Genomic DNA, 40,407 nt, shown 5'->3' on the forward strand with positions numbered 1-40,407 from the left:
TAACTGGTTCGACTTCAATAACTTCTCCGTGAAGACCTACTACGCGCAGAAGCTGGGTGGCGAAAAAGCGACCTCGGCGCCCGATTCGAATGGTCGCTTCTGGGTCCAGATGGTCAAGTATTTTTGATCGCAGGCCCGGTTACCGCAGCGCACCCCACGTTAGCAATGCCTGAATCAAGTAGGTAAACACCATGAATACCCGTTACCAATCAATCTGGAGTGCCAAGACCGGCACCTTCGTGGCCGTTTCGGAAAATGCGAAAACCGGCGGCAAGAAAGCGGCAGGCCGAAGCGAGGGATCCGTGATGATTCCTGTCCATTGCACGCTGAAGCTGCTGACCACTGCCATTCTGCTTTCGGCCGGATTTAACGTCTATGCATTACCGGTAGGCGGAGCGGTGTCGGCGGGCAGTGCCACGATCGGTTCGGGTGCCAGTACCACGACCATTACCCAAACGAGCCAGAATGCCGCCATCAACTGGCAGAGTTTCAACATCGGAACGGGCGAGTCGGTCAATTTCGTGCAGCCCAACAGCAGCGCTACGGCGCTCAATCGTGTGCTGGGTTCGGACCCTTCGAGTATTTTGGGGGGCCTGAACGCCAACGGCAAAGTGTTCCTGGTCAACCCGAACGGTGTCGTATTCGGTCAAGGCGCGTCGGTCAATGTCGGCGGATTGGTGGGATCTACACGGAACATCACCGACAGCGATTTCATGGCGGGTAAATACAACTTTGAAGGCACCGGGGACGGCAGCGTAGTCAACTACGGTTCGATCAATGCCAATGGAGGCTCTGTTGCTCTGCTCGGTGCCAATGTCAGCAACCAGGGCGTTATCCAGGCGCAACTGGGCACTGTCGCACTGGCGGCGGGCAACTCGTTCACCCTGGATGTGGCGGGTGATGGGCTGCTCAATGTGGCCGTCAACAAGGGTGCTGTAGATGCGCTGGTGCAGAACGGCGGGCTGATCCAGGCGGATGGCGGTCGGGTGCTGATGACCGCTCAGTCGGCGAGCAATCTGTTGACGTCCAGCGTGAACAATACCGGTGTCATTCGGGCCCAGACCATCGAAAATCGCAACGGCACCATCATGTTGATGGGGGATATGCAGAGCGGCACCGTGAACGTTGCCGGCACGCTGGATGCCAGTGCGCCCAATGGCGGTTCCGGAGGCTTTATCGAGACCTCTGCGGCCCGTGTCAATGTCGCAAATGGCTCAACGGTCACTACGCTGGCGCCCGCTGGAACGACGGGAACCTGGCTGATAGACCCTCTTGATTTCGTTGTCTCGAGTTCGGGCAATATTTCAGGCACCACCCTCTCCAATAACTTGCAGACCAGCAACGTCTCCAATAACTTGCAGACCAGCAACGTCTCCTACACAAACGCTCCAGGCACAGGCAACGGCGATATTCTTGTCCAGGAGGCCGTGACATGGACGGCCCCGACAACGCTGACCCTGAGTGCCAATCGTGATGTGGTCGTGCAGGAAGCCATCACCACGACCGGAGGCAATCTGAAGTTGATTGCCGGCCGTGATGTCAACCAGAACGCCGCAGTGACCGCGACGGGGGGCGGTACCGGCGGCGATATCACGATGGTGGCTGGCCGTAATGTCAACATCAACGCGATGTTCACTGCGACCAACGGTAATGTATTGCTCGTGGGCGCAAATGATGGCACCGGTGTCGGTATGGTAAACCTCGCTGCCGGCGTCACGCCTGCTGTTACAGGGCCGCTGTCCACCGTCAGGATTTATTACGCGCCCGTCTCTTACGCGACGCCAACGGATTTTACCGGCAATTTCACGTTGTCCGGAGGCGCCACGCTGACGCCGTTCATGTGGGTATTTGTCCAGGCTGACAATAAGGTTTACGACGGCAACACTGCAGCGACGTTGTCATTGCAAGGCAACCCGACGTTGGCAGGTGATGTTGCGCTGCAGGCCGGCACGGCGACGTTTGATTCTCCAAACGTGGGCACTGGCAAAACGGTGAATTACAGTGGTTATTCGCTTGGCGGTGCCGATGCAAACCTGTTTGCCTTGTTTGCGCCGTTCGATAGCCTGACGGCAGCAGCAGGTACCCCAGGGACTGGAATCACGTTGGCGAGCATTACGCAGGCCCCACTGACGATCACTGCAAACGACGCCACCAAGGAGTTCGGTCAGACGATTGTTCTTCCGACTTCCGGTTTCACCTCGACCGGACTGGTCAATAACGAGACCGTTGGCAGTGTCACAGTGACGAGCCCCGGAACAGCCGCGACCGCCCCGATAACCGGCAATCCTTACCGGATCACGCCCAGCAATGCGACGGCTGGAACTTTTGATCCGGCTAACTATTTGATCAACTACGTTCAGGGCACTTTGTTGATCACGGCGGCGCCGGTTACAACACCGGTCGATCCGACACCGGTTGATCCGACCGATCCGACCGATCCTGGCTCGACACCACCGGACTCGACGCCACCGGGCTCGACACCTACAGATCCAACACCGACCGATCCGGCCGATCCCGGCTCTACGCCTCCAGGCTCGACGCCTGCAGATCCAACATCCAGCGATCCAACACCGACCTCTCCAGGCTCGACGTCACCGGTTACGACGGTGCCTGATTCGACAGTGCCTGGTTCAACGCCACCGGTTTCGACGGTGCCTGGTTCGACATCACCGGTTTCGACGCCGATTGGCTCAACGCCTACAGATTCGACCTCTCCCGGCGCGACTTCCCCTGGCGCGAGCCTGCCGGAGCTGCCAGTCGCTTCTAATCAACCCGGCTTGCCGGTGCAGGCCTACCGGGGGGCAACGACTCCCGATACCGGCAACTCGGGCGACCCCGATAGGCCGCTTGCCACTGCCTACCCGAATCATGGCAACTCGTACGCCCCGTTGTTGCCCGCGCTTACCGTGGTCGGGACCGGTATTAACGTGCCAGGCAATCAGTTGGCGCAGGTCACGCCAATCCTGCCGGTACCGGTCAGGGCATCGGAAAAAGCGCCGGTCCACCAGATACCTTATGTCTACAAAGCCCCCGTGTATTTGCCTAAACAGGAGCGCAACTAAACACGGCTTTCGCATAGCGGGTTGATAAACCACGCCAACCCAATCGACAGTCAGGGCCCAGGCCCTGGCTGCTGGAGCGTTGAGCGCGTCATAAGCAGTGATGGGAGTATTGCCTTGCACCTTTTGCCCAGGGCAAAAAAAAGCACCGCCCTGAGGAAAGTTCTTCTTCTGGCATCTGAACTCGTCTGTTTTAGTCTGCTGGCCGTTGCGTCTGTTTTCCAACTGCCTGCACTGGCTGCACCTGTGCCTCACCCTTCCGCTTCCGCACCGGCCGGCCAGCCGGGTTCTTCATCCACCTCCACGCGTGCGGATTTCAGGAACAACGATGTGTCCCAAGCGGCCCGAGACACCGCTAATTGGATTGTGGACTCGGGTGATAATCTGGGTATGCCCTTTATCATCATCGACAAGGCGCAGGCCCGCGTTCTGGTGTTCAATGCCAAGGGTCAGCTCGGCGGCACGGCTCCGGCGCTGTTGGGGTTGGCAATCGGCGATGACTCCGTACCCGGCATCGGGGACCGGAAGCTATCAAGCATTCGCCCGTACGAGCGCACAACCCCCGCCGGGCGTTTTGTCGCCTCACTGGCCCGCAACCTCAAAGGCGAAGAAATTCTTTGGGTGGACTATAAAAATGCCATTGCGATGCATCCTGTCGTGACCAGCAACCCGAAAGAGCGCCGTACAGAGCGTCTAGCGTCGGCCACTATCAAGGACAAGCGCATTTCCTATGGCTGCATCAACGTGCCGGCCGATTTCTACCGAAAACTGGTCAGCCCGGCGTTCAGTGACACGAATGGTGTGGTGTACGTGCTGCCCGAAACCCGCTCGAACATGAGTGTTTTTGCCTCGTATTATGAAGTCAGGTAGCGCATGGCCGGGATCTTGGGAGCCGTGTAAAACGGTTAACCGTTGATATCACCCAGCATGAATCAACCCGAGTCGCCGCTCGGAATAGCTAGCTATATAGCTAGCTAACCGCTCACTGGCATGGTGCTCGTCACCTCCCTCAACACTTTTAAGTCGCCAATTTTGTGACGGAAATTTGCCGTTCATCCGAAGGCTCAATTCTCTGTTACAAAATATTGACAGTGTCACTTTGATGGCACATTATTTAGGCGGCCCCATCGGATTGACTTGTTCGACCTCGGGCGGTTTCCCATTCAGTTTTTCATTGTGAGTGATTCTTGTCGTTCAACGATAACGATCAATACCGTCGCAAAAAACGCGGCGTCGGATACTCATGATCTTTTTTCTGGCTACCTAAAGTTCTGGTAGTTCTGCCGATAGTTAGCCGTTCAGGCTGATTGTCGCTTATTGCATTCGGATCGTTGGAGTAAAAGGTTGTGGGTCAAGTCATGTTAGCCATCCGGCATCTGCAGGATGAGCAAATGTTGCTGCGCCAGGGAGGGTTATATTGGGTTGCCCTGGATCATGCGACCGATGCGCAATTCATGGCTCGCCAGTTTTTATCGTCCTTGCCTGAAGAGGCTGTCGCTACATTGGTAGGCTGCGGCATCGATCCTCAATCGGTCGTTCAGACCATGGCTGAGGACTGCGGTCCTTCTACGCTGCGTCTGTTTGCCATGTCCGATGATGCGCGCGCCCGTCTGGCTTTCAAGGCACTGACTTCGGATTTGCACCGAATCAATATTGTACGGGGCAGCGTGCTGGTGGTGATGTTGTCTGCGGCCCATCTGGACACGTTTAACACCCAACAGTTAGAGCACTGGTGTAGAACTACGCGCCAATGGTTAATGGGAGTTAATTGCACCTTGTTAGTGCTGTGCAGCGGTCAGGCGCCCTTACTGCATGAGCGTCTGTTGAGTCTGAATGAGCAACTTTCCGGCTTGTCGCAGTTGTATCGCCAGGACGGCTCGATTCATTACCAACTGAACTTCTGGCACAGCGAGTTGGGTGTCTGTGCCGCTCAGGCCTTTGAGCTGGAAGTCTCCGACGATGGTTTTTCCCTGAGCGATTCTCAGCGGTCCAATCCTGCCCAGACCCGTACCGACGACCAGCGCATCTACCTGACCCAGCGTTCAGTGTTGGAGGGGGCGCCGCCGTTGTCTGAGCAGTGGCGCCTGTTCGAGCACCGTGACGAACTGCTTCAACAGGCTGGTCACGCCCGTGCTGCCAGCGTGATCGTGGCTCTGGAAACCAACCAGGACGTCGAACCCCTGGCTCGGCAGTTGTATGCGTTGCGCGAGCAATGTGGCCCGGCCTTGAAAATCATCGTGCGGGAAATGGAGCCTTGCCTGCGTTACCGCGACGAGCGTCTGCTGCACGCCTGCGGGGCCAATCTGATCGTGCCTTCCAACACCACGCTGGCGAACTTCTTCAGCATGGTGGAGAGCGCTCAAGGGCAGACCTGGCGTTATCGCCAGACGCCCGATATCCATTCGCTGTTTGAACGCCTGCGGCCCCCGGCCCAGCGCGGGATATTGCCGCCCAGGGAATTCATCCAGCTGCTCGACCAGATCTACGGCGGTGCTTCAGGGGAGCTGGCTCACCAGTTGTTGCGCCTGCGTCCGCGAGGCGACTTGAACATTGAGCAGTACCTGAGCCAGATCACCTTGCGCCGTTTTGGCGACGTGGCCTGCGTACTCGATGGCGTTTTCTATCTGTTTCTGTTCGCTTGCCGTGGCGACGGGCTGGAGCCTGCGCTGGGCAATATCTGCCGTCTGCCGTGGCGGGACATGTTCAGCGAGTGCAAGGTGCTTTCTGCCGCGGACGTGCTGCCGCGCCAGGACTTCATTGACGCCCCTCAGGTTTCCGAAACCGCACGCCTGGCCACCGGACAGGTGAGCGCTGATTTGACCCGCGCGATTGTCCAGACCGGTTATGTGCCGCAACGCATCACGCTGTCGCTGTCGGAGCCGTGTTCATGAGTTACACCCAACTGCTGCAGGTCATGGCGGCAAGCTGCCTGATGACCGTGGCCTTCATGCTGGTGTTGCGCAGTTTCCGTCAGCGTCTCAGTCGCTGGTTTCAGCGGTATCTGCCACCGCGTTATTTGCAGCCACGTGGGGTGCGCCGTCGCACGCCTGTGGTGCCCGCGGTGAGGAACGCTGATGAACAGTCCTGAGCGTATTGATGTGAGCCAGGCCACCGCACAAAACACCTGGACCTGGCCGGGTCTGGGGCTATGGAATCTGTATTTCATCATCAAACTGGCGCTGCTGTGGGCCGGTTATCTGAATCTGCAGATCCTGCCGAACATGGTGTTTGCGGCCGTACTGATGGTGCCGCTGGGCAATCGCTATCTGAGGCTGCTGCGCACCTTGATCGCCATTCCGGTGGGCGTGGCGCTGTTTTATCAGGACACCTGGTTGCCGCCGTTCAGTCGCTTGCTGGATCAACCGGGGGTGCTGAATTTCACCGGGGATTACCTGCTGGAACTGGCCGGGCGTTTCATCGACTGGAACCTGTGCGGCGCCTTGCTGCTGTTGGTGGTGGCGTATTTCTTTGTGCGCCAATGGCTGCGTTTGACCACCCTGACCCTGGCCGGTTTTGCCTGGCTGGGCGGGGCGGGATTGATGGCCATGCATGCGCCTGCTCCGCAAAGCACGACACAACTGAATGTTGCCGGTGGCACAGCGATTGTCAGCGGCGAGCCGGACAGCCCGACGCTGGACGCGTATCTGCAAAAGTTCTACAGCACCGAAGCCGGTCGGCAAGTGGTGTTCCAGCCGTCGCAGTCGGCTGCCCAGCCGTTCGACCTGCTGCTTATCAATATCTGTTCGATGGCCTGGGATGATCTGGACGCCGTGGGTTTGCACGACAACAGCCTGTTGCAGCAGATGGACATGGTCTTCGACAACTTCAATTCGGCCACTTCCTACAGTGGGCCCGCCGCCATTCGGTTGTTGCGCGCCAGTTGCGGCCAGCAACCCCACAGCAAGCTTTACGGCGTGGCGCCCGAGCAATGCCTGTTGATGGATGACCTGAAAAAGCTGGGCTTCAACAGCGAAGTCATGCTCAACCACACCGGTCAGTTCGAAGGGTTCATCGACGAAGTCCGCGACCAGGGTTCATTGCCGGGACCGGAAGTCAGTACCGCCAACCTGCAACGCGCCCTGGTGGGTTTCGATGGCTCGCCGATCTGGCGTGACCGTGACGTGCTCAATAAATGGTGGCAGCACCGGGAAGCGCAGGACGCTTCACGCGTGGCGCTGTTCTACAACACCACGACGCTGCATGACGGCAACCGCGCTCTGACCCTGGACGGCGGCACCAAGAGCGCAGAGTACAAGCCCCGTGCCCAGACGTTGATAGACGACCTGAGCGCCTTCCTCAAAGAGTTGGAGAAAAGCGGACGTCGCGTGGCGGTGGTGATCGTGCCCGAGCACGGCGCGGCCCTGCACGGTGACCGTATGCAGATCGCCGGGATGCGGGAAATCCCGAGCCCGTCGATTACCCATGTACCGGTGGGCATCAAGCTGGTGGGCATGGGCAAGAACCCGCGCACCGAGCCGATTCACGTCTCCGGGCCGAGCAGTTATCTGGCCTTGTCGGAAATCATCTCGCGCCTCTACGCCGCGCCACCTCAGGGCGACGGGCTGGGCCCGGACTGGCAGGCGCTGCTGGCCAATCTGCCGCAAACCCCGGTGGTCTCGGAAAATGCCGGAACCGTTGTCCTCGACTACGCGGGCAAGCCTTACGTTCGGATCAAGGAGAAGGGCGCATGGCTGCCTTACCCGCAAAGATTCAAGTAAAAAACCAGGTTCTGTCGCGTAACGAGCGGGCCGATGACATTGCCCGGCTCAAGGCCGAACTGCACCTGCCAAGCCTGGAATATGTCGATATTTCGGCGCAATTGGAGTTGAGCCGCGCGCTCAAGCGCTGGCCATTGCTGGCGGACTTCACGCCCGCTGACGCCCATGACGAGCAACCGCCGCTGCCGGTTGCCCAGCCGGTGCAACAGGACAAGTTCGGAGCGCTCAAGTGACATCACTGAGTGTGCGCGGGGTTCGCGGGGGTGTCGGCACCACTTCGTTGGTGGCGGCCATCGGTTATGCCCTGGAAAGTCTCGGCGAACGGGTGCTGATGATCGACATGTGCCCGGAAAACCTGCTGCGCCTGCATTGCAATCTGCAGGCGCAGCAGGCGTCGGGCTGGGCGCGAGGGATGCTCGATGGTCAGAGCTGGCACACACACGCCTGGGGCCTGACGCCAACCCTGCACATACTGCCTTATGGCGGCTTGACGGCCGATGAGTCGGCCAGCATCGAGCAACAACTGGTGGCTGACCCGCAGCTTTGGGCACGGCGTCAGGCGAGTCTGGCGCCGCACTATGACTGGCTGCTGTTCGACCTGCCGCAACGCTTGCCGGGGCACAGCGCGGTGGGTCCCTGCCTGCTTCCGATCCAGGTGGTCGAGGCCGACGCCGCTTGCCATGTGTTGCTGTTGCAGCAGGCGATGAATAGCCCCGTGCTGGTGAACCGCTTCGACCCGGGCAGGCAGTTGCAACGGGACCTGTTGCTCATTTGGCGCAAGCACTATTCGGCGCGTCTGCTGCCGCTGACGGTGCATGCCGATGAAGCCATGTGCGAAGCGCTGGCGTGCAAGCAGCCGGTGGGGCAATACGCACCGGACAGCCTTGCGGCGAAAGACGCGCTGAGTCTGGCGACCTGGTGCCTGACACGACGCCGGGAGCTGACATGACGGCTCACTGGTTTCCTTACCTGCAACTGCGCCGTCGCTACGACTGCTATCCGCCCACGGCGTTCATGCTGGCCTCGTTCACGGCATTGGCCTGGTTGTTTTTGCGCCTGGAGTCGCCTGTCTGGCAGTGCCTGATCGAGCAACGCCAGCGCTGGTACCCGCATCTGGCCAGCAAAACGCCGAGTGCCGGTGATCCGCTGCGCATCATGCTGCAAAGCCTCTGGCTGCTGGTGGCTCGCCCATGGCCGCAGTTCCGACGGCGCTCGAGCCCGCACTGGATAAGCCTCGCAGGTCAGATGATCAGGCAGACCTGGCATCGTGCGGGAGTTGTGCTCAACGCCCTGCCTGAGCGGGTCAATCAGAGCAAGGCCATGCACGACGGCACCCAGTGGTGGCAGCGTCTGGACCCTCGCCAACAGCAGTGGCTCAATGGTTTTTGCGCGGTGGTCGGATTGATGCTCGTGCTGGTGTGCATCACCCAGCCGTTCAGCTACCTGTCGCAGCTGATATTCGTGATCCTGCTGTGGGCGGTGGCCATGTTGATTCGCCGGGTGCCAGGGCGCTTTCCGACGCTGCTGCTGATCGTACTGTCGGTCATCGTTTCCTGCCGTTACCTGTGGTGGCGCTACACCGCGACCCTGAACTGGAACAGCCCGCTGGACCTGGCCTGCGGCATCTTGCTGCTGATTGCCGAAACCTTTTCCTGGCTGGTGCTGTTGCTGGGCTATATCCAGACCTGCTGGCCGTTGAACCGCGCCCCGGCGCAATTGCCCCGCGACACGCGCCTGTGGCCCACGGTGGATTTGTTGATCCCTACGTACAACGAGGACTTGTCCATTGTGCGGGGTACGGTCTACGCCGCTTTGGGGATCGACTGGCCCCACGACAAGTTGCGCATCTCGATTCTCGACGACGGCAAACGCGATGAATTCCGCGTGTTCGCCGAACAGGCCGGGGTGAACTACATCACCCGTACTGATAACAAACACGCCAAGGCCGGCAACCTTAACCATGCGTTGACGCAACTCGATGGCGAGCTGGTGGCGATTTTCGACTGCGACCACGTGCCGGTGCGTTCATTCCTGCAACTCACGGTGGGCTGGTTTCTGCGCGATCCCAGGCTGGCACTGGTGCAGACTCCGCATCACTTCCTGTCGCCGGATCCGTTCGAGCGAAACCTTCATACCTTTCGCCATCAGCCCAATGAAGGTGAGCTGTTCTACGGCCTGGTGCAGGACGGCAACGACATGTGGAATGCCGCGTTTTTCTGCGGTTCCTGTGCCGTGCTGCGCCGCAGCGCGCTTGACGAGATCGGGGGCTTCGCCGTGGAAACCGTCACCGAAGACGCCCATACCGCGCTGCGCCTGCATCGCCAGGGCTGGAACTCGGCGTATGTGCGCATCCCCCAGGCCGCCGGGCTGGCCACTGAAAGCCTGTCGGCGCACATCGGTCAGCGCATTCGCTGGGCCCGGGGCATGGCGCAGATTTTCCGCACCGACAACCCGTTGCTGGGCAAAGGCCTGAGTTTTTTCCAACGCGTCTGCTACGCCAACGCGATGCTGCACTTTCTGGCGGGCCTGCCGCGTCTGGTGTTCCTCACCGCGCCTTTGGCGTTCCTGCTGATGCACGCCTACATCATTTATGCGCCAGCGCTGATGATCGTTCTGTACGTGATCCCGCACATGGTTCACGCCAGCCTGACCAACTCCCGCATGCAGGGCGAATACCGCCTGACGTTCTGGGGGGAGGTCTATGAAACCGTGCTGGCCTGGTACATCGCTCGGCCCACCACCGTTGCGCTGTTCAATCCGAAAAAAGGCACTTTCAACGTGACGGCCAAAGGCGGCCTGATCACCGAGGACCAGTTCGATTGGGGGATCGCCAAGCCGTATCTGGTGTTGGCGGTGCTGAACATCGCGGGCCTGGGGTTTGCAGTGTGGCGCTTGTTTTACGGGCCAGCCAATGAGATCGGCACCACGCTGGTCAGCAGCCTGTGGGTGATTTACAACCTGTTGATCATCGGTTCTGCCGTGGCGATTGCCGCTGAAGTGCGCCAGGTGCGCCGCACCCAGCGGGTGCAGGCCAGATTGCCTGCGGCGGTGCGTCTGCAAAACGGACGCTTCTATCCAGGCATGCTGGTGGACTACTCCGATGGCGGTACCGGCGTCGAGCTGGACGTCGAGCTTGCACTGCCGTTGGGTGAACGGGTTTGCCTGATGATGCAGCGCGGCGAGCGCGAGTTTCTGTTCCCCGGCATCGTCAGCCGCAGCCACAAGCACTTCATTGGCATCGTCCTCAATGAGCTGTCTTCGCAACAGAAGATCGACTACGTGCAGTGCACGTTCGCCCGTGCCGACGCCTGGCTGAACTGGAACGACGACTTCGTCCCGGACCGCCCGCTGCACAGTTTTATCGACGTGCTGCGTCTGGGGGCCACGGGTTATTACCGCCTGTATCAATACGTGCCTGCCTGGATCCGCACCCTGGCCCGTCCCGTGGTGCGCTTGTTCGCCTGGCTGATCAGCTATGTGCCGCGTTTTGCCAAGGCCTCACCCCTTTCCTCTACTTCTCGATCGGTATGCGCACCATGAGTCGCTATTTCAGTTTCACGTTGCTGGGCCTGTTGTCGCTGGCTATCGGTTGTGCTCAGGCGCAGCCCCTCAAGGAGCAACCCCCCAAGGCGCCAGCGCTGGTCGTGGCCCCACTCGTGGATTCGCCCGAGGTGAGCCTTGCGCCGACCTGGGACGTCAAGCGCACGTTCGAACAGTTGGGGCGGGCTTCTGACAGCCTGTTGCGTGGCACCCACACCACCGATCAGTTCGAGTTCACTCTGCGCCGCGACCGCATCGCCAGCGACGCGAAGCTGCAACTGGAATACACGCCGTCACCGGCGCTGCTGCCAACGCTGTCGCATCTGCGGGTCTACCTCAACGATGTGTTGATGAGCGTGATCCCCATCGACAAGGAGCAGTTGGGTAAAAAGACCGTGCGCCAGGTCGATCTTGACCCGCGTCTGGTCAGCGACTTCAACCGGGTTCGCCTGGAGTTCGTCGGCCATTACACCGACATTTGCGAAGACCCTTCCAACAGCACGCTGTGGGTCAATATCAGCCGCACCAGCCTGGTGTCGTTGAAAGAACAGGCGCTGATCGTCAAGAACGATCTGGCGTATTTCCCCACGCCTTTCTACGATCCACGCGGCTATGACGAGCCGGTGCTGACCATGGTGTTCGCAGCGTCTCCGACTCAGGGCGAGCAGCGGGCAGCGGGGATTCTGGCCTCGTATTTCGGCAGTCAGGCGGCGTGGCGCGGTACGCAATTCCCGGTGCTGTTTGACCGGTTGCCCGTTGCCACGACGGCGACACCGGTGACCTCGTCCATCGTGTTCGCCACCAACAGCCATCGTCCTGCGTTTCTGGCCGACCTGAAGCAGTTCCCGGCGGTCGAGGCGCCGGTGGTGCAGATGATCGACAACCCCAATGACCGCTACAGCAAGGTGTTGCTGGTGCTGGGCCGTGACGAAGCCGATCTGGTGGTGGCTGCGCAAGCGTTGGCGCTGGGCGGCGATCTGTTTCGGGGGGAGCGGGTCGTCATCGACAAGGTGCAGCAGATTCAGCCGCGCCAGCCTTACGATGCGCCGAACTGGATGCGCACCGATCGGGCTGTGCGCTTCGCCGAGCTGATCAAGTACCCCGAGCAATTGCGCGCCACCGGCTTGCAACCTCTGCCCATCAGCCTGGATATCAACCTGCCGCCGGACCTGTTTGTCTGGCGCAACCAGGGCATCCCGCTGCAAACCAAGTACCGCTACACGCCACCGCCTTACAACGACGGTTCGCGACTGAACATCAGCCTCAACAACCAGTTCATCACCAGCTTGCCATTACTGGTCAACAGCAATGACCGGCTTGAAGAACTGCGTCTGGCGGTGCTGTCCAGCGAGTCGGCCAACGTCAGCGAAAAACTGTCGGTCCCGGCGTTGAAAATCGGTGATCGCAACAACCTGAAGTTCAATTTCAGCTTTGCCACGACCACCAGCAGTTCCCAGCGTGATCACTGCCAGACGTCGTTGCCGGTGGATATCCAGGCGGTGATCGACGATCAGTCGACCATCGATATGTCGGGCTATCACCATTACATCGCCATGCCGGATCTGGCCGCGTTCGCCCGCAGCGGTTTCCCGTACAGCCGCATGGCGGATCTGTCCGAGACCGTGGTGATGATGCCGCCGCAGCCCAGCGCCGTGCAACTGAGCACCTACCTCGAGGCGGTGGCCGGGATTTCGGCCCGCTCGGGTCTGCCGGCCATGAACCTGCTCCTGAGCGACAACTGGGAAGAGGCTTCCCGGCACGATGCGGACCTGCTGATCCTCGGCTCCTTCGCCCCGGACATGCGCGATAACCAGGACATGAATCTGCTTCTGGACCGTTCCCGGGACTGGCTGCTCAAGGCGAACAATCAGGGGCCGGGTTCGTCGCAGAGCCAGGGCGCGGGCAACCCGGCGGCCAACCGTGTCGAGGTGTCGGCCAAGGGCCCGATAGCCGCCATTGTCGGCCTGCAATCGCCTTTCCATGAGCAACGCAGCATCGTGGCCTTGCTGGCCACGGATGATGCCGACTTCGAATTACTGCGCCAGACGCTCAATGACAGCGGCAAGATGGAGGCGGTGGCCGGTTCGGTGGCGTTGATCCGCAGCAGTGGCGTGCACAGCCAGATGGTCGGCGATCAGTATTACGTCGGCAACCTGCCATGGTGGCTGATGCTCTGGTTCAAGCTGTCCGAGCACCCGATCCTGCTGGCATTCCTGGCGGTGTTCGGTGTGCTACTCACCGCGTTCCTGACCTGGCGCATCCTCAAACTGTTGGCGCGTCGTCGTCTGGCTTATGAAGAGTAAACCGTTGACCCGCGTCCGCTCGTTGCTGCTTGCTGCCTTGCCTGTATTGGCAGGGCCTACGCTGGGCGCGAGCCAATGCGCCTGGCCGGCCTGGGAAAACTATAAGCAGCAGTTGATCAGTGCGGACGGTCGGGTCATCGACGCGTCGACCGCGCAACAGATCACCACGTCCGAAGGGCAAAGCTACGGGTTGTTTTTCGCGCTGGTGGCCAACGACGCCCAAAGCTTTGAACAGCTGTTGACCTGGACCCGCAATAATCTGGCGGGCGGCGATCTTGACCGGCGTCTGCCCGCCTGGCAGTGGGGCCTGGACAAGGACGGCCAATGGCGCGTGCTCGACAGCAACAATGCCAGCGACGCTGACCTGTGGATTGCCTACAGCCTGCTTGAAGCCGGCCGTCTGTGGCGCAGACCGGATTATCTGGCCCTGGGCAATCACATGCTGTGGCGCAGCGCCGCGCAAACCCTGGGCAAGCTGCCGGGGCTGGGTCTGATGTTGCTGCCAGCAGATTACGGTTTTGAGGCCGGTCAGGGCTGGCGTTTGAACCCCAGTTATCTGCCCCCGCAACTGTTGGCCCGCTTCGCGCTGATCGCGCCGGTCTGGAGCGAAGTGGCGCAAAACGCCCGGCGCCTGTGGATCGAAGGTTCACCCAAAGGTTTTGCACCGGACTGGGTGATGTGGCAGGACGCAAAAGGCTTCGTTCCTGACGCCAAGGGTGCAACGGGCAGCTACGACGCGATTCGTGTCTATCTGTGGCTGGGCATGCTGGCCCCCGGTGCAGCCGAGCGCAATGTGTTGCTTGATCACTTCAGACCCATGCTTGAGGCCACTGCGCGCCTTGGGTATGTGCCGGAACAGGTCGATGCCGTCACCGGCAAGGATCAGGGCACAGGCCCGGTGGGGTTTTCCGCCGCCCTGCTGCCTTTGCTGGCCAGGGAAGCGTCGACGGCGGCGGCGCTTGCCGCTCAGCGTGAACGCCTGAATCAATCACCTCCCTTGGCCGATGCCTATTACAACCAGTCACTGCTGATGTTTGGTCAGGGCTGGGACGAACAGCGTTATCGATTCGACAAGGATGGACGCTTGCAACCGAACTGGAAACGTCCATGCGCGCAGTGAACCCGGCACTCCCGTTTCGCCTGTTCAAGGTCCTGGCCCTGGGCGGCACCCTGTTGCTGTCCTGCGTGAGCGCCGAGGCGTTCGCTGCTTCGCAGCAACAACAACAGCAATGGCTGCTGCAACAGATGCGTATGGGGGAAGCCTTGCAGCGCGATGATCTGGTCCGCGACTCGCTGGCGCGCCTGGAGCTGATAGCCCCCGACCACCCTCAAGTGCTGGTGGGCGAGATTCGTCAGGCGCTGGCCGACAAGACCCAGGCGCAGAACGTGGCCTGGATCGAGCAATTAATGACCCGTCTGCGCCAGCAAGGCCCCCACTCGGCAGCGCTGCGTCAGGCTCAGGCGTTGATCAAGTTGCAGAGCCCGGACGGCCTGCGCCAGTTGCAGCAGGCGCGTCTATTGGCGGCGGCGGGGCGTTTCGAGGAAGCCCGTGGGGCGTTCGAAGCACTGTTCGGCGAAGAACCGCCGGACCTGGCGATGGCCCTGGAATACTGGAGCGCCCGCAGCCGTATCCCGGGCCAGCGCGGGGTCGTGCTGGGTCATGTGCAGGCGCTGGATCGGGATTATCCCGGCAATGCCGGCGTGCGGCAGATGCTGGTCGGGCTTCTGTTTGCCGAAGATCGCAACGACGAAGCGCTGGCCGTGCTCCATGAATTGGCAGGCGACCCTCAGGCCAGTGCCAATGCGGCCGAGCGGGAATACAACTACCTGATCAAGTTGCCGGTCAATGCCCGCACGGCTCAGGCCTGGCAGGCATTCATCGGCTATTACCCGTATTCACCCTTTGCCCGGCAAGCCACTCAACAGCTCGCTTTGCAGCGAGGCTTGTTGGCCGATCCCGCCTGGCAAGCGGGTGTCAAAGCCAAGCACCTGCTTGAGCAAGACATCGCCACAGGCAACGCCACCGCCGAAGGCTTGTTGCGCCGCGCCCTTAAGGTGTATCCCGAAGACTCAAGCCTCTATGGCGCCTTGGGCACGGCCTTGATGCGCCAAAACAAATACCCGGCGGCGTATCAGGCATTTTCCACGGCGCTGGCCAAGGAGCAGGACACCGATTACATCAGCAAATGGCAGGACCTGCAGGCGGTCACGCGCAACTGGATGATCCTGCAAAAGGGCGACGAAGCCCTGCAACGCAAGGATTACGCGGCGGCACGCAAGGCGTATCAGCAATCGCGCAGCCTCAAGGCCGACTCCGCCGACCCCTTGATCGGCCTGGCCAATGTCGCCATGGCCGAGGCCGATGACATCGCGGCTGAAGCCCTGTTGCTGCAAGCGCGCAAGGTCGACCCAAGCAACGGTAGCGTGGTGCGGGCGCTGGTGCGGCTGTATCGCGGGCAATCCAGCGAGCGGGCCGAAGCCTTCCTCAACACGTTGCCAGCCAGCGGCCAAGCGGAATTCGCCAGCCTGCGCCGGAGCATCGAACTTGAACGCCTGAACCTGCAAGCGGACCTGGCCAGCCAGCGTTCGGACTGGGCACAGCTGGTGCCGCTGTTGAAGAAAATCCGCGTGCTGGACCCGGACAACCCCTGGCTGACCTACCGCCTGGCCGCCGCCGAGATTGCCCTGGGGCAACCGCGTCAGGCTGATGATGCGTTCCGTCAATTGCTGGCCCGCCAAGGCCGCAATCCCGAGGCGCGCTATGCCCATGGTTTGTACCTGGCCAACGAGAACCGCGACAGCGAAGTGTTGACCACCCTCGGTCAAATCCCGGCCGCCGCCTGGACTGACAACATGCGCGAGCTGGACACCCGGATCAAACGTCGGCAATTGCTGGCTCGGGCCGAACAACTGCGCAATGCCGGGCATGAACCCCAAGCCATCGCCTTGTTGCTGCGTCATCCTACCGTGGATGATCTGGGCACTCTGGCCGATTGGGCCGCGCAGCGTGAAGACCCTGCCGAGGCGGAACACTATTACCGTCAGGTGCTCAAGGTTCAGCCGCAGAATGCCGAGGCTCAATTGGGCCTGATTGAAGCGTTGATCGCCTTGGGGCGTATCCCGCAAGCGCGTGCAGGCCTGGATAAACTCGTCGTGGCACCTTCGGCCCCGGCGCCGTGGCAGCGACGCCTGGCCAATGCCTGGCTGGCGGTGGGCGAGCAGGACAAGGCCCGTGGGCTATTCGACAACCTGCTCAAGACGCCGCAGACCGATCCGTTGATCTACCGCGACGCTGCGCGCTTGATGGCCAAGGATCAGCCGCAACAGGCACTGGATAACTACGCGCGCAGCATGGCCGCCGCAGGCTTGATTTCACCGGCTCAGGCCAGCCCCCGAAACCACATCGCGATGACCGAAGCCAGTCGTGCCAAAGACACTGACGAGTGGCTGGCGCGCAGTGTGCGCAGCGACGTCGATGAGCTGTACCAGGCGCAAAATCCGACCGTCAATCTCTACCGGGACTTCGCCTGGCGCACCGACAATACGGCACCGGGGATTTCCGACCTCACGACCCAGACGACGATTCTGCGCATCGACGCGCCGCTTGCCCAAGGCCAGGGTTTTGTCCAGGCCGAGCAGGTGGACCTTGAAGCCACGAAGTTCGATACCGACGCTGATGGCTTGCACCGGGAAGAATTCGGCACCTGCGCCGTACAGTTTCGTGACCGCGCCACCGGAGCGCTGGTGCCCAATGGCTGCCGCAGCACCTCGCAAAGCACCAGCGGTCCAAGCCTGGCCGTAGGCTGGAAAAACGCCCAATGGGCGCTGGACCTGGGCCATACGCCACAAGGGTTCGAAGTGGGCAACTGGCTCGGCGGCGTCGGTTACAGCAGTGACTGGAAATCCATCGGCTGGACGCTGACCGCTTCACGTCGCCCCATGACCAATTCGGTGGTGTCTTACGCCGGTGCCGTCGACCCTGTGACCGGTACGCGCTGGGGCGGCGTGACCAGTAACGGCGTGACCTTGAGCCTGAGCCATGACGAAGGCGGTGTGGATGGGGTATGGGCCAGTTTCGGCGCCCATTGGTTGCGCGGCAAAAACGTGGTCGACAACCAGCGGCTCTCGGCCATGACCGGTTATTACTACCGGCTGGTTGACCGCGCCGACGAACGCATGCGCACCGGCCTGACGCTCATGTATTGGGGCTATGACAAGGACTTGAGCGAGTACACCCTGGGGCAGGGCGGTTACTACAGCCCGCAACAGTACTACTCGATTGGCGTGCCCTTTACCTACGCCTGGCGTAACGCCAACTGGTCAGCGCAACTGGAAACCTCCGTGGGCTGGTCGTTCTCGACCACCGACGACAGCGATTTGTACCCTCTGGACGGTCCGGCGGCCAAGCTGTTCAATCAGGCCGCCGCTGCCGGGCTGGATGTCGACGCCGGCACATCACTGACCAGCGCCGGGAGCAGCAGCTCCGGTATCGGCGTTAGCCTGCAGGCGAAGGTCGAACGCCGTCTGACCAATCATCTGGTGTTGGGCTCCGGCATTTCCCTGCAACACAGCGAAGGCTACGCTCCGAGCCGCGCCATGCTGTACCTGCGTTACACCTTCGATGAATGGCAAGGCAACCTGCCGATGCCGATCGAACCGGTGACGCCGTATGCGGATATGCGGTGAGGGAGGTGTTGCGCGGGTCGTTTCCGGCAACGACTCGTTCGCCAATGAAACATGTGGTGTCCCGCAAACACTGCGCCCGGCATGGCGCTCAGTCGTATCGGCAGCACTCGTCTCATGACGGGCTTTCAAAACCGGGGGAGGGCGTGTTCAATGGGGTGCATTTCTCTGCGGCACCCGAGCAAGACGGGGAACGCTTTTACCTGACCTCAATTCTGGAGTATTTCCCATGGCAACAGCCTCTGCATCCCTGCGTCTCCCGGTTGCTGCAGACACCGTATGGCAGTTGGTCGGTGGCTTTCTTGCACTCCCGGACTGGCTGCCGTTCATTGCCAGCAGCGAAACGGCCGAAGGCGGGCGTCTGCGCAAGCTCACTACGGTCGATGGCGCCGTGATCGTCGAGCGCCTGGAAACCTTCGACAATCAGGCCCGCATGTACAGCTACTCCATCACTGAAGGGCCATTCCCGGTCACTGACTACCTCGCCACGTTGAAGGTCGAAGCGGCGGGCGACAGCGAAACGCTGGTGACCTGGTCTGGCCGCTTTACCCCTGACGGCGTTTCCGATGCTGAGGCTCAGGCGTTGTTTCAGGGGGTATATGAAGGCGGCCTGGAGGCGTTGAAGGGGAACTTCCCAAGCGCCTAGAGCAACCGCTCATCCAGCTGGAAATCCAGTTCCCGTGCCTGGGCCACCATGGCGAGATAGGCCGGATGCTGGACGTTGAGCAGGTAATTGGATTCACGCGGGATGATCACGCTGGGCACGGCCAGCGCCAGGCTTTGCCCGGACTCCAGCCAGTTATCGCCAAACGTGGCGGTGGAGGGCGGAGCGGGTTCTTCGCGCCAGTCGTTGGGCAGAATGTCCGGGCTGGCGTTGAGGATGTGCTCTTCAGGGAGCTTCAGCTCAAGCATGGCGTAATGCTGGATGACCGTGGAATTACCCAGGTGCACCAGCACTTCCAGCAGCGCCAGGGATTCACTGCCCGCGCAGTACACACAGGCCTTGCCCTTGCTGTTCCAGCGCCCGCCGTACAGCCTCGCACCTTCGCCGTCGAACGCCTGAGCCAGCCACTTTCGTTTGACCAGACGATAAACGCTGATCAAGCCACGACCCCGTGCTCAAGGCGGCCGATCAGGTCCAGGACGGCCTGGGCTTCGGCTGAAGTGGCGAGCATTTCCAGCGGTCGGCGATTGCCCAGGCCTCGTACCGGTTCGGCGAGCCAGCGCCGTGTGGCTTGGGTATCGCCTTCGAACAGGTCCAGCGCGGCCTTGTAGACGGCAGCCAGGCGGAACAGACGATCGCTCTCCTCGGCATTGAATTGCCGCACTTTCAGGCGTCGTTGCAGCGTGGCAGGCGCAATGCCCAAATGAATGGCCAGGGTCGAGCGAGTGATGTCCGTGTACTGCGCCAACCGTTCGAACACTTCGTAAGGCAATCCTTCACGCAGCGCGGCATACAGCTGAGCGCCCCGTGGCGGAACGCCCAGTTGCTGCCAGAAACCCGTTTCCGGGGCCGTTGCAGGTAGATAGTCGCGAATGGCGGTGGACATGATTGAGTCCTTTTAATCGTTTGATGTATAGACTCTATATCAAATGATGTTATGGCGAAAGGTGATCCCTTGAAAACAAACCCGTAATGAACTGCCCTTCAAAAGTTGAACGGTCTTGTCTGACAGCTCGCGGCTGGGTTCTGTAGGTGTTCGCACCGTGGGATCGGCTTTAGCTGGAAGGGGTATTTCAAGCGATGCGGATGCAACGAGCGCCCTGGCTTCTTCCTGGCTGAAGCCGGTCCATGAAGGATAGGTTTGCGTGAACTGTGCTGAATATCTGCCCATGAAAACACTCCAGGGTCGGTGTATAAACACACAAACACCTATTGCCTAGAAAATCATGACTACCACACGCTGGAACGTTGCTTTCTCTACCGATACAGATCAATCCCTGCGCAGGTTTCTGGCCAGTCAAGGCGGCAGGAAAGGAGACTTGTCCCGTTTTATCGAAGAGGCTGTGCGCGCACATATTCTGGAGCTGACCGCTGAGCAGACCAAGCAAGCCAATACCGCAGTCAGCGAGGAGAATATGGGCTCGATGGTTGATGAAGCACTTCAATGGGCTCGTAAGCGCTAATGCGGATGGTTTTGGAGACCAACATATTGTTCAGCGCACTGATTTCACCGCATGGGCACCCGATACAATTTATCGAGGCTAGCGTTCTGCGTGCTTCGAGGTTGTGACCTCACGGACGCAACTTGATGAAATTCGTCGTGCGAGTCGTTGCCCAAGCTTAGGGCCATCCTGCAATCGGCCAAAGTCGGGACCATGATCAATAACCTCCAGGGTGCCGTGGTACGGGAGCGTCTGACTATTGATATCGAACCCGATGATCCCGACAGATTCATTTCTGTTGGCGATGGCTCTGGCTGGAAACGCTGACTATCTGTTGACGGGAGATCGGCGTGCCGGGTTGCTGTAACGCGGGCATATTGAGTGAGCGTACCCGGATTGTCACATCATCAGTGTTCTGTACTGAGTCGCTTTGATGTGCACGTTGACAGTGCCTGCGCCCTGGGCCACGACGCCATTCGAGCGTCGCGGCCCATACCTTGATATTCAAAAACCTCGGAAGGTATCAAGGCTGGTTTACCGACGTGGGCCAGCCGCGATACGCGCCACTACGTGCCTGGCCTTTGCGCCCGTCAGGCCCTCTTGACCTTGAACGTGCTCAAGGCTCGCTGCATCGCTGCAGCGCGCTCGGACAGTTCCTGTGCGGCAGCGGCGCATTCCTGACTGCTGGCGTTGTTTTGCTGGGTCACTTCATCGATTTGCTCCAGGCCAATGCTGGCTTGGCGCAGCCCGGAGGCCTGTTCGCTGGAGGCTTGGTAGATCAACGACACCAGTGTCGAGACCTGGCTGGTGCCGGTCACGATGCCCTTGAGTGAGCTGGCGGTGCGGCTGGCGATCACCATGCCCCGCTGGGTCTTGACCGAAGAATCGGCGATCAGCGCTGCGGTCTGTTGGGCGGCTTCGGCGCTGCGGGCGGCCAGGCTACGTACTTCGTCCGCGACCACCGCAAACCCGCGTCCCAGTTCCCCGGCCCGCGCGGCCTCAATAGCAGCGTTCAGCGCCAGCAGGTTGGTCTGGGCGGCGATGTTGTCGATGGTGGTGATGATGGCCGTGATGTCTTTGCCCGAGGCATCAATCTCGGCCATGGCCGCGATCAGCTCGCTCATCAATTGATCGCTTTGCCCGGCATCGGAGCGTGAGGATTGCGATTGTTCGTCGGCTTTTTCGGCGTTTTCGGCGTTTTCGTTGGTTTGTGCCGCCATCTGGGTCATGGCCGCGCTGATTTCGGTGATAGAAGACGCAGAGTTGGCCGCGCCGTCGGAAAGGTTTTGGCTCAGTTCGCTGACCTGTGCCGAACTGCCGGTGATTTGGGTGGCGTTGCTTTGCACTTCAATGATCAGGTGGTTGAGATTGCGCACCATTTGCTGCAATGCCTTGCCCAACTGATCATTTTGCGATGACAGGGTCACCTCCAGATCAAGGTCGCCTTCGGATATGCGTTCGGCCACTTTGACCTGTCTTTGCAGGCTGTCGGACATTTCATTGAGCGCAACAGACAGTTGCCCGACTTCATCTTCGGATGTCTTTTTCAGGCGTTTGGAAAATTCGCCTTGGCTGATCTGCAGCGCCAGTGTGGCTGAGTCTCTGATGGGCCCGACAATTTTACCGGCCGCGATCCACAGGGCAATCAAGGCGAGCACTGAAACACCCAGACCGACCAGGACCTGCAAGACGCTGCTGTTATTACTGCGAGCCTCAAGTGCCTGTTCCAGCGCAATCGCCTGGCTCATCACCACGGCTTTGGGCAGTCGAATCAATATGGACCAGGGTTTGTTGGTGCGGCCCAGCGTAATGGGCATCAAGACTTCAATGTTTTGTGTGGCTTCATTTAAATGACCGCCGCCGGTGCCGGACTTGATATCGGCGAGTGTTTTCTCCCAGGTATCGGGTATCAGCGCTTTTAAATGTTGACCGATCAACGTGGCACGTTGACTGTCCGCGACCACAAGGCCCTGGTTACTCAGGATCGACACCGAACCCTTGCCGTCATATAAGTCCGCTGACATTTCCTCACTTATTTTCTGAATAAAGTCCAGGTTGTAGTCGGCACCCACCACGCCATAAAACTTGTTGTTCACGACCACCGGTACAGAAAGGGTGGTGAGCCAGACATTCTTGCCCTGGACCACATAGGGAATCGGGTCCAGCACGCTTTCCTGAAGAGTGTCGCGCGGGCCGCTGTACCAGCCGCCTTTAAGCACGCCATTGGGATGGCGATCCTGGGTGTCGTATTCCACCAGCGGTTGCACGGCGACACGTCCATCGGCGCTGCGGGTCCAGTAGGGGGTGAAGCGCCCCGTCGTCGGATTGTTGCCGTTCTGGCCATCGCGGTGCGCGGCATCCTGGCCGTCCAGTGCATCGGGCTCCCAGCACGAGTATGTGCCGTTGAACTCAGGGTTATCCTTGAGCACACCCAGCAATACGGCGTTGATCTGCTCGCGGCCCACCAGCAATGAGCTGTTGGCGGTTTTGCTGGTGGCGAAGGTGTTGGCCATCACCCGAGCGGCATCCAGTGCGGTCTGCAATTTGGCCTGGATGGCGGTGGCACGGGATTCAGCGAGGTTTTTTACTTCGCGGATGGTCGCTTCCTGAACTAGTTTAGAGACCTCGGTGGAAACGAACACTTCGTTGGCTTTCGAAGAATAAAGCCCATACAACACAAGGCTGGCGCACGAAAGAAAAAGACAGACACCGGCTGTTGTACAAATACGCGCTTGTAAGGATTTGAATTTCATGGGTCAGGTTCCTGTACTGCTTTCAGAAACAATGAATGGCTGCGAATAGGGTAGGCAGGATTTTCACCAAGGCACTGCCATAATTCCAATTTGCCACTAGTGGTGTATATGCTACTTAGGTATCGGGTTTGTTTATATTTATTAATAAGACGCCGGGGATTTAAAGTTTCGTTGTGTAGGAAGATTATTAATGCGAATGCATAGCAATCAGCAGATCTCAAGTAACGCATGTAAGGGTTTGCTGTAACAATATTATTTTTCTCAATACTTTGGATCCAATTGTTATTTGAAATAGAAGTTACGTAACTAATGATTAGTTAGCTATCGTATAAAGTCGGCGCAGCAAAAGTGTGTGGCTGATTCTGCGCGTAAGACAAATCCAGAGCGGTTCAGGGCGCGGGGCGGAACCCGGGCCTGTGCTTGAGTCGTTTGGTGTGGCTTGTACCCCAGAGGGCTTTTTCCGCCGCGTGCTTCTTGACGCCGAGGCTTAAAGGAGGCTTGCCTGGGGGCATCAAGCCGGCCGGGTCCAGCGCCTGTTTGAAGACTGCGCATCAGCGCCAGCTATAGTGGGGCGCTTTTAGCGCCTGGCGGCATCACGCTTGGCCTAGCCGAGGCCTTGCTCGGCGCTGATGCTTCCTGCGAACGCCATCGTTGATTTGTAAATGACGTGCATGATCGCTTCGGCCTGCGCTACCTCGCTTCGGGTTGCTCACAGATCACTACCGAGCGAGCCCAAAGAATGCACACAGCCGCCTTCACTGCCGATTTTGAGCAGGATTTGTTGCGGCATGGGTTTCTCTTGAGTTCATAGCGCATGCATTTCGCCAAGCAGGTGGGGCAGATGCCCCAACGCCAGGGCACAAGCCCAGCGTTGGCGACTTCTCTGACCTTCAACTTCTGATATCCAGGCGCTAAAATGTCCCGCGTATTCACTCAGAAAATTGTTCATGGCCCACAACCACGATGCCTCCTACAAACTGCTGTTTTCCGCGCCCGAATTGGTGCGCGACCTAATCATTGGGTTCATCCCCGATGATTGGCTGCACAGTCTGGACTACAGCACGCTGGAGAAGGTCCCTGGCAGCTACGTAACCGATGACCTACGCCACCGGGCCGACGATGTGGTCTGGCGAGTGCGGGCCGAGGGTGAGTGGGTTTACTTGTACATCCTGATCGAGTTTCAGAGCACGGTCGATCCGTTCATGGCTGTGCGGATGATGACCTATGTGGGTTTGTTGTATCAGGATCTGATCCGCTCTAAAGATATCTTGCCACACCGAAAATTGCCGCCGGTATTGCCGATCGTGCTCTACAATGGCGATGCGAGGTGGACGGCAGCCACAGACGTAGCGGCGTTGATTCCAAAGGTTCCGGGGCTGGTCTCCAAGTACATGCCTTCGTTGGAGTACTTGCTGATCGACCAGAGTCAGTACACCGAGGCTGATCTGTCGGAACTGAAAAACTTGGTGGCGGCCGTGATCCGTTTTGAACACTCGCAAGACGCCACGATGCTGTTGCGGTTGATTGATCTGTTGAACGAGTGGCTTGACGATAATCCGGAGCTCAAGCGTACGTTTGTGATCTGGATCCGTGCAGTCGTGTTAAGGCAGAGCAAGAACACCTTGGTATTGCCCAAGGTGCAAGACTTGAAGGAGTTGAGGATGACGCTAGCTAAGAGTTTTGACGCCTGGGCTCAGCAACACGAACAGAAGGGCGTGGAGCGGGGTATCCAGCAAGGTATCCAGAAAGGTATCGAGAAAGGAATCGAGAAAGGAATCGAGAAAGGAATCGAGAAAGGAATCGAGAAAGGCGAGGCGATGCTGCTTCAGCGCCAATTGGTCCGCCGCTTTGGTGCGTTATCAAGTGACGTGGTGGCGAAAATCGCGGCTGCTTCGAGTCACCAGCTGGAATTGTGGGGTGATCGCGTGCTGGACGCGCCCAGTCTGGACGATATTTTTCGGGCGTAAGCACGCAGACAGCAGGCTCCCCACTTACTTACCAGAAGGAGTTGAGGATGACGCTAGCCAAGAGTTTTGACGCCTGGGCTCAGCAACACGAACAGAAGGGCGTGGAGCGGGGTATTCAGCAAGGAATCGAGAAAGGCAAGGCGAGGCTGCTGCAGCGCCTATTGGTTCGCCGCTTTGGTACGTTATCAAGTGACGTGGTGGCGAAAATCGAGGCTGCTTCGAGTCGCCAGCTGGAATTGTGGGCTGATCGTGTGCTGGACGCGCCCAGCCTCGATGATATTTTTCGGGCGTAAGCACGCAGACAGCAGGGCTCCCGCTTATTTGAAGGAGTTGAGGATGACGCTGGCCAAGAGTTTTGACGCCTGGGCTCAGCAACACGAACAGAAGGGCTTGGAGCGGGGTATCCAGCAAGGTATTCAGCAAGGTATCGAGAAAGGAATCCAGAAAGGAATCCAGAAAGGAATCCAGAAAGGCAAGGCGAGGCTGCTGCAACGCCTATTGATTCGCCGTTTTGGTACGTTATCAAGTGACGTGGTGGCGAAAATCGAGGCTGCTTCGAGTCGCCAGCTGGAATTGTGGGCTGATCGCGTGCTGGACGCGCCCAGCCTGGACGACATTTTCCGAGCGTAAAGCATAGTCAGCGGCTTCCCCACTTAGATGATGGGCGATCTACGAAGAGTTTCATTTCGACCGGCTGGCGAAAGGTACCTTGGCTCTGCTCAAGTCAGGCATTGGTAGTAAGCGGATAGCCATGCCACCTATCTGAACCGCATACCTAGAGCAATAAGGGCAATAGCGTGCCATTAAAACACGCTGACACAATCGCCTTTATCGGCCGAGCGAGGAAGGTGTTAATCCTGGCGCCTTACAAACATTCAAGCACAGGCGCTTACAGCAGCTTGCCCGGGTTCATCAAGCCAGCCGGGTCCAGCGCCTGTTTGAGGCTGCGCATCAACTCCAGCTCCAGTGGGGCCTTGTAGCGCCGGGCGGCATCACGCTTGGCTTGGCCCAGGCCGTGCTCGGCGCTGATGCTGCCTGCGAACGCCATCGTGGATTCGTAAATGACGTGCATGATCGCTTCGGCCTGCGCTTTGAAAGGCGCGTCTTCGGCCCCGACCGGTTTGCTGATGTTGTAATGCAGATTGCCATCGCCGACGTGTCCGTAAGCCACAATGCGGACATTCGGGAAGGCGTCCAGAAGCCTGCGGTCAGTCGCCTCTATGAACGCTGGAATACAGCTGACAGGCACGCTGATGTCGTGCTTGAGGCTGGGGCCTTCATGGTTCTGAGCCTCGGAGATGCCTTCGCGCAGCGCCCACAGTGCGGCGACTTGCGTCTGGTTGCTGGCGACCACCGCGTCGAGGGCTTCACCCTGTTCAAAGGCTTGGCCCAGACCGTCTTCCAGCATTTGGGCCAGGGGCGCATCGGTCAGGGTATCGCTGAGTTCGATCAAGACGTACCAAGGGTGAACGTCGTTGAACGGGTCGGTGCAGCCGGTTACGTGGTGCAGAACGAACTCGACGCTTTGCCGTGACATCAGCTCAAAGCCGGTCAGGCGATCGCCGCACAAGACACGCATGCGGCCAATCAGGTCGACCGCCGCCTGGGAGGTTGGCAGTGCCACCCAGGCGGTGGTCAGGCTGTGCACGGCGGGAAACAGTTTGAGTACTGCTGCGGTGATGATCCCCAGAGTGCCCTCGGACCCGATGAACATGTGTTTGAGGTCATAGCCCGTGTTGTCCTTGCGCAGCCCGCGCAATCCTTCCCATACACGGCCATCGGCCAGCACCACTTCCAGGCCGAGGGTGAGGTCGCGCATGTTGCCGTAGCGCAATACGGCGGTGCCGCCAGCATTGGTCGCCAGGTTGCCGCCGATGGTGCAACTGCCTTCGGCACCCAGGGACAACGGGAACAGGCGGCCCGCCTCGGCGGCGGCTTCCTGCACGCGCTGAAGAATGACCCCGGCTTCCACCGCGATGGTTTCGTTGGCCGGGTCGATGGCGCGAATGGCGGTCATTCGCGTTAGCGACAGCACGACTTGAGTTCCCGAGTCGTCCGGAATCGAGCCGCCGCACAAGCCGGTATTGCCCCCTTGCGGCACCAGTGCGACGCCCGCTTCCCGGCACAGGCGCACGACCTCGGCGACCTCTGCGGTGCACGCCGGCCGGATCACCAGTGCTGCCTGCCCGCGATAGGCGTTGCGCCAGTCACTCAGGTAGCTCTGCATACGCTCGGCATCACGGATCAGGCCGGCCTGACCGACCACGTGTTCGAGTGCTTGCATCAGTGCGGGGGGCAAATGACTCATGAGGCGCTCCTTTTTATTATGTACGGCAGAACAAACTGGCGCCGCCCACCACTTGGATCCATCGGCAAAGCCAGAAAGGGCAGAGTGAGGCATCTGCATGAGTCGAGGATCGTTGACGGGGTGAGGGCGTCTGATGGGGGCCGAAATGTTGATGCAGGTTAAGTTATCGTATGACCTGCAAAAAAACATCCTCTAATCCGACTGTCCGCTACCACCAAGTTGATCTGCGTTCGCCGGGCTATGAGGACGGCGATTGGCGGGGCATCAGGTATCGCTTCGAGGTCATGAAGCAACCGCTTCCCATGCTCGCGCAGATTGACACCTTTGGAAGGCGTTGGTAAAACAGCTTAAGTCGTATGACAACATATGACCTATCAATAATAATAATCGAGGCTCAGTCATGCTGAAGACTCTCCGCGCGTGCCCTCAAGGCAACCGTCATCGCTTGTTCATCCCTCGTTCGATCTCATCGTCCTGCGTGTCCAGCCTGCTTGCCGGTGGTGTCGTACATCCCGATGGAGCAAGGCGTTCAGCCTTTTTCTCCTCCCGCAGAACAACGCACGACTCAACACTGACCGGGCGATCAGCCTTCTATTCCTCGCGTGTTGAATCGGTGTTTATGGCCACTGAGCTATCAACCTGCGTGTCAACAAACAAGTCCCTGTTCGCCCCCTGTCACTTGTCACTTGTTACCTGTTGGCACTCGTCAGTGTTTTTTGACATGAGAAGTTACAACTTCAACTGTGTCCCTCAGGTCAGTCAGCTTTCTACCCACGGAGCATTCCAATGATAAAAACAATTCGCGCCTCGCTTTTCTCTGCAATCGTCGGAGTGGGAGCTATCACTTCAAGCAGCGTCGCCTTCGCTGACATCAAATGGCCAACTCGTCCGGTGCAAGTTGTGGTGATCGCCAACCCGGGCGGTGACACTGATTTCAACGCACGCCTGATGGCCAAGTACTTCAACAAGATCACCGGCAAGAACATGGTCGTGACCAACGTTGCGGGGGGCGGGGGTACGTTGGCGGCAGAGCAGGTCAAAAGCGCTGCACCGGACGGCAACACCATTCTCTTCACTCACCCTGGCCAATTGATCGTTAACGAAGTTGCGGGCCTTTCCGATGACAGTTTTGACACGTTTGACGTGGCCTGTATTGCTGGCGTGGACAAGGGCGCCATCTTCGTGGCCTCTGCCGAATCCGGCATAACCAGCGTCAAAGACCTGGTTGAGAAGGCCAAAGCCAAGCCGGAAAGCATTACCTATGGCACCGAGATGGGCAGCTTTTCCCACATTCAGGGCCTGATGTTCGAAAAAATCACGGGCGTCAAACTGAAGATGGTCGATGCCGGCACCGTATCGGAAAAAGTGGTGGCGCTGCTCGGCGCGCGTATTGATCTGGGGGCCATCAGCTACGGTTCGGTGCAGGACTACGTCAAAGGCGGGCAGATGGTCGCGCTGGGTCAGCCCAATGCTGAACGCAATGCGATGCTGGGCGATATTCCGACCTTCAAGGAACAAGGTGTCGACTTCACCATCGACAAGCCCTACGTCGTGGCGTTTCCGAAAGGTACCGATGCGGCGATCGTGAGCAAGCTGGCTGACATCATGAAGCAGATCACCGAAATACCGGAGTACGCCGAGGAGCTGAAGAAGTTCAAGCAGCCAGTCGCGTACTACGGCACGGATGAGTCCAGGAAGATCCTGGCCAAGACCCGTGACGACTTCATGCAGTTCAAGGATGCCCTGCGCGCCAAGTAAAACCTGAAGCTGGTCAGCTGAAGCTGGCCAGCATCACCTCGCCTATTTCCGAGGTTTCCCGATGGCTACCTGCAATAAAAAAGAGCTGATGATCGGCCTGGCCATGCTTGGCACCGCGCTCGGTTACCTGTTGATGACACTCAAACTGCCGGGCCACTCCGGCATTGATGCGGCATTCGTCCCCACCGTGCTGTCGGCCATGCTTTGCCTGCTCGCCGTCATTCAACTGTTCGGTGCCTTCGCGGCCCCGAAAGATGCCCCGCATGACGTCGCGCAGGTGGACGCCGAGGCGCCGGGCAGCGCGATCGACGTGGCAACAGTGGTGAAGACGCTGGCCTTGGTCGTGGGCTATATCGCCCTGATGAACCCGATAGGCTTCCCGATCATGACGGCGGTTTATCTGTACCTGCAGTTCATCGTGCTGACGCCGCTCGATCATAAGGTTGCGCATGTCACGTATGCCCTGATCGCCTTGATGACCTCGGCCGCCATTTACCTGCTGTTTCGCGAGGTCTTCGATTTGATGCTGCCCGCGGGCCTGATGAATTTCTAGGAGTATCGACCATGCTCGACTTGTTGCAGCAAGGCTTTGGTGCCGTTTTTTCGATCAATATCCTTCTGCTGATGGCCATTGGCGTGGCCGTGGGCATCGTCTTTGGCGCAGTGCCGGGCCTCTCGGCGACGATGGCCGTCGCCCTGTGCCTGCCGCTGACCTTTACCATGGGGCCACAGGCGGGCCTCTCGCTGTTGGTGGCGCTCTACATCGGGGCGACGTCAGGAGGGCTGATCTCGGCGATCCTGCTGAAAATCCCCGGAACACCGTCATCCATCGCCACGGTATTCGACGGCGGCCCTTTGATGGAGCAAGGCCATGGCGTCAAGGCGCTGGGCATCGGTATCGTATTTTCCTTCCTGGGCACAATGTTCAGTATCGCGGCGCTCATGTTCATCGCGCCGCAATTGGCCAAAGTGGCGCTGCGCTTCGGTCCGCATGAGTATTTCGCGATTGCGGTGTTCTCCTTGACCCTGATCGCGACGTTATCTGCCGGCTCCATGGCCAAAGGGTTGTTTGCGGGGGCATTGGGCTTTGCCGTGTCCACCGTGGGCATCGCGCCGGTCGAGGCCCTGCGTCGCTTCACCTTCGGCTTCTCCGAACTCAATGGCGGCTTTTCCATGCTGACGGTGATGATCGGCATGTTCGCGGTCGCCGAGATCATCAAGCTTGCGGAAAACGGACGTTACGCCAGGCAGGGCCGGGTGCGCTCGGTGAGCATGAAGAACGTCAAGGGCTTCGGGTTTTCGTCAAAGGAATTTCGCGAGCAACTGCCCAATGCCTTTCGCTCCGGGTTGATCGGCCTGGGGATTGGCATCCTGCCCGGCATTGGGGCGGGCACCTCGAACCTGGTGGCTTACATCATCGCCAAGAAACGCGCCAAGGACCCGGATTCCTACGGCAAGGGCAACATCGGGGGTGTCGTTGCCAGTGAAACCGCCAACAACGCCGGCATCGGCGGGGCCATGATGCCCTTGATGACGCTGGGCATTCCCGGCGACACCGTCACCGCGATCCTGCTGGGCGGCTTCCTGATCCATGGTATTCAGCCAGGTCCGCTGCTATTCATCAGTCAGGGGCCGTTGGTCTACACCATCTTCGCCGCGTTGATTGTCGCCACAGTGATGATGCTGTTTATGGAGTTCTACGGCCTGCGCCTGTTTATCAAGCTGCTGGATGTTCCCAAGCACATCCTCCTGCCGATCATTCTGGTGCTCTGTGTGGTCGGCGCTTTTGGTTTGTCCAGCCGCCTGTTCGATGTTTGGTCGATTCTGCTGTTCGGTGTGCTCGGTTATGGCTTCGTCAAGGCGGGCATGCCTGCGGCGCCGTTCATTATCGGCTTCATCCTGGGCCCCATGGCCGAAACCAATTTACGTCGCGGCCTGATGCTCTCGGACGGGAACTTCATGGCGTTCCTGGCCAACCCCATCGCCGCCACGTTCCTGGGGCTGGCCCTGGCCTTTGTTGTGTGGCAGATCGTCAGCACCCTGCGGCCGAAGAAGAGTGCGATCAACGAGATCCTGCGCTCCTGATTCACCCAGGCCTCTCCGATGGGGAGGCCTGCCGACGGGTTAGTTTGCCAGTGCTTTGACCAGCTCCGGCGTCACGTAATGCGGACCGTCGAACAGGTACAGAGGGTAGCCGTCGTAAGCCGCCAGTTGCGGTTTGAGCTCGGCCGCCGTGGCAGAGCGAAAGCCGCCGCCGTAGTTGGGGCGGAAGGCTTCGACGATGATGCGTACCCGGTCCTTGCCCAGACGTTCGCGCAGGGTGTCGGCATAGGTGCGGGCCACAGGGGCGGTGCGGGCGTAGACGCCGACGCCGTCCTGGAAGAACACGCCGATGTCGTCCGGCAACCATTGCTTGAGCCAGTCGGCCGTGGCGGCGGGGCCGATGTTGGCGCCGTCGTAGACGCTGATCCACAACGGACGCGGCAGCTTGGCCAGCAGCGCGGGCAGCTCCTTGGCGCGGGTCCAGCTGGGGTCGACTTCCGCCGGAAAGTACCAGCCGGTGACGTGCAGCGGCGTGGGCAGTTTGGCGATGCGTTTGGACACCGCCGCCAATTGCTCGATGTTGTCCCGCGAGCGGTTTTCACTGAAGTAACCGGCCAGTCCAACGATCACATCCTGAGCCCAGGGCTCTTTGGCGATGCGCGCCCAGTCTGGCAGCACCGGCACGCTGGGCAGGCCGGTTCCGGGCACGAAGGCCTGATCATCGACGACGGTCCATTGCACCAGCAGCTCCCGGGCGCCGAGCTTTTGCCAGTCGCCCTTGATGCCGACCGTCTTGTTGTCTGGTTGCCAGACGATGCCGACGATGCCGGGGTCCAGCGGTTTCAAAGCAGTGACGTATAACATGGCGGTACCTGTTCCAAGCGTCGCTGCAAGCAGCAGAATACCCAGAGTGGCACGGCTGAGGGTTTTGCCGAAAACCTTCAAGGCAGCGCCTTCTTGATGCGCTGGTGCCACTGGCTGATTGAAGTCACGCCTTTGGCGTTCCAGTTGGCGGCGGCGTCGGGGCTTAGATGAAACTGGCCCTCATTGAATTGCCAGACGATCACTTGCGGCTTGTGCTGGGCAAAGTCCGGGGATTCCAGGTATTGCAGCAGTGTGGCCCACGGGCCCACATCACCGGGGTTCCAGGTCAGATTGACCGGGCGGTCCAGGGCGTTGGACAACTTCTGGGTGTAGCCCAGATAAGGCTGCACGAAGCTGTTGCCGATCACCTGAACCGGTGCCGGTGCGTCGTCGATCAACAGGTCTTTTTCCACCTGATGGCGCACGGTGTATATATCGCGACCGATCGCCTTTCGCTTCACGGCGGGCAGGAAGTTGCTGGCCAAGTCGCCAAATGCGCGCTTGTCGAACCACTCGCCCAGCACGGCGCCGCCACCGGGCTCGCCTTGCAGGCGATAGCGTCCGGTGATGAGCTTCGCCGTGGCGTCGGCAGTGTTCTCGGCGCTCCAGGCGGTCCAGTGATAGTCGGCGCGGTAGAACGCGCTCTGCTTGCCTTGCTCGGTTTGCTGCAGGATCGGCTTGATGTTCAGCGTGGTCAGGCCCGCGGTGCTCAACTCACTCTGCAAGCGGTCGTAACGCTGCGTCACGGCTGGGCTCAACGGTTGATCGGCCGGCAGTCGCTGGGCGTAGAACGGCGCTTTCATGGGTACCACCAACACCACCAGGGCGATTTTTTCCCGCTCAAGCTGCTGCTTCACGTCTTTGATCAGGCCGATGCTGCGGGCGGTGCCGGCGTTATCGACCTTGTTCAGGCTTTCCCAGGCGGGAAACAGCCAGCCGTCTTTACCGGTGATCACTGACGAGGCCGCGTGCACGGTGGTGCCCGACAGGCTGAACAGCACGCCAGCAATCAGGGCGGGCAGGGGCAGGCGGCGCATGGAACCTTCAAGTTTTACGTGGCTAGTCATGGGGCAGTCTGGTCAACAAGGCCAATCAGGCGTGGGGTCTGGCGCGAGCCGACGAGGAACAGGCTGTAGCGATCACCTGCCTTGAAGGGCTCAAGTTTGAGCGGCAGGCCGGCAGCCTGATCGCAGCTGGCGATCAAGGTCGCCTGCACCGGGTTGATGGTGCGTTGTGCCTGGCCGTTAAAGGACAGTTGGCTGAACACGCTTGAGCCATTGGCCAGCTTGATGTCGGCTTTTTCGCAGCCCGTGCTGAGGTTGTAGACGTTGAGCTCGGCGCGCAGGTCTTTGCCGCGCGGTTGCGGGTCAATCACTACCCGTGGCGCGGCGCCGGGATGGCTGTCGAGGATCAGCGTAACGAACGCGTCTTTTGGCACGCTCAGGCCCTTGATCTCGCGACCGTTGACCGTCACGTGCAGCGGCTGGCGCGAGTCCACGACCTGAAACGGGCTGGCAATCACGGACTGCGCCGACAGGGTCATGTCCGGCTTCTGATCCACGCGCACCTGCACGGCCTTGTCGGAGGGGTTGACCACCCGCACCCAGGCCGAGCCTTCTGGCAGTTTCGGCGCGTAGAGCTGGGCGATTTCAGGCGCGGCCTGAGTCAGTGTCGAGGCCAGGCCCAAACCGAGCCCCGCCCACAAGCTGATACGAGGGTGCATAAAAGTCCTCAATAGGAGTAGGTCAGGCGAGCGAACACACCTTTGGCGCGGTCATCGCCAAACACCTTCACTCGGTATTGCAGCGAAAAATCCACATAGGATTGCGGCGCGTTGTAGGCGTCCTCGCGGAACCAGTAGCGCACGTTGTTCCCCAGACCGACGCCTGCGGCCCGGCCGGAGGAATAGTCAACGCTGCCGTCGGACTGGGTTTCGCTGTCCATCTTGGAGTCGTAGTCGAACGCGGCCACCACGTGCGGGAAGGTTACCCAGCGCGAGCCGGTGCCGCCGATGGCGTAGCTGCGGCCCCCTTGCCATTCACTGTTGAAGTAATTGCGCGAGTCATTGACGTAATGCCCGGCCTCGGCGAACAACTGTGACGTCCACCAGCTCGGCGTATCGACCTGCAGGTCGGTGCCAATGCTGGAGCCATAACCCAGACGCAACAGCCAGTCGCCATCCACGTTGGACGAGCCCAGGGGAAAGGTGCGTTCAACGGCGGCCATGACGTTCAGGGACGTAAAGGGTTTGACCCGCACGCCGAGGGCACCTTGCAGGGCATCCAGGCCCGTGTCCGAATCGCCGTTCTTGCTCCACAGCGTGTCGGTGACACGGCCGTACAGCTCGACGAAGCGGGCGTTGCGGTAACCCAGCGGACGCCACGAGAGTTCGGTGCTGTTTTGCAGGCTGTCGGTGCTGCTGTTGTTGCTGCCACCGCTATTGCCGCCGGTACTGGGGGCCGAACTCAGGCCGCTGGTGGAGCTGTTGCCGCGATAACTGGTGGTGCTGATCAGGCCCCAGGTGCGCGAGACATCCGCCACGGCGCGGCGGGTGTCAAACAACTGCTGGGCAGGCATGTCCAGTTCGCCGGATTTCTCCGCGTCGATGACCCGCTTGAAGTAACCCACCGCGTGCTCGTCGTCGTTGACCCGCATGGCGGTGTAGGCCGCATCCTGCGTGGCGGTCGGCGTCAGGCCCGTGGCGGTATCCGCCTTGCGGAATGACTCATGGGCGGCGTCATCGTCGCCCGCCTGAACCGACAGATAAGCCACCTGCAGATCACTCATGCCGTCCAGCTCGCCCGCCGCACGGGCTTGCTGCAAGCGTTCCCGAGCGGTTCGGCGCTGACCCAGCGCAGCGTAAAGGCTGGCTTCTTCATAAGTGGGCAGGCTGCCCAGTGCCAGGGCCTGGGTGAAGTCTCGGCGCGCGCCGGCGTCATCACCGGTTTGCTGGCGCAGACGACCGCGCTGGGCCAGCAGGCGGGCGTCATCGCCAGTGGCTTGCAGGCCGTCGCTGGCGGCGGCCACTGCTTCGGGCAGCCGCTTCTGGTCGGTCAGGGCGCTGACCAACAGGCTCCGATACGCCGGGTTTTGCGGGGCGCGGCGAATGGCTTCGCTGGCCAGGGTCGTGGCTGAGGCCGCGTCCTTGCGGGCCAGCGCCGCGTAAGCCTGCACGGCGATGTCGGTGCCGCCATCGCGCTGATTGCCCGGCCAGATGTCGCAGACCAGCCCGAACGCGGTTTCCTGACAGTTGAGCGCCGGGGCAGGGAAGCGTGTCGCGGTTTTCAGGCCGTTGTTCTTTTGGCGCAGTGCGACCTGTGCAATGGCGCGGCGGCGGGCCACGTCACCGCTGTCGTCCGCGGGCAGTTTTTGCAGTTGGTCCAGAGCCTGTTGAGGCTCGTTGTTGGCCAGTGCCAGATCGGTGGCGAAGAAGCGAATCTCACGTACTTCCGAATCCAGCAGGCCGTCGATGGCCAGGGCTTGATTCAGGTCAGCCTGGGCGGCCTGAGTCTTGCCCTGACGGTCCAGCGCGTAGCTGCGCAGAATCCACGGTGCAGTCTCGCCGTCGTCCTGAGCCAGCGCGCCGGTGGCAGCCTGTTCGGCGGCGCGGTAATCCTTCTGCGCCAACAGAGCGCTGATCAATAGTTGTTGATGGGCGCCGATTTCCGGGGACCAGGCCACGGCCTTGCGGGCTTGGTCCACCGCCAGGGGCAGATTGCCGGCTTCCAGAGCGCGATAGCCTGCAATGGCCAAAGGCGCGGCCAGTTGGCGGCGAATGGCTTCGCGGCGCATCAGCAAACTGTCGTCATCCGGGAAAACCCGAAGGGCTTCAGTGGTGGCTTGATCGGCTTCTTGCAGATGCTGTTGGCGCTGCAAGGCTTCAATCAGCAGCAACCGGTAATCCATGCGCCGGGGCTCCTGGGCGATGGCTTTGCGGGCTGACTGGGCGGCAACGCCGAAGTCGTCGCGGTCATACGCCTTGAACGCCTGGGCCGCCGCATTGAAACCGGGGGCTTGACGCGCCTGAGCGGTGGATTTCGGGTAGCGCTTGGGGTTATCGCGCAATGCCTTGTCCCGTTGCGCCTGCACGATCAACCGATTCAAACGGGTGACGTCCGCCCGCTGACGCAAGGCTTCACGGGCCTTGGCGATGGCCAGGTCGTAGTCTTTGCGATCGTAGGCGCTGTAGGCTTCGTTGGCGGCCTGGTAAGCCGGACCGGTCAACGGCAGCGGCAGGATTTCCGCATGGGCCAGCGCAGGCAGCAGGCACAACCCCGTGGCCATCAGCGTCAGGAAGGGGCGGTTCATGCCGGAAGCTCCGTTGGGTAATGACTGTGCTGACGGGCCACGGCCTGTTCGATGGTGGCGCGGGGCAGCACGCCGATGTCGACCAGATAGTCGCCGATACGGCCGTCATGCTGAGGTCGGTAATTGAGCATGGCGCGGCTGAACACGTCGCGGTTCAGCAGGCCCATCTCGATCAGCAGGTCGCCCAACAGCGGCGCGCGGGCATTCGGGACGGCCTGGCCTTGCAGGGCGTTCACCTCGCGCAATTGCGCGACGATTTCGCTTTCCCGGGCGATCAACTGCACCGGTTCACTGCCCAGTTCATCGCTGATCTGTTGCAGGCCTTCGTCCGATAGCGGGCTGGCGACAGCGATTTGCGCGCGGCCTTCCTCGTTCATGCCCAACGGCACCACGCGCCAGCGCAGAGCGAACTCATCGCTCAACAGTGAGGGGTCAGCCTTGTGGGCGACATCGAAAACCCGGGGCAGATCGTTCTGAAACGCGATGGCTTCGGCCAGGGTTTCGTCATCCAGCCAGCCGTGGCTGAGCAGGATGCGGCCCAGTGGCATGTGCCGGGTCTGCTGTTCGTCCAGTGCCGTTTGCAGGTGGGTGTCGTTGATGGCCTGCCAGGACAGCAACACGCTGCCCAGCTTGCGCGGTGCGGCGGCCACCAGGTCGGTAGACGGGAAATCGTGCATGGTCTTGTCCCAGACCAGCTTGCGATTGAGCACCTTGCCCACCAGGAACATGCGCCACGCCCGGGAGGCGGCCATGAAGTTGACGAAGTTGCCGACGACCATGCGCGGGATCGACAGCAAACCGTGCTGCCAGCCGTACAGCACCGTGGTGAAGTAGCAGCGATGCAGGATGCGCCAGCCCAGAGCGATACCGTTGGCAATCAGCAGATACTTGATCCAGCCATTGGCTTCGAACGGCGTTGGGAAGCTCACGTCCCACAGCCCGCTCTGACGCAGGATGATCAGCGCCACCAACTGCACCAGAATCACGTAGGCCAGGATGCTGACGAATGCCGTCACCACGCCTTTGCGATCACGAAACAGCAAATAGCGGTTGGCCAGCGAGCCGTTCCAGCCCATCTGTTCCCAGCCTTGCAGGCCGATGCCCAGGGTCCAGCGCGCTTTTTGACGAAACGCCGTGCGGAAGGTGTCCGGGAAGAATTCGCGCACACACAGCGGCATCTTCAGGGTGGATTCGTAAGGTTTGCGAAACCAGGATTTGCGCAGCACGCGAAACTGCACCGGAAAGCGCACGAAGATCGCGTTCATGCCGACCTTGGCCAGTCGCGCGCCTACGTCGTAGTCCTCGGTGAGGCTGTCGGTGTTGAACGGCTGGTTCTGGGTTTCCCCGGCCAGCACGCGCAACGCACGGTGTGAGAAACAGGTGCCGACGCCGGCCGAAGGCACGGTGTCAGTCATGCTTTCGCGGACCACCAGGTCCTTGCCGTGCCATTCTGCGAACTCGTCCATGTAGGTGCCCGCCACCCATTCGTACCAGTTGCGCTCCAGGGACACGACCGGCAACTGGATCATGTCCTTGCGGGGCAACAGGTAGTTGAACAGGCGCAGTTCCAACGGGTGCAGCACGTCTTCGCTGTCATGCAGTACAACTCCGGCGAAGGTCGTGCCGTGGGTTTCTTCGTACAGGAAGATCGCCTGGATCACCCAATTGAGGCAGTCGGCCTTGCAGGTCGGCCCCGCGTGAGGGACTTCCACGCGGTGCAGCTGCTTGTAGCGCCGACGCATGCGCTCCACCTCATCGATGGTGCGCTGATCGTTGATGTAGGTGCCGACGAAGACCACATAGTTCTGGTAATCCAGGGTCGACACCATGTTCTCGATCATCGGCGCGATGACGTCGTATTCCAGCCAGGCTGGGACCATGATTGCCAGGGGTTGCTCATCCCGGGCCATCAATTGCTCGGCCGTCAGCGGCCGGTATTTGCGGTCTACCGTGAACTTACGGAACAGGCGGCGAGACCAGTACCACAGGTCAATGAACAGATCGTCCAGACTGGAAATCAGGATCAGTACCGCGACCACAATGGTCGCGACTTCCAGGAAGCTGTAGTAATGGGCCAGCCAGTAGGGCCAATAAAGCGACGTCATCGAAGGTTTCCGTTACTGGCGATTGCGACGGGCGCTACGGCCAGCCAGCATCAGGATAAGCACCAACAGGATGCCGCCGGGGATCAGCCACAACAGCGAAGGCGTGCGCCAGGCGTCCAGGCCCTTGGGCTCTTCTTTCTCGATGAACTGGCTGCCGCTCGGGTCCTGGGTGTCGAAGGTGGTCAAGGCACCGTTGTCCCCCAGAATCGCCACGTCGCCACGGGTCAACAGCACAGGCTTGGCGAAGACAGGCGCATCGCTGCCCAGGGTGCGATAGATCAGACCGTGCTGGCCACCGGCATCGATGGCTTGCAGCGAAGCCAGATGGTTAAGGGGATGCAGGTCCAGCAACGGCTCATCCTTGTGATTGATGCGCAGGCGGCCTTGGTCATCGACCTGCACCGATTCCTTGCTGTCCTTGAGCGGCAACTCGAACGCCAGGAAGGCTTTGTCGGGCGTGACTGTCGCTTTCGGATCGGCGCTGACTTTCAGTTCTGCGCGCAGCGGCGAAACACCGGCACCGTCCGCCACCGAAATCACCTGTGGCAGGCTGCTGGCCGGGTGATCGAGGTACGCCTGAGGCACGAGGACTTGTGTGTTCGACGCGAAGCGCGCCGCCATGCCGGAGAAGCCGTCATTGAGGGCGATTTTTTCCAGCACGATGTGGCTGGTTGGCAGCACCGAGACCGGGAACGCTTGAGGCGTTTCCAGGCAGCGATCACTGACCGGCTGACGCTGGAACGACACACGCAGCACGTTCGTGGAGCCCAGGGTATAGCTCGGGATACGCGCTTCGATGCGTTGTTTTTCACCGTTGGCAATCAGTTGTTGCGCGCCAATCAGGTAGTCGTTGAGAAACACTGACGCCACCGGTGCGGTGTCCGAAGCGCCCGGTGCGGCGGCGACATCCACCACGGCCTTGACCGGCAGACGACCGTCATAAGCGACGCTGCCCAGCGGGAACGAAGCGCTCCAGTCGGACTTGGCAAGCACGTCGATGGTGCCAGGGTTGCCGCCCAGATTGGCCAGGGCCACGCGGCCATCGGCGCTCAACGGCATTTGTGCTTCGCTGACGGTCAAGGTGCGGCTGCGTGCCAGCTTGTTCCAGGCCGTGCTGAACAGGGCCATGGCCTTGCCGGTGGCCTCCGGCGCGATCATCAGTACCGGGCGTGTGCCCAGCAACGCGAGGCGCACATTGTCCGTGCCCTTGGCGGCCAGACCGGCATTCACATGACGGTCACGCCATTGGGTGAACGCGGCGCCTGCGGTGGCGTCCAGACCTTGAATCTGGCTCTGCAAGGCGTCCAGGGATTCATTGATCGCCTTGAGCAACTGCGGATCATTGATCGCCAGGTCAGCCTGCATGTTGGGGGTTTGACCCAGCATCAGCAGCGCGCCGATTTCCGCCGGGTTGGCCAGGGTATAAGTGCCCTTGCCATTGAGGCTGGCGAAGGCCGGAATGTTCTGCAGCTCGACCGGGATACGCAGGTCGCTCAGGTCTACGCTGTCCTGTACGGCGGGGAAGGGCAGGATGCGGGCGTGTTTGCCGATCCGCTCCAGTGCCACGCCCAGACGCCAGGCGGCGTCGTAGCTGCCGGCCGCCAAACTGCCCGGGGCGACCATGATGCCGGGTTTGCCGGGCAATGCGGTCCAGGCGGCGCCTACGTCCTGCAACAGGTTGGCGTCGTAGCTGTAATTGAGGCGGGTGTCCGGTTCGATGCGCAAGACGTTGCCGATGGCGCGTTCGTCTTCACACAACACGCGGGACACGATCGACGACCAGGCCACGCCCAGACGCACCGAGCCGCTGTCGCGGGCGGCCTTGTCCACGCCCAATACCGAGCTGGCGTTGCCCTGGGGTTCGCTGAGGCCTTCGGCACGTACCGGATAGC

30 protein-coding genes and 1 pseudogene are annotated in these 40,407 nt (G+C 60.3%); 20 read left to right on the forward strand and 11 right to left on the reverse strand.

The features are described 5' to 3' along the window. The first annotated feature begins 191 nt into the window (after positions 1–191). The 12 genes from A7D21_RS28365 to A7D21_RS28420 all read left to right on the forward strand — a co-directional run bounded on the left by A7D21_RS28365 (position 192) and on the right by A7D21_RS28420 (position 18,949). Positions 192–3,062, forward strand: coding sequence for a filamentous hemagglutinin N-terminal domain-containing protein (locus A7D21_RS28365; RefSeq protein WP_069553228.1), 2,871 nt, complete (start codon positions 192–194; stop codon positions 3,060–3,062). 114 nt (positions 3,063–3,176) lie between these two features. After that, complete coding sequence (locus A7D21_RS28370; RefSeq protein WP_256556610.1) at positions 3,177–3,929, forward strand: hypothetical protein; 753 nt, start codon at positions 3,177–3,179, stop codon at positions 3,927–3,929. Between the two features lie 488 nt (positions 3,930–4,417). Further along, entirely contained in the window at positions 4,418–5,950 is a 1,533-nt protein-coding gene (gene bcsE, locus A7D21_RS28375) for a cellulose biosynthesis protein BcsE (protein WP_256556612.1), read from the forward strand. Next, positions 5,947–6,147: a cellulose biosynthesis protein BcsF gene (bcsF, locus tag A7D21_RS28380; protein WP_069553231.1), complete on the forward strand. Its 201-nt coding sequence runs from the start codon at positions 5,947–5,949 to the stop codon at positions 6,145–6,147. The genes bcsE and bcsF overlap by 4 nt, the downstream gene beginning before the upstream one ends. After that, complete coding sequence (bcsG, locus tag A7D21_RS28385; RefSeq protein ID WP_069553232.1) at positions 6,134–7,777, forward strand: cellulose biosynthesis protein BcsG; 1,644 nt, start codon at positions 6,134–6,136, stop codon at positions 7,775–7,777. Before bcsF ends, bcsG begins: the two co-directional genes overlap by 14 nt. Continuing rightward, on the forward strand, positions 7,747–8,010 hold the full coding sequence (bcsR, locus tag A7D21_RS28390; protein ID WP_069553233.1) for a cellulose biosynthesis protein BcsR: 264 nt from the start codon (positions 7,747–7,749) through the stop codon (positions 8,008–8,010). The genes bcsG and bcsR overlap by 31 nt, the downstream gene beginning before the upstream one ends. Then, on the forward strand, positions 8,007–8,726 hold the full coding sequence (gene bcsQ, locus A7D21_RS28395; RefSeq protein ID WP_069553234.1) for a cellulose biosynthesis protein BcsQ: 720 nt from the start codon (positions 8,007–8,009) through the stop codon (positions 8,724–8,726). The genes bcsR and bcsQ overlap by 4 nt, the downstream gene beginning before the upstream one ends. Continuing rightward, on the forward strand, positions 8,723–11,317 hold the full coding sequence (gene bcsA / locus A7D21_RS28400) for a UDP-forming cellulose synthase catalytic subunit (RefSeq protein ID WP_069553235.1): 2,595 nt from the start codon (positions 8,723–8,725) through the stop codon (positions 11,315–11,317). The genes bcsQ and bcsA overlap by 4 nt, the downstream gene beginning before the upstream one ends. Then, a complete protein-coding gene (gene bcsB, locus A7D21_RS28405; protein WP_141718281.1) occupies positions 11,314–13,620 on the forward strand; it encodes a cellulose biosynthesis cyclic di-GMP-binding regulatory protein BcsB in 2,307 nt (768 codons plus the stop codon). The genes bcsA and bcsB overlap by 4 nt, the downstream gene beginning before the upstream one ends. After that, positions 13,610–14,740, forward strand: a complete 1,131-nt coding sequence (gene bcsZ / locus A7D21_RS28410) for a cellulose synthase complex periplasmic endoglucanase BcsZ (protein WP_069553237.1) — start codon at positions 13,610–13,612, stop codon at positions 14,738–14,740. Before bcsB ends, bcsZ begins: the two co-directional genes overlap by 11 nt. Further along, entirely contained in the window at positions 14,728–18,306 is a 3,579-nt protein-coding gene (bcsC, locus tag A7D21_RS28415) for a cellulose synthase complex outer membrane protein BcsC (protein WP_083272256.1), read from the forward strand. Before bcsZ ends, bcsC begins: the two co-directional genes overlap by 13 nt. 226 nt (positions 18,307–18,532) lie before the next feature. Further along, positions 18,533–18,949: an SRPBCC family protein gene (locus tag A7D21_RS28420; protein WP_069553238.1), complete on the forward strand. Its 417-nt coding sequence runs from the start codon at positions 18,533–18,535 to the stop codon at positions 18,947–18,949. Here the strand turns inward: A7D21_RS28420 and A7D21_RS28425 are convergent. The 3 genes from A7D21_RS28425 to A7D21_RS35575 are packed head-to-tail and all read right to left on the reverse strand — an operon-like array spanning position 18,946 to position 20,138. Beyond that, entirely contained in the window at positions 18,946–19,407 is a 462-nt protein-coding gene (locus A7D21_RS28425; RefSeq protein WP_069553239.1) for an RES family NAD+ phosphorylase, read from the reverse strand. The genes A7D21_RS28420 and A7D21_RS28425 overlap by 4 nt on opposite strands. Beyond that, positions 19,404–19,853 carry an antitoxin Xre/MbcA/ParS toxin-binding domain-containing protein gene (locus A7D21_RS28430; RefSeq protein WP_069553240.1) on the reverse strand — a complete coding sequence of 150 codons (450 nt, stop codon included), beginning with the start codon at positions 19,851–19,853 and terminating at the stop codon, positions 19,404–19,406. Before A7D21_RS28430 ends, A7D21_RS28425 begins: the two co-directional genes overlap by 4 nt. 39 nt (positions 19,854–19,892) lie before the next feature. Then, positions 19,893–20,138 carry a hypothetical protein gene (locus A7D21_RS35575; protein ID WP_141718282.1) on the reverse strand — a complete coding sequence of 82 codons (246 nt, stop codon included), beginning with the start codon at positions 20,136–20,138 and terminating at the stop codon, positions 19,893–19,895. A 55-nt stretch (positions 20,139–20,193) separates the two neighbouring features. On the opposite strand from A7D21_RS35575, the gene A7D21_RS28435 reads away from it, so the two are divergent. Next, positions 20,194–20,430, forward strand: a complete 237-nt coding sequence (locus tag A7D21_RS28435) for a ribbon-helix-helix domain-containing protein (protein WP_069553241.1) — start codon at positions 20,194–20,196, stop codon at positions 20,428–20,430. Continuing rightward, positions 20,430–20,843 (forward strand): annotated as a pseudogene (locus A7D21_RS34795) (putative toxin-antitoxin system toxin component, PIN family). The gene A7D21_RS28435 and the pseudogene A7D21_RS34795 overlap by 1 nt, the downstream one beginning before the upstream one ends. A gap of 156 nt (positions 20,844–20,999) precedes the next feature. On the opposite strand, the gene A7D21_RS28440 reads toward A7D21_RS34795, so the two are convergent. After that, positions 21,000–23,162 carry a methyl-accepting chemotaxis protein gene (locus A7D21_RS28440; protein WP_069553242.1) on the reverse strand — a complete coding sequence of 721 codons (2,163 nt, stop codon included), beginning with the start codon at positions 23,160–23,162 and terminating at the stop codon, positions 21,000–21,002. 947 nt (positions 23,163–24,109) lie between these two features. Between A7D21_RS28440 and A7D21_RS28445 the strand changes: the two genes are divergently transcribed. From A7D21_RS28445 to A7D21_RS28455, 3 genes are read left to right on the forward strand one after another with little or no spacing between them, the layout of a single operon-like run. Then, positions 24,110–25,129 (forward strand): Rpn family recombination-promoting nuclease/putative transposase, encoded by a 1,020-nt coding sequence (locus A7D21_RS28445; RefSeq protein ID WP_069553243.1) that lies wholly within the window; start codon positions 24,110–24,112, stop codon positions 25,127–25,129. A 47-nt stretch (positions 25,130–25,176) separates the two neighbouring features. Continuing rightward, complete coding sequence (locus A7D21_RS28450; RefSeq protein ID WP_083272257.1) at positions 25,177–25,422, forward strand: DUF4351 domain-containing protein; 246 nt, start codon at positions 25,177–25,179, stop codon at positions 25,420–25,422. Positions 25,423–25,465: 43 nt separating this feature from the next. Continuing rightward, the gene (locus A7D21_RS28455) at positions 25,466–25,759 is read left to right on the forward strand and encodes a DUF4351 domain-containing protein (protein ID WP_069553245.1); all 294 of its coding nucleotides are present in this window, start codon (positions 25,466–25,468) and stop codon (positions 25,757–25,759) included. 259 nt (positions 25,760–26,018) lie between these two features. Here the strand turns inward: A7D21_RS28455 and A7D21_RS28460 are convergent, their stop codons facing one another. Beyond that, positions 26,019–27,437: an FAD-binding oxidoreductase gene (locus A7D21_RS28460; protein ID WP_069553246.1), complete on the reverse strand. Its 1,419-nt coding sequence runs from the start codon at positions 27,435–27,437 to the stop codon at positions 26,019–26,021. Between the two features lie 786 nt (positions 27,438–28,223). On the opposite strand from A7D21_RS28460, the gene A7D21_RS28465 reads away from it, so the two are divergent. The 3 genes from A7D21_RS28465 to A7D21_RS28475 all read left to right on the forward strand — a co-directional run bounded on the left by A7D21_RS28465 (position 28,224) and on the right by A7D21_RS28475 (position 31,280). Continuing rightward, positions 28,224–29,195, forward strand: coding sequence for a tripartite tricarboxylate transporter substrate binding protein (locus A7D21_RS28465; protein ID WP_069553247.1), 972 nt, complete (start codon positions 28,224–28,226; stop codon positions 29,193–29,195). 61 nt (positions 29,196–29,256) lie between these two features. Continuing rightward, positions 29,257–29,748: a tripartite tricarboxylate transporter TctB family protein gene (locus A7D21_RS28470; RefSeq protein WP_069553248.1), complete on the forward strand. Its 492-nt coding sequence runs from the start codon at positions 29,257–29,259 to the stop codon at positions 29,746–29,748. Positions 29,749–29,759: 11 nt separating this feature from the next. Further along, positions 29,760–31,280 carry a tripartite tricarboxylate transporter permease gene (locus tag A7D21_RS28475; RefSeq protein ID WP_069553249.1) on the forward strand — a complete coding sequence of 507 codons (1,521 nt, stop codon included), beginning with the start codon at positions 29,760–29,762 and terminating at the stop codon, positions 31,278–31,280. Between the two features lie 39 nt (positions 31,281–31,319). Here the strand turns inward: A7D21_RS28475 and A7D21_RS28480 are convergent, their stop codons facing one another. From A7D21_RS28480 to A7D21_RS28505, 6 genes are all read right to left on the reverse strand, one after another. Beyond that, complete coding sequence (locus A7D21_RS28480; protein WP_256556630.1) at positions 31,320–32,102, reverse strand: hypothetical protein; 783 nt, start codon at positions 32,100–32,102, stop codon at positions 31,320–31,322. Positions 32,103–32,179: 77 nt separating this feature from the next. Continuing rightward, positions 32,180–33,169, reverse strand: a complete 990-nt coding sequence (locus A7D21_RS28485; protein WP_069553251.1) for a twin-arginine translocation pathway signal — start codon at positions 33,167–33,169, stop codon at positions 32,180–32,182. Then, positions 33,166–33,825 carry an alginate O-acetyltransferase AlgF gene (locus tag A7D21_RS28490; RefSeq protein WP_069553252.1) on the reverse strand — a complete coding sequence of 220 codons (660 nt, stop codon included), beginning with the start codon at positions 33,823–33,825 and terminating at the stop codon, positions 33,166–33,168. Before A7D21_RS28490 ends, A7D21_RS28485 begins: the two co-directional genes overlap by 4 nt. Before the next feature lie 8 nt (positions 33,826–33,833). Continuing rightward, positions 33,834–36,410, reverse strand: coding sequence for a bacteriophage N4 adsorption protein A (locus tag A7D21_RS28495; protein WP_069553253.1), 2,577 nt, complete (start codon positions 36,408–36,410; stop codon positions 33,834–33,836). Continuing rightward, positions 36,407–38,515: a glycosyl transferase family protein gene (locus tag A7D21_RS28500; protein ID WP_069553254.1), complete on the reverse strand. Its 2,109-nt coding sequence runs from the start codon at positions 38,513–38,515 to the stop codon at positions 36,407–36,409. Before A7D21_RS28500 ends, A7D21_RS28495 begins: the two co-directional genes overlap by 4 nt. A gap of 12 nt (positions 38,516–38,527) precedes the next feature. After that, the coding region (locus A7D21_RS28505) for a cellulose biosynthesis cyclic di-GMP-binding regulatory protein BcsB (RefSeq protein WP_069553255.1) at positions 38,528–40,407 on the reverse strand (1,880 nt) is incomplete at its 5' end.

The organism is Pseudomonas sp. AP19 (genome assembly GCF_001728855.1).
Taxonomy (GTDB): domain Bacteria; phylum Pseudomonadota; class Gammaproteobacteria; order Pseudomonadales; family Pseudomonadaceae; genus Aquipseudomonas; species Aquipseudomonas fluorescens.

Bases quoted from the DNA above. Each gene is read 5' to 3' on its own strand.
- A7D21_RS28490 (WP_069553252.1), bottom strand. From the start codon at position 33,825: ATGCACCCTCGTATCAGCTTGTGGGCGGGGCTCGGTTTGGGCCTGGCC.
- A7D21_RS28450 (WP_083272257.1), top strand. From the start codon at position 25,177: ATGACGCTAGCCAAGAGTTTTGACGCCTGGGCTCAGCAACACGAACAG.
- A7D21_RS28475 (WP_069553249.1), top strand. From the start codon at position 29,760: ATGCTCGACTTGTTGCAGCAAGGCTTTGGTGCCGTTTTTTCGATCAAT.
- A7D21_RS28420 (WP_069553238.1), top strand. From the start codon at position 18,533: ATGGCAACAGCCTCTGCATCCCTGCGTCTCCCGGTTGCTGCAGACACC.
- A7D21_RS28480 (WP_256556630.1), bottom strand. From the start codon at position 32,102: ATGTTATACGTCACTGCTTTGAAACCGCTGGACCCCGGCATCGTCGGC.
- A7D21_RS28500 (WP_069553254.1), bottom strand. From the start codon at position 38,515: ATGACGTCGCTTTATTGGCCCTACTGGCTGGCCCATTACTACAGCTTC.
- bcsZ (WP_069553237.1), top strand. From the start codon at position 13,610: ATGAAGAGTAAACCGTTGACCCGCGTCCGCTCGTTGCTGCTTGCTGCC.
- A7D21_RS28485 (WP_069553251.1), bottom strand. From the start codon at position 33,169: ATGACTAGCCACGTAAAACTTGAAGGTTCCATGCGCCGCCTGCCCCTG.
- A7D21_RS28445 (WP_069553243.1), top strand. From the start codon at position 24,110: ATGGCCCACAACCACGATGCCTCCTACAAACTGCTGTTTTCCGCGCCC.
- A7D21_RS28435 (WP_069553241.1), top strand. From the start codon at position 20,194: ATGACTACCACACGCTGGAACGTTGCTTTCTCTACCGATACAGATCAA.
- bcsG (WP_069553232.1), top strand. From the start codon at position 6,134: ATGAACAGTCCTGAGCGTATTGATGTGAGCCAGGCCACCGCACAAAAC.
- bcsA (WP_069553235.1), top strand. From the start codon at position 8,723: ATGACGGCTCACTGGTTTCCTTACCTGCAACTGCGCCGTCGCTACGAC.
- A7D21_RS28455 (WP_069553245.1), top strand. From the start codon at position 25,466: ATGACGCTGGCCAAGAGTTTTGACGCCTGGGCTCAGCAACACGAACAG.
- bcsF (WP_069553231.1), top strand. From the start codon at position 5,947: ATGAGTTACACCCAACTGCTGCAGGTCATGGCGGCAAGCTGCCTGATG.
- A7D21_RS28470 (WP_069553248.1), top strand. From the start codon at position 29,257: ATGGCTACCTGCAATAAAAAAGAGCTGATGATCGGCCTGGCCATGCTT.
- bcsB (WP_141718281.1), top strand. From the start codon at position 11,314: ATGAGTCGCTATTTCAGTTTCACGTTGCTGGGCCTGTTGTCGCTGGCT.
- A7D21_RS28365 (WP_069553228.1), top strand. From the start codon at position 192: ATGAATACCCGTTACCAATCAATCTGGAGTGCCAAGACCGGCACCTTC.
- A7D21_RS28465 (WP_069553247.1), top strand. From the start codon at position 28,224: ATGATAAAAACAATTCGCGCCTCGCTTTTCTCTGCAATCGTCGGAGTG.
- A7D21_RS28440 (WP_069553242.1), bottom strand. From the start codon at position 23,162: ATGAAATTCAAATCCTTACAAGCGCGTATTTGTACAACAGCCGGTGTC.
- bcsE (WP_256556612.1), top strand. From the start codon at position 4,418: ATGTTAGCCATCCGGCATCTGCAGGATGAGCAAATGTTGCTGCGCCAG.
- A7D21_RS28460 (WP_069553246.1), bottom strand. From the start codon at position 27,437: ATGAGTCATTTGCCCCCCGCACTGATGCAAGCACTCGAACACGTGGTC.
- bcsR (WP_069553233.1), top strand. From the start codon at position 7,747: ATGGCTGCCTTACCCGCAAAGATTCAAGTAAAAAACCAGGTTCTGTCG.
- A7D21_RS35575 (WP_141718282.1), bottom strand. From the start codon at position 20,138: ATGGGCAGATATTCAGCACAGTTCACGCAAACCTATCCTTCATGGACC.
- A7D21_RS28430 (WP_069553240.1), bottom strand. From the start codon at position 19,853: ATGTCCACCGCCATTCGCGACTATCTACCTGCAACGGCCCCGGAAACG.
- A7D21_RS28495 (WP_069553253.1), bottom strand. From the start codon at position 36,410: ATGAACCGCCCCTTCCTGACGCTGATGGCCACGGGGTTGTGCCTGCTG.
- bcsC (WP_083272256.1), top strand. From the start codon at position 14,728: ATGCGCGCAGTGAACCCGGCACTCCCGTTTCGCCTGTTCAAGGTCCTG.